General features: G+C 56.9%; 55 protein-coding genes and 1 pseudogene (2 of these 56 only partly in view). 39 read left to right on the plus strand and 17 right to left on the minus strand.

The window, feature by feature from the left end; all coding sequences use genetic code 11:
- Positions 1 to 520, plus strand: the 3' portion of a protein-coding gene (locus D3871_RS26260) for a hypothetical protein (RefSeq protein WP_119772031.1). 368 nt of this gene lie to the left of the window's left edge; only the last 520 of its 888 coding nucleotides appear in the window; its start codon lies beyond the left edge, outside the window; it ends in the stop codon at positions 518 to 520.
- A gap of 474 nt (positions 521 to 994) precedes the next feature.
- Positions 995 to 2,215: a YopT-type cysteine protease domain-containing protein gene (locus D3871_RS26265; RefSeq protein ID WP_119772032.1), complete on the plus strand. Its 1,221-nt coding sequence runs from the start codon at positions 995 to 997 to the stop codon at positions 2,213 to 2,215.
- 61 nt (positions 2,216 to 2,276) lie between these two features.
- Here D3871_RS26265 and D3871_RS26270 read toward each other — a convergent pair whose 3' ends face one another.
- Complete coding sequence (locus D3871_RS26270; protein ID WP_119772033.1) at positions 2,277 to 4,553, minus strand: sigma 54-interacting transcriptional regulator; 2,277 nt, start codon at positions 4,551 to 4,553, stop codon at positions 2,277 to 2,279.
- 393 nt (positions 4,554 to 4,946) lie between these two features.
- Between D3871_RS26270 and D3871_RS26280 the strand changes: the two genes are divergently transcribed.
- Entirely contained in the window at positions 4,947 to 6,041 is a 1,095-nt protein-coding gene (locus D3871_RS26280) for a type IV pilus twitching motility protein PilT (protein ID WP_119772035.1), read from the plus strand.
- Positions 6,042 to 6,135: 94 nt separating this feature from the next.
- Here D3871_RS26280 and D3871_RS26285 read toward each other — a convergent pair whose 3' ends face one another.
- A complete protein-coding gene (locus tag D3871_RS26285; protein WP_119772036.1) occupies positions 6,136 to 6,324 on the minus strand; it encodes a hypothetical protein in 189 nt (62 codons plus the stop codon).
- Between the two features lie 696 nt (positions 6,325 to 7,020).
- Between D3871_RS26285 and D3871_RS26290 the strand changes: the two genes are divergently transcribed.
- Positions 7,021 to 8,949, plus strand: a complete 1,929-nt coding sequence (locus tag D3871_RS26290; protein WP_119772037.1) for a hypothetical protein — start codon at positions 7,021 to 7,023, stop codon at positions 8,947 to 8,949.
- A gap of 299 nt (positions 8,950 to 9,248) precedes the next feature.
- Here the strand turns inward: D3871_RS26290 and sctS are convergent, their stop codons facing one another.
- The 3 genes from sctS to D3871_RS26305 are packed head-to-tail and all read right to left on the minus strand — an operon-like array spanning position 9,249 to position 10,895.
- Positions 9,249 to 9,509, minus strand: a complete 261-nt coding sequence (gene sctS, locus D3871_RS26295; protein WP_119772038.1) for a type III secretion system export apparatus subunit SctS — start codon at positions 9,507 to 9,509, stop codon at positions 9,249 to 9,251.
- 18 nt (positions 9,510 to 9,527) lie between these two features.
- Positions 9,528 to 10,661, minus strand: coding sequence for an HrpJ domain-containing protein (locus tag D3871_RS26300; protein ID WP_119772039.1), 1,134 nt, complete (start codon positions 10,659 to 10,661; stop codon positions 9,528 to 9,530).
- 30 nt (positions 10,662 to 10,691) lie between these two features.
- Positions 10,692 to 10,895 (minus strand): hypothetical protein, encoded by a 204-nt coding sequence (locus D3871_RS26305; protein ID WP_119772040.1) that lies wholly within the window; start codon positions 10,893 to 10,895, stop codon positions 10,692 to 10,694.
- 220 nt (positions 10,896 to 11,115) lie between these two features.
- On the opposite strand from D3871_RS26305, the gene D3871_RS26310 reads away from it, so the two are divergent.
- The 23 genes from D3871_RS26310 to D3871_RS26420 all read left to right on the plus strand — a co-directional run bounded on the left by D3871_RS26310 (position 11,116) and on the right by D3871_RS26420 (position 32,251).
- A complete protein-coding gene (locus D3871_RS26310) occupies positions 11,116 to 11,358 on the plus strand; it encodes a hypothetical protein (RefSeq protein ID WP_119772041.1) in 243 nt (80 codons plus the stop codon).
- A gap of 46 nt (positions 11,359 to 11,404) precedes the next feature.
- Positions 11,405 to 11,590, plus strand: coding sequence for a hypothetical protein (locus tag D3871_RS26315; RefSeq protein ID WP_119772042.1), 186 nt, complete (start codon positions 11,405 to 11,407; stop codon positions 11,588 to 11,590).
- A 16-nt stretch (positions 11,591 to 11,606) separates the two neighbouring features.
- The gene (locus tag D3871_RS26320; RefSeq protein WP_147376915.1) at positions 11,607 to 11,795 is read left to right on the plus strand and encodes a hypothetical protein; all 189 of its coding nucleotides are present in this window, start codon (positions 11,607 to 11,609) and stop codon (positions 11,793 to 11,795) included.
- A gap of 94 nt (positions 11,796 to 11,889) precedes the next feature.
- Positions 11,890 to 12,066, plus strand: coding sequence for a hypothetical protein (locus D3871_RS30405; protein WP_158598071.1), 177 nt, complete (start codon positions 11,890 to 11,892; stop codon positions 12,064 to 12,066).
- Positions 12,067 to 12,154: 88 nt separating this feature from the next.
- A complete protein-coding gene (locus D3871_RS26325; protein ID WP_158598072.1) occupies positions 12,155 to 12,559 on the plus strand; it encodes an EscI/YscI/HrpB family type III secretion system inner rod protein in 405 nt (134 codons plus the stop codon).
- On the plus strand, positions 12,556 to 13,326 hold the full coding sequence (sctJ, locus tag D3871_RS26330) for a type III secretion system inner membrane ring lipoprotein SctJ (protein WP_199724934.1): 771 nt from the start codon (positions 12,556 to 12,558) through the stop codon (positions 13,324 to 13,326). Before D3871_RS26325 ends, sctJ begins: the two co-directional genes overlap by 4 nt.
- 38 nt (positions 13,327 to 13,364) lie before the next feature.
- Entirely contained in the window at positions 13,365 to 14,033 is a 669-nt protein-coding gene (locus D3871_RS26335) for a hypothetical protein (protein ID WP_119772045.1), read from the plus strand.
- A gap of 81 nt (positions 14,034 to 14,114) precedes the next feature.
- A complete protein-coding gene (locus D3871_RS26340; RefSeq protein ID WP_158598073.1) occupies positions 14,115 to 14,771 on the plus strand; it encodes an HrpE/YscL family type III secretion apparatus protein in 657 nt (218 codons plus the stop codon).
- A gap of 531 nt (positions 14,772 to 15,302) precedes the next feature.
- Complete coding sequence (locus D3871_RS26350) at positions 15,303 to 15,800, plus strand: CesT family type III secretion system chaperone (RefSeq protein ID WP_119772048.1); 498 nt, start codon at positions 15,303 to 15,305, stop codon at positions 15,798 to 15,800.
- A 148-nt stretch (positions 15,801 to 15,948) separates the two neighbouring features.
- On the plus strand, positions 15,949 to 16,491 hold the full coding sequence (locus tag D3871_RS26355) for a hypothetical protein (protein WP_119772049.1): 543 nt from the start codon (positions 15,949 to 15,951) through the stop codon (positions 16,489 to 16,491).
- A 298-nt stretch (positions 16,492 to 16,789) separates the two neighbouring features.
- Positions 16,790 to 17,329, plus strand: a complete 540-nt coding sequence (locus D3871_RS26360; RefSeq protein ID WP_158598074.1) for an RNA polymerase sigma factor — start codon at positions 16,790 to 16,792, stop codon at positions 17,327 to 17,329.
- A gap of 146 nt (positions 17,330 to 17,475) precedes the next feature.
- The gene (sctV, locus tag D3871_RS26365) at positions 17,476 to 19,626 is read left to right on the plus strand and encodes a type III secretion system export apparatus subunit SctV (protein ID WP_147376916.1); all 2,151 of its coding nucleotides are present in this window, start codon (positions 17,476 to 17,478) and stop codon (positions 19,624 to 19,626) included.
- Between the two features lie 193 nt (positions 19,627 to 19,819).
- A complete protein-coding gene (gene sctC, locus D3871_RS26370) occupies positions 19,820 to 21,700 on the plus strand; it encodes a type III secretion system outer membrane ring subunit SctC (protein ID WP_119772052.1) in 1,881 nt (626 codons plus the stop codon).
- Between the two features lie 55 nt (positions 21,701 to 21,755).
- A complete protein-coding gene (locus D3871_RS26375; protein ID WP_119772053.1) occupies positions 21,756 to 22,811 on the plus strand; it encodes an FHA domain-containing protein in 1,056 nt (351 codons plus the stop codon).
- The gene (locus tag D3871_RS26380) at positions 22,805 to 24,175 is read left to right on the plus strand and encodes a FliI/YscN family ATPase (RefSeq protein WP_119772054.1); all 1,371 of its coding nucleotides are present in this window, start codon (positions 22,805 to 22,807) and stop codon (positions 24,173 to 24,175) included. The genes D3871_RS26375 and D3871_RS26380 overlap by 7 nt, the downstream gene beginning before the upstream one ends.
- Positions 24,176 to 24,185: 10 nt before the next feature.
- A complete protein-coding gene (locus tag D3871_RS26385) occupies positions 24,186 to 24,611 on the plus strand; it encodes a hypothetical protein (protein ID WP_119772055.1) in 426 nt (141 codons plus the stop codon).
- Positions 24,612 to 24,625: 14 nt separating this feature from the next.
- Positions 24,626 to 25,327 (plus strand): hypothetical protein, encoded by a 702-nt coding sequence (locus D3871_RS26390; protein WP_119772056.1) that lies wholly within the window; start codon positions 24,626 to 24,628, stop codon positions 25,325 to 25,327.
- Positions 25,328 to 25,345: 18 nt separating this feature from the next.
- Positions 25,346 to 26,455, plus strand: coding sequence for a FliM/FliN family flagellar motor switch protein (locus D3871_RS26395; protein ID WP_119772057.1), 1,110 nt, complete (start codon positions 25,346 to 25,348; stop codon positions 26,453 to 26,455).
- Positions 26,452 to 27,099, plus strand: a complete 648-nt coding sequence (gene sctR / locus D3871_RS26400) for a type III secretion system export apparatus subunit SctR (RefSeq protein ID WP_119772058.1) — start codon at positions 26,452 to 26,454, stop codon at positions 27,097 to 27,099. The genes D3871_RS26395 and sctR overlap by 4 nt, the downstream gene beginning before the upstream one ends.
- Positions 27,100 to 27,115: 16 nt before the next feature.
- Entirely contained in the window at positions 27,116 to 27,913 is a 798-nt protein-coding gene (gene sctT / locus D3871_RS26405; protein WP_158598075.1) for a type III secretion system export apparatus subunit SctT, read from the plus strand.
- Positions 27,914 to 27,915: 2 nt separating this feature from the next.
- A complete protein-coding gene (locus D3871_RS26410) occupies positions 27,916 to 29,052 on the plus strand; it encodes an EscU/YscU/HrcU family type III secretion system export apparatus switch protein (RefSeq protein ID WP_119772060.1) in 1,137 nt (378 codons plus the stop codon).
- A gap of 92 nt (positions 29,053 to 29,144) precedes the next feature.
- A complete protein-coding gene (locus tag D3871_RS26415) occupies positions 29,145 to 29,636 on the plus strand; it encodes a CesT family type III secretion system chaperone (RefSeq protein WP_119772061.1) in 492 nt (163 codons plus the stop codon).
- 35 nt (positions 29,637 to 29,671) lie between these two features.
- Positions 29,672 to 32,251: a hypothetical protein gene (locus D3871_RS26420; protein ID WP_119772062.1), complete on the plus strand. Its 2,580-nt coding sequence runs from the start codon at positions 29,672 to 29,674 to the stop codon at positions 32,249 to 32,251.
- Between the two features lie 118 nt (positions 32,252 to 32,369).
- Here D3871_RS26420 and D3871_RS26425 read toward each other — a convergent pair whose 3' ends face one another.
- Complete coding sequence (locus D3871_RS26425) at positions 32,370 to 33,131, minus strand: SDR family oxidoreductase (RefSeq protein ID WP_119772063.1); 762 nt, start codon at positions 33,129 to 33,131, stop codon at positions 32,370 to 32,372.
- A gap of 350 nt (positions 33,132 to 33,481) precedes the next feature.
- Here D3871_RS26425 and garD point away from each other — a divergent pair, with 350 nt between their 5' ends.
- Entirely contained in the window at positions 33,482 to 35,053 is a 1,572-nt protein-coding gene (garD, locus tag D3871_RS26435; RefSeq protein WP_119772064.1) for a galactarate dehydratase, read from the plus strand.
- Between the two features lie 368 nt (positions 35,054 to 35,421).
- Here garD and D3871_RS26440 read toward each other — a convergent pair whose 3' ends face one another.
- A complete protein-coding gene (locus tag D3871_RS26440) occupies positions 35,422 to 36,462 on the minus strand; it encodes a porin (RefSeq protein WP_119772065.1) in 1,041 nt (346 codons plus the stop codon).
- An 824-nt stretch (positions 36,463 to 37,286) separates the two neighbouring features.
- On the opposite strand from D3871_RS26440, the gene D3871_RS26445 reads away from it, so the two are divergent.
- Positions 37,287 to 38,315, plus strand: a complete 1,029-nt coding sequence (locus D3871_RS26445) for a Gfo/Idh/MocA family protein (RefSeq protein ID WP_119772066.1) — start codon at positions 37,287 to 37,289, stop codon at positions 38,313 to 38,315.
- 177 nt (positions 38,316 to 38,492) lie between these two features.
- Positions 38,493 to 40,061, plus strand: coding sequence for a methyl-accepting chemotaxis protein (locus D3871_RS26450; protein WP_233575829.1), 1,569 nt, complete (start codon positions 38,493 to 38,495; stop codon positions 40,059 to 40,061).
- 91 nt (positions 40,062 to 40,152) lie between these two features.
- Here the strand turns inward: D3871_RS26450 and bluB are convergent, their stop codons facing one another.
- A complete protein-coding gene (gene bluB / locus D3871_RS26455) occupies positions 40,153 to 40,845 on the minus strand; it encodes a 5,6-dimethylbenzimidazole synthase (RefSeq protein WP_119772067.1) in 693 nt (230 codons plus the stop codon).
- Positions 40,846 to 41,496: 651 nt separating this feature from the next.
- Here bluB and D3871_RS26460 point away from each other — a divergent pair.
- Positions 41,497 to 42,480: a TRAP transporter substrate-binding protein gene (locus D3871_RS26460; RefSeq protein WP_119772068.1), complete on the plus strand. Its 984-nt coding sequence runs from the start codon at positions 41,497 to 41,499 to the stop codon at positions 42,478 to 42,480.
- Positions 42,481 to 42,647: 167 nt separating this feature from the next.
- Here D3871_RS26460 and D3871_RS26465 read toward each other — a convergent pair whose 3' ends face one another.
- Both D3871_RS26465 and D3871_RS30030 read right to left on the minus strand, forming a co-directional pair.
- Positions 42,648 to 43,352, minus strand: a complete 705-nt coding sequence (locus D3871_RS26465) for a FadR/GntR family transcriptional regulator (RefSeq protein WP_119772815.1) — start codon at positions 43,350 to 43,352, stop codon at positions 42,648 to 42,650.
- 41 nt (positions 43,353 to 43,393) lie between these two features.
- Positions 43,394 to 43,657: a hypothetical protein gene (locus D3871_RS30030; RefSeq protein WP_147376917.1), complete on the minus strand. Its 264-nt coding sequence runs from the start codon at positions 43,655 to 43,657 to the stop codon at positions 43,394 to 43,396.
- 223 nt (positions 43,658 to 43,880) lie between these two features.
- Between D3871_RS30030 and D3871_RS26470 the strand changes: the two genes are divergently transcribed.
- The gene (locus D3871_RS26470) at positions 43,881 to 44,336 is read left to right on the plus strand and encodes a nuclear transport factor 2 family protein (RefSeq protein ID WP_119772069.1); all 456 of its coding nucleotides are present in this window, start codon (positions 43,881 to 43,883) and stop codon (positions 44,334 to 44,336) included.
- 83 nt (positions 44,337 to 44,419) lie between these two features.
- Here the strand turns inward: D3871_RS26470 and D3871_RS26475 are convergent, their stop codons facing one another.
- The 3 genes from D3871_RS26475 to kdgD are packed head-to-tail and all read right to left on the minus strand — an operon-like array spanning position 44,420 to position 47,723.
- A complete protein-coding gene (locus tag D3871_RS26475) occupies positions 44,420 to 45,325 on the minus strand; it encodes an aldose 1-epimerase (RefSeq protein WP_119772070.1) in 906 nt (301 codons plus the stop codon).
- Between the two features lie 14 nt (positions 45,326 to 45,339).
- Positions 45,340 to 46,773 carry an aldehyde dehydrogenase family protein gene (locus D3871_RS26480; RefSeq protein WP_119772071.1) on the minus strand — a complete coding sequence of 478 codons (1,434 nt, stop codon included), beginning with the start codon at positions 46,771 to 46,773 and terminating at the stop codon, positions 45,340 to 45,342.
- 38 nt (positions 46,774 to 46,811) lie between these two features.
- Entirely contained in the window at positions 46,812 to 47,723 is a 912-nt protein-coding gene (gene kdgD / locus D3871_RS26485; RefSeq protein ID WP_119772072.1) for a 5-dehydro-4-deoxyglucarate dehydratase, read from the minus strand.
- A 710-nt stretch (positions 47,724 to 48,433) separates the two neighbouring features.
- Here kdgD and D3871_RS26490 point away from each other — a divergent pair.
- The 5 genes from D3871_RS26490 to D3871_RS26510 all read left to right on the plus strand — a co-directional run bounded on the left by D3871_RS26490 (position 48,434) and on the right by D3871_RS26510 (position 53,070).
- A complete protein-coding gene (locus tag D3871_RS26490; RefSeq protein ID WP_233575830.1) occupies positions 48,434 to 49,225 on the plus strand; it encodes an NAD-dependent epimerase/dehydratase family protein in 792 nt (263 codons plus the stop codon).
- A gap of 24 nt (positions 49,226 to 49,249) precedes the next feature.
- Positions 49,250 to 50,149 carry an SMP-30/gluconolactonase/LRE family protein gene (locus D3871_RS26495; protein ID WP_119772074.1) on the plus strand — a complete coding sequence of 300 codons (900 nt, stop codon included), beginning with the start codon at positions 49,250 to 49,252 and terminating at the stop codon, positions 50,147 to 50,149.
- Between the two features lie 30 nt (positions 50,150 to 50,179).
- The gene (locus D3871_RS26500; protein WP_119772075.1) at positions 50,180 to 51,163 is read left to right on the plus strand and encodes a TRAP transporter substrate-binding protein; all 984 of its coding nucleotides are present in this window, start codon (positions 50,180 to 50,182) and stop codon (positions 51,161 to 51,163) included.
- Between the two features lie 183 nt (positions 51,164 to 51,346).
- On the plus strand, positions 51,347 to 51,796 hold the full coding sequence (locus D3871_RS26505; RefSeq protein WP_199724972.1) for a TRAP transporter small permease: 450 nt from the start codon (positions 51,347 to 51,349) through the stop codon (positions 51,794 to 51,796).
- Positions 51,787 to 53,070, plus strand: coding sequence for a TRAP transporter large permease (locus tag D3871_RS26510; RefSeq protein ID WP_119772076.1), 1,284 nt, complete (start codon positions 51,787 to 51,789; stop codon positions 53,068 to 53,070). The genes D3871_RS26505 and D3871_RS26510 overlap by 10 nt, the downstream gene beginning before the upstream one ends.
- A 159-nt stretch (positions 53,071 to 53,229) precedes the next feature.
- Here the strand turns inward: D3871_RS26510 and D3871_RS26515 are convergent, their stop codons facing one another.
- The 4 genes from D3871_RS26515 to D3871_RS30035 form a co-directional block, all read right to left on the minus strand.
- Positions 53,230 to 53,976, minus strand: coding sequence for a FadR/GntR family transcriptional regulator (locus D3871_RS26515; RefSeq protein ID WP_119772077.1), 747 nt, complete (start codon positions 53,974 to 53,976; stop codon positions 53,230 to 53,232).
- A 144-nt stretch (positions 53,977 to 54,120) separates the two neighbouring features.
- The gene (locus D3871_RS26520) at positions 54,121 to 54,858 is read right to left on the minus strand and encodes a FadR/GntR family transcriptional regulator (protein ID WP_119772078.1); all 738 of its coding nucleotides are present in this window, start codon (positions 54,856 to 54,858) and stop codon (positions 54,121 to 54,123) included.
- Positions 54,859 to 55,093: 235 nt separating this feature from the next.
- On the minus strand, positions 55,094 to 55,486 hold the full coding sequence (locus D3871_RS26525; protein WP_119772079.1) for a VOC family protein: 393 nt from the start codon (positions 55,484 to 55,486) through the stop codon (positions 55,094 to 55,096).
- A 131-nt stretch (positions 55,487 to 55,617) separates the two neighbouring features.
- Positions 55,618 to 55,809 (minus strand): hypothetical protein, encoded by a 192-nt coding sequence (locus D3871_RS30035; RefSeq protein WP_147376918.1) that lies wholly within the window; start codon positions 55,807 to 55,809, stop codon positions 55,618 to 55,620.
- Positions 55,810 to 57,176: 1,367 nt separating this feature from the next.
- On the opposite strand from D3871_RS30035, the gene D3871_RS31790 reads away from it, so the two are divergent.
- Together D3871_RS31790 and D3871_RS31580 are read left to right on the plus strand one after the other, a co-directional pair.
- Positions 57,177 to 57,479 carry a LuxR C-terminal-related transcriptional regulator gene (locus D3871_RS31790; RefSeq protein WP_420799683.1) on the plus strand — a complete coding sequence of 101 codons (303 nt, stop codon included), beginning with the start codon at positions 57,177 to 57,179 and terminating at the stop codon, positions 57,477 to 57,479.
- Positions 57,480 to 57,488: 9 nt separating this feature from the next.
- A pseudogene (locus D3871_RS31580) lies at positions 57,489 to 57,671 on the plus strand (TonB-dependent receptor plug domain-containing protein) (its annotated part continues 174 nt past the right edge of the window); the annotation flags it as partial.

The raw sequence follows: 57,671 nt of genomic DNA on the forward strand, positions 1-57,671 counted from the left end.
CTTGCGTCTGAGCGCCCACGAAGCGTGGCGTCTGCTGGATGGCCTCGACATGGTGGATGGCGTAAAAAAGGTGCATGTCGACAAAGCCCGGGAATTTGCAAAGCACGCGCAATGGGCTAACAAAAGTATCGGGTTGGATAAGCTGGCACAGCAACTCGATTCCAGGTTATGCAGTGTTAATGTGAAACAGGGATATAAGGGCGCACTTAACGAATATTCGGGGACACTTGTAGTTACCGGGACAGATCGTGATGGCGAACGGAAGGCAATTCTGTGTCGATATGAAATGAAGCGGTCGGCGCTTCGATGGCAAGTGCATCAGAACGGTCAGCGGACACTTGGATATGTGGAATTGGGCGAAGGGTGGGAGACTCATCATTACGATGGTAAAGAAATGAAAAGGTTCGAGGAGTTCATGTCTCGTCCTGGCGATATCGCAGCGAAGTTTGACGCGAGCCGGATCATTATTCCCCTGGACGATCTGGATCTGCTCGATGCGGCACTTCGGAGAGACGGATAGCGACTGCGACCGAGCGATGCATGAAAGGGCAATGCGGCCTGAGCGGGCTTCGTTCAGTATATACGGGTAATCGGCTATTCCCCTAATGCGGTCTTCGTAACTTTCAATGCTCTAAGCGGGTGGTCAAAGCCATTCTAATAGTTTGCAGGCCCGGTTTATCGAGCTTGGTTCGGCTTCTCCCGCGGGCGGAAAAAGGGCTGGGGGCGCCTGGCATGGGAATGAGGGACCATGATAAGACCGCATGAGATATAGCGAGCTCCCTCACCCCCACCCCTCTCCCGCCTGCGGGAGAGGGGAGCCTTCTCCGTGTCAGAAAACTTTTGATAACTTGCTTAGTACACGATCGCGGAGTATCGAGAAGAGCAAGATGCAGCCGTCGTCATGACGCATGTGCTGTGCGTTCTGTTTCAACTCACATATACCATTCTCAAATAACAATCCATGAAAAACCAACTATAGAAAGCTGATTAAAAAATGAAATTAACAGACAGGCGTGAAACAGGTGTGGCGCAAACCTCCAGTTCTTGCGAGGACCGGGGTGGTGGAATAGCCGGGCTAAGCATCGCATATGCGGAATTCAGCAATGCGTCTGTTCGCGATGTCACGCCCTCGTCTCCAGTAAGGGAGCGGCTGTTCAATCTGAGTGAAAATTTGCGTTCGACGTGCGGAGATAGTAGCCATATCTGCTACTTTGCCACAGAGAGCGCGACGCCAAGCCATACGCCAATATGCTCCACCGACCTTATGCCGGAGCAAATTGCCGCTCTCAAAATTCAAGGGAAAGGCGATGAGCAAAAAAGGGAGATGCAGAGGACAAGCCAACGGTATGAAACTCTGCGCAATACTATTGCGACTTCAACCATCGCGAAAAAGGCGCGTGCCGAAAATGCAGATGAGCTCGACCATGATAATCCAGCTGCACTATTTGAAGAAGATCTTGAAAATAAAACCTCTCATGAATTAAAGAATCTATACGTTAATAACTTCAGTAGTTATACCCATCTGCAAAAGAGCGTGCTGTCAGTCCTGATAAAAAACAAAGAGGATCAGGAACACTTGGTCGGTATATTTAAACTCACTCTAGAGAATACAGAAAAACTGCAAAAACACGGTGCAACGGATATACGACTGATTCCGCAAGATTTTTACTTGACGTTGACAAATGCCGCCCAAGGCGGAGGGCGCTGTTTGCCGCTGGTACGAATGGTGGCAACAGCCGAAATGAATGGAGGATGTACCAACTTCTTCGACAATTTGTATTTTGCCGCTGCCGATCCCGAGGGGGAGAAAGCAACAATACTAAGGGAAGGACTGGCATCGCTTCATAGCAATGTAGGCGCGATACAGGCGGAATGCGATGTGGACTCTCTAAATGTAAAGGAAATTGTCAACACACTAGAGAGGCTAGGGAGTGGTGCATGTCTTTCTTTGCTCACATCGAATCATGCCATGCTTGTTGTATCTACTATGGACGCTGGAAAAAAGGCTTATATGTTTTATGATCCGAACTTTGCCAAGGCAACGTTCACGTCCTCTCAAGATCTTGAGAACTATCTCGACCATCATTTTTCCGATTTCCACACCGTCTATGGCATGGAAACCAAAAACGGCAAAAACACCTTAACGGTGAAGCAAATCGATGCGCAAAAAATGCACGCTGTAATAGAGGGCTGCGGGTTGCGCACTTTGCTTTAAATGAAAAGACCAAGCTTGCAATCGTCATCACTCCGACGGAAGTCGAGTGAGATAGTTTGCATCAAACCTTTTTCCACCCACGGACTCGCTCCTGCCCCTCCCGCACCAAATCAACAATCTCCGCCAGCGAGAAACCATCAAGCTTGTTGGGATTGTCGATCATGGTGAGCGGTTCGCCCAGTTGCAGCAGCAGGCGGTTCAACAGCAAGATGCAGAACGTGCGGCAATTCCCGTCCGGGAACGGTCGCAGGCGCTGCATTTGTTGGCACAGCCCGGCAGCTGCCCGGACCTTGTCTTGCCGACTAGCCTCCTTTGCCGACAGCGTATTGGAATAGTCATCGATCCATCGGTTCATCAATGAGGCTTGATCCGCGGGAAGCGCTTCGTCGCGTTTGAAGATCTTGTACTCGGCGCCGCCGATGCCGCGTTTGGTGTAAAAAGAAAACCGGATTGCGCTGTCGTACCCACCCTGCACGCCACGGTCTTCGATGAACTGCTGCAGTTCGCGTTCGCCATCGGCAGTGACGGTTTCACCCGGCAGCATGCCGAATTGCGCCCATGCGCCACAGACGTCGGGCAGCAACGACGATACCGCTGCTTCGCCATCGATGCTGGCGAGGGCATGCAAGCGCACAATCATCGCGAGGTCCAGACGCTTCTTGAGGTCATTGACTGCGGATAGCCATCCGCGGCCCATCTTGAATAAATAACTGGATTCGCTGTCGAACAAATGCCCGATATACGGGTTGTCATCGATACCGAGTCCTTTGGCGTGCATCAGGTCCACCTTGATCGGATCAAGGCACAGGCGCCACACGTTGCTGCGAGCCACATCGGCCAGCGCCGGCATGGACGCCAGCTTGTCGAACACCTGCTGCGTATCGACCATGCGTGGACGGAAATTTTCGAGTGCGCCGCGCGCGGTGCGCGCATAGCGATCCGCCGCCTGGCTGTTGACCATGTCCTGTAAAAAATTGCCCGTTGGGCGGCGCAGCTCGGCGCAGATATCCTGGATCGCCTCGCGTACCGTATCTATGGCGCCCGGCACCCAGTGGTCTGGGGGGCCGTCTGCGCATGGTTCATCCCCCGGTGTGGTCTTGCGTGCGTGAGATAGAGCGTCCAACAGGGCGCCGACGAACTCGTGATGCGGAAAGATCAGTTGATCGGCGCGTGCCACTTTCGTCTCGACCAACTGTTTGAAGGTGACGGTGAAGCGTTCCTTGATGCATAGCCGTAGCGGGGCCGCCAGCGTCGGCGTACATTCGGCGGACGCAGATTCTGTCGCTTCGGCGCGTAGGTTTCTTTCGTTATCGTTGCCGGGCACGACCTGCACCGGATCCATCTCGGGCGGAGTAAGGTGCGGTGTCGCAGGAAGCGGCCCGCCATCCATCCGAATACCCAAGATCCGGATGCGGTAGTACAACGTGTTGACCGACATCTGCAACTCGCGAGCGGCTTTGGCCACAGCCTGATTGTGACGGCGTAGCGTGGAAAGAATCACTTCGCGTTCGAACAGTCGTACCCGCTCGCGCAAGGATAGCGAGACGTCGTCCGTTGATTGCAGAGGTGCCGCTTCAACGGCAGGCGTACCGATGTCGCCGTTTGATTCATCTTCGACCGGCGGCAAGCCGAGCGCATAGCGTTCGGCAGCATTCTTCAATTCACGAATGTTGCCCGGCCATGGATATTCCATCAGCAGTTTCTGGATACTGCCGGCTGTCGTTGGGCGCGTGCGTCCGTGGCGCCGGCAGGCATCGGTCAGAAACTCGGTGAACAGCGGCAGAATCTTTTCCCGTGCATCGCGCAGCGAGGGCAGGCGCAACTTCACCACATTGAGCCGATAGTACAAGTCCTTGCGGAAGCTTCCCTGTTCGGCCAGCGTCAGCAGCGCAATCTTGGTTGACGCGATCACCCGGAAATCGGAGCGATAGAACCGGCTGCCGCCCAGCCGCTCCGTGCCGCGTTCCTGCAACGCGCGCAACAGCTTGGCTTGAATATTCAGCGGCATGCTGTCGATTTCATCCAGGTACAGCGTGCCCTGGTCCGCCAGCTCCAGCTTGCCCTCCTTGGGGCGTGACGCGCCGGTGAAGGCGCCGACTTCATAGCCGAACAGTTCGCTTTCGGCGATGTTTTCCGGTACCGCCGCGCAGTTGATCGCGATGAACTTGCCCTGCCGCCGGGAGCGTCGATGGATTTCGCGCGCCAGCATGTCTTTGCCGGTACCGGTCTCGCCTTCGATCAGGACGTCGACGGACAGCGGTGCGATTTCCTCCGCAAGAAAGCTTGGCGCATCCGGCGTTTCGTCGGCCAGGAAAGGTGTTGTCAAAGGAGCATTCATGGTTTGTCGTTTGAATTCATGCGGTCACAACATGCTGCGACATGCGCATTGCACGTCGCGTGCCAGATCGGAGTTAAGTGGACATGGCTTGTTCTGCGCCGACCAACGGCGCCCGGCGGAATCGATGCTTCCAAATCTGAAAGAATGAGGCCGCAAGGATCTTGCGCGACTGCCGGGGCACGCCAGCCGTTTGCTATCGTAATCATGGTCCGACTCCGGTTGCGCCTGCCGGCGAACCAAACGGCGCGCCCATCCACTAAAAGTCCGGCGCGTCCGCACACACACCTGGAACGGGGTTTGCTTGCAGACCTTGTCGGAGACATTGCAGGCGAGCGCATGGGCGCCACGCTTGCCCAGGACCTTACAAAGATTTGACCACAACAGCTTATCCATATGAATAACGACTTTTCCTTATCCCGCGACCTGGTTCAAGAGATCATTGGCTTGATCGGCTCCGACCAGGTGTTTACCGACATTCATATCGAGCAGGACGCGCCGATGATGATCAAGACGCCGCGCGGCTGGCAGGAAGTCGGCGGCGAGCCGGTACTGATGGAAGAAATGACGCCGGTACTGGATTCGATCGACAGGGAGTGGGCGGCCAAGCTGCCCGGCGGCGCGATCGACCGGCCATTTGTGCTGACGCGCTGCCGGTTGCGCTGCAACGCCTTTCTCGCGTCCGGCGGCACCAAGGTCGTTATCTCGATCCGCCGCTTGCCACTGCATCCGATACCGCTGGAGCGCACCGGTTTGCCACAGTATGTGAAGACCATGCTTGAAGCGACCAAGGGGGTTATCTTCGTCACCGGTCCGACTGGCGCCGGCAAGACCACCACGCTGGCATCGATGCTGGACCACATCAACAGCACGCGTACCGGCCATATCGTCACCATCGAGCAGCCGATCGAGTATCAGCTCATGCGCAAAAAATCCATCGTCTCGCAAAAGGAAGTGGTGACCGACACACCGAGCTTTTCGTCCGGCTTGCGCGAAGCCATGCGACAGAACCCGGATGTCATCATGGTCGGCGAAATCCGCGACCAGGAGACCGCGGAAACGGTATTGCACGCGGGCGAATCGGGACACCTGGTACTGGCGACCATGCATACCAACAGCGCGGTCAACGCGATTACCAAGCTCTTGTCTTTCTTTCCGCACCATCAGCAGGAGCAGCGGGCGATCGCACTCGCCAATTCGATGATCGGTGTAATTTGCCAGGGGCTGGTGCCGACCGAAAACGGCGACGCCTTTGTGCTGGCGAGCGAACTGCTGTTCAATAACAACCAGCAGATCGCCAAATTCATCGCCGACCCCGCCAAGCTGCCGCTGCTCGCGGATTTCATGAAACGGCGCGAGGACAATATGTCGCGTTGCCTCAATGAAGACCTCGCGCAGCTTGTCGGCCGCAAGCTGATCAGCCCGAAAGATGCGATGCGGGTGGCGTACAACCGGATTGAACTGCATGAAATGATCAGCAGCAAGCGGTGAAAGAGTGGAAGGCGGCGCGGTCACCAAGTCTTAGTGGTGCTTGGGACCGCCCCGGTTCCAAGGGTACTGGGCGATTGCGCGGCCCATATCTCGGTCAGACCTCGGCAGGACGCAGCCAGCCAGTCACTTCTCGCATCGCCTGGTGCATCAAATCTTCATCGCGCATAATACTAATGTCTACCACCTGGTGGTTATCATTGTCTGGATAGCTTTTACTGTCGAGCTCTGGTAGCCACGTCCCGCTTTTCGTCAGTTCGACGGACTGCGGAAGAAATTCTTCCAATACGGCATCCAGATCAAGTGCATGGTCACTGAATGGCGCGGCAAGTCTCCTTTCGAAACTGTTCCCGGACCGGGTCGACGCGTAAATTGGTCAGGGCCTGATATCTGGCGGTTTTGAGGCAAAGCCATGTCACGGTTTGGGGCGGAGATCGGATTCATTATTCAGGTACGAGTGTCGGCGCGCCGGATTCGCGGTGGCGGGCGGCAATGTTGAATGGTCATCGGTGAGTGGCATTAATCCATGTCCGGTTCCCCGCATGGCCAAGGCCATGTCATTGCCGATACACTCATGCCTCATTTACGTACAACACCTCGATTCTCCCGATGCAGATGTTTTCGATGAGCGATCCCCAGAAGGCGAAGTTTCTGCAAGTCCTGATCGATCGACATCGTGACCGAAGGATGTTTCCTTACGGCTCATTCCATCTTTGCCTTCACCCTGATACCGCCGCCGCACGATTGTTTATTTTTTCGGGAACCGGATTATGCGTATGGCTACTTAACGCGTATAGACACTGGGCGTAGTACCGTGATCGCGTGATCGCCGCGTGTGAACCCGAGCGCAGTGAGTCTATTGCATGCGCCCGGACGCTGTAAGGAGATCTCACGTCGGCGCTGTGATGGCTGGTAGATTGCTGTGCTCAAAGACGTTCCGCGTGAGAGCTCGTTTTTGAAAATCGAATAGGGAGATGATCAAGTGATTGACGGATCGAATAGCTATAACCTGGAAAACCTCAACTTGACCTGGTTGGATACAACGACCTTTCCTAATCCCGGTAGCGAGGGGAGCACTCCGCCCAATCTCACGATCACGAAGAATATAGTGATCTTTCAAGATAATGCCCCCGCCCCACCTGCCCTGGGGACCCACATACCGCCTAAACCAGCTCCGAATTCGACGCACCCGGACCGGTCTTTTCTGTTTGGCGACGGCAAGTACGGCGTGTTTCGATGGGACGAGAAAAAAAATGCTTATGTCCTTATCGGCACCAAGGGCAGCCCGAATGGCCCGGTCACGGAATTGGACCTTGCAAAGTTCAACGAATACAACGCCAATGTGGGCGTGAAAGCGCCCACCGTCCCCGAGGCGCACCCGAGTTGGGAAGATGACCTCATCGTGATCGATGCCGATGGCGACGGGCCGATATGGCGTCTTGCCGAAGATGGCAACATGGTTCACGTCGGCAATCGCGTCAATGGCGAGAATGTGTACTTCGACCGTTCGACGTATTCGAGTGTCAAGGCGTATAACGATGCGAACGGAGTTGCATATGAACCAGAGGGCACGTCAACCGAGGTTCCGCAACAGCCGGATTCGGAACATCCCGATATTTGGGTTCCTCCGGATGGAGTGGACAGCACCCTCTTTCGATATGATCCGAAGGTCAAAGCGTATATGAAAGCCGGGACGGTCAAAGCTCAACAGATCGCCTTGTCCCCTCTCAGTACTTACGTCGCAGACAACAAGGGGCGTTCCCATAATCCGGCCCCCATTCCGGAGCGGCATCCGGATTATAAGGACGACTGGATCGACAGCGACGCGAGCGGAGACGGACCGATTTACCGCATGACCAAGGCAGGAAAGGTTATCCAGATCGGGGTGCGTAAAGCAGGGGAGGACACTTACTTCAGTAAAGAGACGGTTAATCTTTTGGCCGCCAATAATCCAAAAGGCGGACCGACACCGCCTCTGGAAGATATCGCCATGCTCAATGCGACGCAGATCAAGCAGCTGACCGGACTTCCCCCGACAGAGGGTAGCTCTGAGTATCCGGATAAGGAAATTAAACTCCCCGACGGCAAGATTGGTGTAATGCGTTGGGAGGCGAACGTGGAACGGTATGTACTCGTCGGTACGCGGGAAACGAGCAATGGGACCATTGACTATCTGCCACCAGAGCAATATCGTGAATTCAACAATGGCCCGGTGCCGGCCTATTCACACAAGGACACTCCGGAAGCGTCGGATTACGATGATCCCGCAACAGGCACGATCTGGCGGTGGGATCCGAAACTGGGGCGGGAGGTGCAGGTTGGCACCATGGATTACAGCAAGAACCCGCCTGTGGCTACCTACTTCTCCGAGGAAGAGAATACGGGGCCGACCGCGTTCGAGAACGATATTACCCAATCGGTGATCGATAAATATAACAAGAGTAAAGGTAAGATTCCGGATGGTGTAGGTAGAGAGCGGGCTACGATGTGGCAGTGGCCACGCTACAACAATGTCGACTTCCCCGATGTTTGGGCAGCGGATACGAACGGCCAATTTTATCTCTGGAGATACCATCCTGACCTCAAACGATACGTCGCGATTAATGACGCCGATAATACGGAGTATAAGGACTACAAGTGGTATATCGAGACGAACAAGGTACCCGGTGGCGTTAGTAAAGATCCGTCATCCAGCGGAGACTATTCGCACATTCCAGCTCCAAAGCAAGACGGTTATGACGATCGTGAGTACAAAGACGCTGACGGCATAATTTGGCTCCAGCGCTATGTTCCTGACTGGGTTGGTACTGTTGACAATGGTAGATGGATGTACATCGCTAAAAAAGATAGTCCGGACAAACCGTGGACTTATCTTACTAAATCGGAATATGAAGAGCAAAACAGTCCTTAATAGGTCCGATCCACAGGCTGCGGCATGGGTAATCAATTTACCTGCCGCAGTCGATAATCATATCGATTCGGCTGCGGCTACGTGGCCCGTACGAGCACCAGGAGAGGGACTGGCGGTATGGCGCAGACTCGCCACGGTGATGTCGTTACAGTTCGCAGTCGATATTCAGTGGTTGCCGTCATCCGGTTAGAGGGCGGGCAATTCTCGTCCCAACGACGGCGAAGCCCAGACCACCATAGCCATTCATGTGTCCCACCCACATGTCCGTTCGCAATTGCCGCAATGTGGTAAAGGTCTGTTTACCGTCCGACATTCCCTATCGCCAGAAACGCCTGATTTGTCAGGGTCACCAGTTCAGCCTGCATCCAGCGCGCGGTCAGCAGCAGCGTGACCGACACCGCCACCAGTTTGATAAAAAACGGCACCGTCTGATCCTGGATCTGGAACAGCGTCTGCACCAGGGATATGCCGACACCGACCACCGTCGCCACCACAAGCGGCGGTGCGGAAAGAAGGATGATCAGGATCAGCGCGTGCTGAAACAGGTTGATGGCTTCCATGCAGTGTTCCTTGCGTTATCATGCCGCCGGAGCGGGCGCCGCAGCCGGGCGGAAATAAGGGTTGGTGTGCGTTTCGCGTGTGGTGCGATCAGGCCACAGGGTCAGGGGAATCATGTCACGAAGGAATAGCCGGACATGGCGTTGTACCTCGGGACTGTCTGCCCGTTCCGGGCTCGTGATACTTTCGCACAAGCTTGTAAACCGTTTTGTGCCGCCGGTACTCTCCACATACCGCATCACCTCGCGCAGGAAATGGTAAGTTCCCTCCACTTCCTTGAGCGTGGGCGCGTCGAGCTTCAATCCAAGATCCTGGGCGAACGATTTCATGGAATTGATTTTACTGACTTCATTTAATGTGCGCGACCCTTGTTCCAGTCTGAAAAAATCCGCAATCGAAGTGCGCGCGGAAATATCGTCATTGATCGCTTTGCGCAAGACTTTGAGCGCCCAGTCGATTTTTGAAGCCGTAAAGGTTTGCAGCAGACGCTCAAAGGTCTCACGCAAGGATCCGCCGGACACGATGGAATCGTAGTAAAAGCGCCGCAACTGCTCCCGCTCGTTGAGTTGTTCCGTGAACGAAGCTATCGCTTGCGCAGTATTGAGTTCGCTGAGAACACGTTGCCGGCGTATCCGCCAGAGCCGCTTCAGGTGTGCTTCGATCTTTTCTCTCATCTCGTCGCCGGCGGCATCCGCCCGCAACCGCTCGCCAGCCTCCTGCAGGGCGATAAAGTTGGCGGTCGCATCCTCGTCGGAAAAAAACTGATCAAGCTCCTGGCCGCTCCGCAGTGCATCAATGATGGTCTCCGCCTGAACCTGCAGTTCGCGTTCGGCGACCGGTCCCTTCATTAACTGGTATGCACGCCGCAAGGTCCGCAACTGCATATTGAAGCGGGATGCATGCCGTGTGCCGTTCTTGGCGGAGCTTGCGACCGTCGCTGTTCTGATTTTCTCGCGATGGGAAGCAAACGCATGGAACTGCGCTGCGTCTGCGGAAAAGCCCCAGGACGGTACTTGTTGCGTCGCGGGCCGTGGCGCAACGGCCGGTGTCGCAGACTGTTGCGCTGTTTTTATTTCGGCGTTGCGCGACTGCGAGTCGGATCGTTTCCAGTCCGGCGACACCGGGGCTTGAGGAGCAAGGGCTGAAATACTCATATGAAATCCGGCCAGGCGAGTGTGCCGCGACTATTTGATGCTTTGCAGCGCGCATAAGGCAAGATCGTAGTCGACCTGATGCCTGGTTTTAAGGGCCCAAACCGCCATCAAACTACGCATGGAAAGATCAACCAGTTCCGGCATGCTTTCCGGAGTAACGGGTTCCGCGCCGGCTTCATTGAGGTCGTCGTGCGCGCTAACCATCTTGGATTCCAATAGGTGCAGTGTATTCATCGTGTTCTCCATCAAAGATAGACAGCCATTGAGTGGCCTGAAATCGCGGGGGGTTCGTTGAATGCAGGGATTTTCTTTCGTTGTGGCAAAAAAGCACAGGAAAACGGGCGCCTGATCCAAAATTATTTCTCAATGATGGAACTGCATTCATCCGCGATCCACGTAACGCATGCAAGGCAACAAATTTTGCGAGGCTTTAACTAAACAATAGGAGGTTGCAATGTTCAGGTATTCGGTAAAACGCCGCTTTGCATTCATGGAGACGACGCCGGCCGGTAATCACGGAGGTAGCCCCTCCGGCAACGGTAGCATTGACGATGCGTATAAAAAAGCGCAGGCAGCGGCTGACAATAATCTTATTCGTATGCTGCAAATTCAAACCGATAAGGTAGAGCGAGACACTACGATCGAAGGTGTGAACGCTTTGGCTAGCGCTCCCGGAAAAGTTCGCATCCCGAACTGAAAGTCCCTGGCCACGTTGGTTCTATCAATTATTTTAGGAGAAGAACATGTCTCTCGACCCGCGCTCCGTTGAGCCGCACGATTTGAATCTCTTGCCGGATCCGAACGATTCGGAAGAGGTGGCGAACAAGAAAAAAAATGCATTGGCAACAATCGAAAATTTGAAACTTCAGCGTCTGAATTTTGTGTTGGGCACTGCTATGCAGGCGCCGAAAAGTGTCCGTATTGTTTAATTTCTGGGAGATGATCATGGCATTTTTTTTACCTCTCTTAGCCGTCGTCACTGTGGCCGCAACAGGCACTCAAATAGGACTATCGATCAAGTCCGTCAAGGACAATGAAGCGATCGCTAAAAAAGATGCGAACAATCAGATCAAAGCCAATGTGCTGAATACCTACATGGAGCGACCCGGCGCGTTGATTGCCGCGCTGCGATGACGGTCCATTTCTGTTTTGGACGCACAAGGCCGCTTATCGCTGCCGGTCGGGCAGGTTCAACATGCAGCAAATGATAATTTAAAGGAGCAATACCATGTCAACAGGATCGGTCACCACCACAGCGATGAATACCGCAGCGGGAGTGCAAATGCTGGGGGTAATTGCCAACGCAGCCATTGGGATCACAAGCACGATAACCCAAACAATGATTTACAAAAACAATGTCGAGATCAAGGAGGCAACATACTACAAGATCCCGACATTGCGTTAGCGCCAATGGCCGCGAGACCATTTGCGACATGCGAACCGGTCGCCACGCGGCGCCAGGGTCTCTGCCACTGATTAAAAAGAGGAATAGCATGAGTGAACGCACATTATCCAAAATCCAGGACACCGGTACATTGATGGAACAGGTTGGCGAGGCTAACCCGAGCGGCAATAGCGCCGGATGGAGTGATGTCGCGGACTTCCACGCCGCACTGAACCACGGCGGGCAAGGCAACGCCATGACACCCGTGCATGCAGTATCTGCTCATGGCGATATCCAGTCGATGCTGTCCAGCCTGCAGTCGGTCTCCTCCCGACTGCAGACACGGAACAAGGCCATCGACAAGGCGTTGTTCAAGTCGTCCGAGTCCTACGATCCGCAGGCGATGTGGAAAGTCACTCACGAAATGTCGGAAATGTATCTCGAAGCGAGCCTTGCCACGAAAGTGATCGGCAAGGTCGAGCAAGCCGTTGAACAGCTGACGAGGCTCCAATGATGATGCTCAGCGCGCACAACATGCATCGCCTGATGCGATACCTGGCAATCGGCTTGTTCATTCTTGCGCTGGCTTCGCTGGCCGGATGCAAGGAGGACACCACCTTGTTGACTGGCTTGAACGATGCCGACGCCAACGAGGTTCTCGCCACATTGCAGGACGACGGTATCCCGGCCCACAAGAAAGTGTCGAAGGACGGAGTGTCCATTGGCATTGGCGAAGCGGATCTGTCGCGCGCCACCGCCGTGCTGAACGCAAAAGGATTGCCGCGCCGCCGCCAGACGAAACTGGGCGAAGTGTTCAAGAAAGAGGGCCTGGTGTCCAGTCCGCTGGAAGAGCGTGCGCGTTACATCTATGCTTTGTCGCAGGAACTCGAATTCACGCTCATGCAAATCGACGGCGTGATTCTGTCCCGGGTGCATGTCGTGCTGCCGGAGAAGGTGGCGCCCGGAGAGCCGGTGACGCCTTCGTCTGCCGCGGTATTCATCAAGCACGACCGCAGCCTCGATGCAGACCTGATTCTGCCGCGGATACGCCAGCTCGTCGCGCGCAGTATTCCAGGACTTGGCGTTGCGGTACAGGACAAGATTTCCGTCGTGTTCGTACAGGGAACGATGCCGGCCAAGCGCGCGGCCGATACGGCGGGCAATACCGGGCTGGTGATGCAGGTGCTGGGCATAGGCCTCATCCTGTTGATCGTCGCAGGCCTGGGCGGTCTGTATTACCGGCGCGCGGATTTACCCTTCTTGCGCAAGTCCGCTGCCTGATGGCGGTCCGCGACATTGGCTCAACATAGGTAGGCATCATGCAAATCAATGATCTGCCCGATATCGTGACCGGCGCCGCAGTCCATCCGGGTGTGGGCACGCTGCGCAACTGGTATAGCCCATGGCGGTATATCCATTCCTCGTGGCTGGGCGGTGATGGCGCGTTAGGCGCCGCGTTGCAGCGTTCCGACGTTTTGCAGCGCCGCCTTGCCTATCCAGCATGGTGCGAACGTTTTGCGCTTGCGCGTCATCCGGAAAGCATCGATGGTTCCGTCTGGTGGATGCTGGCCTTCGCCGACGATGCTGTTTTCCAGCGTGCCGACCGCCTGGTCGGTTTGGCGATGCTGTTCGCCCAGCATCGCAGCAAAAGTTTAGGATTGGGCCGCGATGCGCGGGCATGCGGGGCGAGCGGAGATGATGTGCGCTGGGCTTTGTCGCGCGCCTGTCTTATCCCGGGCGCGGTGTTCGAGCCGGACGATCTGTGCGGCGAGGAAAAAACCGGTTTTTATGGACTGGCTTCGGTGAAGCTGGCTTTGGCGGACAGCAATCCGGCACTGTTCCGGCGCATCGCCTTGCGCTATGCGACTGAACAGGTTAACAGTCCTTCCCGGACCGCGCTGGTTGCCACCGGAAGCAATGCGCATCGGGCCGCGAGAATACTTGCGCGCCTCTGGGGCGCAGCCCTGCAGCACGCCGGCGATGGCTAATACCAATCCTGACCCATAACATGACATCAGGCGATCGGTCAGCAACAATGAATGCAAACATCAACGATATGGAGGACCGGCATGAATAGTCTGGCCAGACCACTTCCGGCCGCGGCGCGGCTGCGGGGCATCGGCGTACGGCGCGGTATCGTCAAGGCCGATGAACTGGGATTGGGCGACCTTGCACAGTCGATTGTCGACGATGCTCGCGTGGAGGCGGCACGTACGATGGAAGAGGCAAGGATGCAGGCCGCCACGATGATCGAGGAAGCGCGTGCAGCGATGGCGCGTGAAAAAGAGGCGGTCGCCGAACAGGCCGAACAGGCGGTATGGCGCGAGGCGGCGGCGTATCAGTCTCAGTACGAGCGGCGCCTGGCGCTGTTTACCGAGGCGCTGGAGGAGCATGCGCTAGATGTGGTGCGCAAGGCATTTACCATGCTGTCCGCGAAACTGCCGGCGCGGGAAAAGATCCAGTCGACGGTGTGCACCCTGATGTCCGAGGCCGGCCAATTGCCGGACTGCACGCTGCACGTCAATGCGCAGGATCTCGAAGGCCTGCAAGCATCGCAAGAGGATATTCCATGGCCGTTGCAGGCGGACGCGGCACTGCGGCCGGGAGAATGCCTGCTGGTGGCTGAGCGCGGCACATGGCGCGCATCGTTCGAAGGTAGCGTGCAGGCATTGCTGGCTGCGATGCATGGCGAACAGGGCAAGGAATTGCCGGTTGCAGGAGAATAGTATGACCTTTATATCAAATACAAATTCAAGCAATGTCGATTTATCGACTAGCCCGCATACAGGAGGCAGTCGCAATTCTGTACCAAACCAATCTCCCTCGACGTCGAGCGAAGGGCTCGAAGGTACGGATATTCTCCCCGCGCCGGGCGGACCTCGTCCCAAGGTGTCGACGACTGCACAGCTGAACGGGTCGCACCGGTCGAGAACAGGATCTATGAGTTCCCTGCGGACGATCTCACGCCGATCGTCAATCGCCAATTTGGCTGTTGAGTCAGTTACGGAAGATCACTTGCAGCCGATCTCGCCTCTCAAGGAGGGCTCTGACGATCTGCAAGAAAAGCCCGACTCGACAGCAAAGGTGTTGCATTTGTCTGACGATATGAGCCCCAACCATCCGAGGTCCAGATTGATAGACGCTTTGTTGAGCGCCTTGCACAGCATTAAAAGCGCGGCGGATAGCTTGATGAATGGCGTTAATTCTGGAATCAGATATTGATATATCAGTAAGCAACTTTATTCAAAGGAACAAACGTGAACCAAGGACAATTTACACGACTGGTGGAAGAATTCTGCAAACACTGCGGTTTGCCGGAACCGGAACGCATCCTGCATGGCGGGCCGATCGCGGTCAACGATATTGTCTTCTCGCTGATCTACAGCGAAGAAGTGAATCCCGATGCGATCTTCGCTTATGCCGATTTCGGCGAGGCGCCGCGCGGCAGCGAAACGGATGTCTTCCGCACACTGCTCGAAACCAATCTGTCGCTCTATGATGGCAAGGGACCGACGTTCGCCATCTCGCCCGAGACGGGGCGCGTCGTGCTCTCCGCCTGCTATGTGATCGCCGATACGCCGCCCGATGAATTGCGCAAGCATCTGGTCAAGATGGCGGAGCAGGCAAAGGCATGGCGTGCTGATCCGCTGTTTGGTTCGAGCAAGCAGGATGCACAGCGGCCGCGCCCGAGCGCGACGGCTTTTCAACGCCCGGGCAAGCGGTTGTCGGGGAAGGAACATGTGCGCCTACGTTAGCCGCGGTGCGGGAGTTGAATCCCATTATTCCGCATCGTCTGACGTTGAACATAGCGACGTCAGATTTCCATTGACTAATGCGAACCAGCCGTATTCGAGCGAGTTGGCTTCGAACATAGCGGCGTGGCGTGCAAGAGCGCTTGCAGCAATGAATGAAAGTCCGGCAACCGCGAAAATCACCCACGCCGACAGAAATACACCCCACCCCTTCGCGGCGTTCGCTTCGGATTTGGCGCAGCAAATAACGGACTTCGGCGTTCAGTATCCCAAACACCGATCAACGGCGGCGAGGCTACTTGGTACTCCTCGCTTTAATTTCTCGCTTTCAAAGTATCTCAAGCAAACAGCACAGGGAAATATCCACGCCGGACGGAAAAGTTTGGACAGCGTGGCCGGCTCGATCGATAGCTCTACGGACGTCGTTATCGTTGTGTCGCCTGCAGGTGACGTCCTCGGGGTATTTACCAAGGAAGACGGCAAATGGATCATGCGCAATGCTGGCGACGCCCCGAATGAGCCAGGTGTACTGTGCAAGCCGAGTGACTTTCTGAGGCGGTCTAGTCCTCCCAATTCTTATGGATTACGTATCAACGTAATAGAAGGCATTCGTGTCGCTGCGGTTCAGGTGAGGGAGCCCGACGAGGGAAGCGAGAGCAACCAGAAAACACTGCCCTTCCTTGCACGTCTGTAGACGCGTCAGAACACGAAGAAATGCGTGATCTGGACGGCGCACAAAAAAACAAACGAAAAATTCCTTTGACGTGCCGTGTCAACCGCACACACTTCCCCGGCCCGCGCGCCTCTCTTTAATAACTTGAATGGAATTTTAAAAACTTAAAGAGGCGCAAAAGCCCTCCAACAATCAACGAAGAAGAAAAACTCTTTTAAATTCAATCGCTTGGAATAAAAAACGCAGGTGGCACACGGCTTGCCATAAGGACGACACGAACCTCGATGTTTTCCCTGATCCGCTGTGTATGGAGCCACCTATGCAAATCTCTACCGATGAAATTTCGCAAATCAACGTAACGTTTGATTTGAAGGCGCTGGAAGAACTGGTGTCCGTTCATGGCCGCCGACTGCATAACTTTGTTCGCCGCCGGATCGGGAACATGCAGGATGTCGAAGACATCGTGCAGGACACCTTGCTGGAGGCAGTGCGCTGCCGCGAGAATTTTCGCCATCAATCCCGTCCCGAGACCTGGTTGTTCGGTATCGCGGCCAATCTCATTCGCAATCATTACAAGCGCGCCCGGGCGCACGATATCTTCGACGAGCTGGAGGAAGAAGCGCATATCGAGGAAGTCGGACGCAGTCCGGCGGAAACCTTCGAGACCATCCAGTTGATGGAACGTGTTTCCGAGGTGATCGACGGTTTGTCCAATGAAGTACGCAGCGTGTTCGGCCTGGTGTTCGACGAACAGATGACGTATGAAGAGGCCGCCGCGCGTCTCGGCATCCCGGTCGGCACCGTGCGCTCCCGCATCTCGCGGGCCCGTCTGCGCCTCAAGGAACTGCAGCTTCTATAACGCGCCGGCGCGGGTCTGCATCGCCTTCGCGCCGCTCTCTCGATGATGGTTTTGATCGGTAAGCCAGCGCATCCGGTTCCTCATGGCGCGGCCGTGCACGCCGCGTCGTATCTCCATCCATTTCAATCCACTTGCCGGATCATGCAATGACTACAGATACTCTTGAGCGGTTCACGCCGCAGAAGCTGAAAACGTCGGCGATCTCGATTGGCGCCGCGGTGGCCAAGGTCGAGATTTTCGTCGCGCTGGCCGTCATCGGCATCGTGTTCCTGCTTATCCTGCCGATCCCCACCGCCATGCTGGACATGCTGATCGCCGTCAACCTGTTCATTTCCGGTTTTTTGGTGGTGCTGTCGCTGTATGTGGCGGGCATTACTGCATTTGCGACCTTTCCGACGATTCTGCTGCTTACCACGCTGTTCCGGCTGGGCATCTCGGTTGCGACCACGCGCTCTATTCTGTTGCACGGCGAAAGCGGGGCCATCGTGGAAACCTTCGGCGAGTTCGTGGTCGGTGGCAATCTGGTGGTCGGCATGGTGGTGTTCCTGATCGTGACCGCGGTGCAGTTCATCGTGCTGACCAAGGGCGCGGAACGCGTGGCCGAAGTATCGGCCCGCTTTTCGCTGGACGCGTTGCCGGCCAAGCAGCTGGCAATCGAAGGCGAGCTGCGCGCGAACCTGATCGATCAGGCCGAAGCCAAGCGCCAGCGTGGTCTGCTCGATACCGAAAGCCAGCTGCTCGGTGCGATGGACGGTGCGATGAAATTCGTCAAGGGCGATGCGATCGCCGGCCTGATGATCGTCGCCATCAATCTGCTGGGCGGCTTGACCATCGGCGTGATGGGACGCGGCCTGAGCATGTCCGAGGCAATGCGTCACTACTCGGTGCTGACCATCGGCGACGGCCTGGTCGCGCAGATTCCCGCGCTGCTCATTTCGATGACGGCAGCGATCCTGATCACGCGCGGTACCCAGAAAGGCGGCGGCAAAAAAGGCAACTTCGGCGGCGAACTGTCGGCCCAACTCTTCGCCTATCCCAAGGCCCTGGGCACGGTATCGGCGGTGATGGTGCTGTTCGCGCTGATTCCCGGCATGCCCAGTGTGATGTTTGGCGCACTGGCATTGATTTCCGGCGGAGGCGCCTATTACGCGTCACGCCGCGAAAAGACCGAGGAGACGACCGGCGAAAAAGGCGACAAGCGCAAACAGGAAGCGCAGGTCGTGCACGAGTTCAATCAAATGGATTCGTTGCAGGTCGCATTGCCCGCGAAGTTCGAGAATGATCCATCGATGCAAACCTTGATCAACACCGTCAACAACGTGCGCAACAAGTTGGTCACGGGGCTGGGCATGACGCTGCCGGTTGTGGTCTTCAAGTACGAAGGCGGGCTGGCCGACGATGCAATGGAATTTCGCGTCTATGAAGTGCCGATGCTGCGCGCGCAGATCGCCCTGGACAAGGTTGGTGTGATTGGCCGTTTTGCCGAGAAGGCTGCAGCCATCCCCGGCAGCATTATCGAGCCGGGGGGCGGCATGGGCGGCGTGGATATCGTCTGGGTGCCTCGTGACGCGGCGGCGTCCGATCCCGATGTTCAATCGGTCGCCGTCGAATGGGAATCCCAGATCTACGGCCGCGTCGAACAAAAGCTCTTGCGCTACGGGCCGCGTTTTACCGGCGTGCAGGCAGCGCAGAAGTTCCTGAGCTGGATGGAAGAATGGATGCCCGAACTGGCGAAGGAATTGCAGAAGGCGGTGCCGGCGTCGAAGTACGCGGACGTGCTTCAGCGGCTGTTGCGCGAGAACATCTCGGTGCGCAATATGCGCCTGATCATGGAAACGCTGGCCGATTACGGTCAGCGTGAGCGCGATACCGCTGCCTTGACGGAGTTTGTCCGCTTCGCGCTGCGCGAACAGATTTGCCACCAGCTCGCGTCCGACGGCGAGTTGCAGGCCTACGTGCTGGAACCGGAGCTGGAAGAACACCTCAGTTCGAATATCCGCCAGGCGGCGGGCGGCGGCTTCCTGGCGCTCAGCCCGCAAGCCACCAACCAGATCATTGCGGCGATACGCGATGCGGTCACCGAATTCCAGCCCAAGGGCCGCACGCCGGTACTGGTTTGTGCGCAGGATGTCCGTCGCTATCTGCGCACCATGCTGGAGCCGGAATTCCCGGAAGTGACGATTCTTGCCGTCACCGAGCTGACACCCGAAGTCAGGGTCAACGTCATCACCACCATCGCGCTGCCGGATGAAGAGAACCGGGAAGACGACTTCAACGACTGGGGTGACGACAGTTGAGCCATGGCGCTGCCACCGGTGCACGACACAAGGCGGCACGACCTTTCGGAAACGCAATGAAGAAATGCCATTTCAATTTGAATATGAAAATTCTTGTTTAAAAACAGTGGCATAGGAATTCTGCGTGGGGTGGCACGACGCCTGCTAACTGGTGCAGTTACTGCGTACGTGGAATGAAAACAGGAGAGTGTTCATGTGGAGGGATGCCAGACACAGGTTGAGCCGGCTATGCGCGTTGGTTGCGCTGGCGCTCGCCCCGCTCGCCGCGTTGTGCGCGTCTCCAGCCCACTGGAAGGATGTCGGCTACAGCTATAACGCCAACAGGACGCCGCTGAGCCGGCTGCTGGCCGAGTTTGCGCAAAGCCATGGCGCTGAACTGAAACTGTCGGCCCGGGTGAGCGGTACGGTCAATGGCCGACTCCAGGGTGCGACGGTGCTCGAGTTTTTGGAGCGGCTGACATCGATGCAGCGCCTGCAGTGGTTTTTTTATAACAACACCCTGTATGTCAGCCCGGTGTCCGATGCCGTGTTTGAACGCATCGCGCTGACGGAAAACACTGTGTCCGATGCCAAGGCGGCCCTGGTCGGCCTGGGGCTGTTCGAGCCGAAATTCGGTTGGGGCGAACTGCCGGAAGAGCGGGTGGTCGCCATCTCAGGCCCGAGCGAATATTTACGTCTCGTCAAGCAGGTGATCCAGTCCGGCTCCGGGGCGAAGGAAGATCCGGAAGCCATGGTGTTTCGCCTGAGGTATGCGGCGGTCGAGGACCGGCAGGTCACGATACGCGACAAGGTGACCGTCACGCCCGGCGTGGCCACGCTGCTCAAGAACATGCTGTCCTCCCGTCAGGGCAACACGGGTCACACCGGGCTGTCGTCGCAGGCCGCGCCGTCGATGTCGGCCAATCCGTCGCGCGCCGAATCGACAATGCCGATGCCGAACAATCTGCCGCTGCCTGGCCTGACCGGCATGAATGCCTTGCCGGGTTTCATGCCGCCGCCGGCAGAGCAGGCCAGAAGTTTCGGTTCGCATGCATCGGGCAAGCCCTTGCGCGCCACGCAGGTGGAGGGCGATGTGCGCACCAATTCGATCGTGATCTGGGATAGCCCGAGCAAGCGCAATTACTATCAGCGCCTGATCGATGCGCTCGACGTGGAGCAGAACCTGGTGGAAATCGAAGCGCTGATCGTGGATATCAGCCAGGACCGGCTGAAGGAAATCGGTGCGGAATTCACCGTCGGCGGGACCAAGAACAGCCTGAGCATCGGCGCCGCCGGCGCCTTTGCGCGGCGCGGCCTCGCAGGCGGCACGCTGGTGCTGCAAAGCCTCGATCATTTCTTTGCACAGTTGCAGCTGCTCGAAGGGCAAGGAGAAGCCCGCATACTCGCCAAGCCCAGCGTGCTGACGCTGGAGAACCTGGTGGCGGTACTGGACTTGAGCCAGACCGTGTACCTGAAATCCACGGGAGAGCGCGTGGCCAGCGTGACCCCGGTGACCGCTGGAACGATGCTGCGCGTGATACCGCGCGTGATCGAAGAAAAGAACGGGCCGCGCGTCCATCTGACGGTCGATATCGAGGATGGAAAGATCACCGAGCGGGTCGCGGTCGATTCGCCGGAAGTGCAGCGCAGCACGATCAGTACGCAAGCCATCCTGGAGAACCAGGCCTCGCTGGTCATCGGCGGCTACAACTCCGACTCGTCGGCGCAGCGCGTACAGGAAGTGCCCGGGCTGTCCAAGGTGCCGCTGTTGGGTGCGCTGTTCTCGAGCAACCACACGAGCAGCCAGACCAAGCAGCGGCTGTTCATCATCACGCCGCGCCTGGTACGGCCGGGGGCGGCGCCTGTCGCCGGCCTGCCTGCGGCTGTGCCCGCTAACCCGCCTGCTGCGGCGTCTAGTGTGCCGCCGAGCGTGCCGCCTGGCGCGGCCGACACGATCCCGCAAGACATGATGACGCTGCGCCGGCCTGTGGTAGCACGCCTACCCGATCTGCCAGCACCGACGCAAATGCAAACGCCGGCGCAGACACGTAACGTGGAAACGATACCGGCAGACCTGATGAGATTGCGGCGATAAACGATGATTCTGCCGGGGATGCGTCCTGCATGTCCGGCACACGGATGAGGATTTAATGGAACTACGGATGCTGTCGGGCTTGCATCGCGGCGCGGTGCTCGAACTCGATGACGAAGAACTGGCGCTGGGCGCCTCGGACAATGCCGACGTCATCGTCGTTGATCCGGGCGTGGCGCCATTGCATCTGCAGATACGGAAGGAAAACGACGGCCATGTCCTGGTGCCGGGGGGCGGCGTGGTGCTCTCTGAAGATGGCTGGCCGGTCGCGCAGCCGGTGCGGCTCGCGCCCGGTATGCGGTTCAGCCTGGGGGGAATCTGGATCGGCTTTTACGAAGCAGATGCCGCCTGGGAAGCGCCGCCTGCGGAGCCGCTGCGCGTACCCGATACTCCGTTCGGTGATGTTCCGCCGGCGCCTGACATGGCAGGAGCCGATTCGACACGTGCGGTGCCGGCGGCGGATCAGAATGCTCCTCAAGGCATACCGCTGCAGCGGCGCGTGAAGCGACCGACCGTCATGATCGCCGTTGTCTTGTTTCTGGCGCCGCTGCTGATCTGGATCGCCACGGCGGCGCATGCACGCTTTGGCGGCGAGGAGTTGAATGTGAAAAAGGCAGGCAAACCTAGCGGCTCGACTTCCAGGATCGACAATGGGACTGTCCTGGGAAAGCCATCGCGGACCGCAAGCGTTGCGCCGTCGGCCAAGCCCGAGCCGCGCATTCCGATCGAGCAGCTGCTGGCGCAATTCAAACAGCAGCTGGCGCAGCGCGAACTGCTCGACCGCGTCGATCTGATTATGGGCGACACCCTGACCTCCGGCTGGGAAGCGCGCGGCGCGCTCGACGCCGAGGAAGAAGGACGTCTGACGCGACTGATCAACAGCTTCTCGGAAATGCACCGCCTGCCGTTCATGATCCGGGTCAAGGTGGTGCCGCTCAAGGACATGCTGCCATTTCAGATTGTCGAAGTCACCAGCGGCAGCTATGCCAACATCGTGACCGATAGCGGAGAAAGACTGTTCGTCGGCGATACCTTGCAGGACTACCGGCTGGTAGCGATCGCTCCCACGAAAATCGTATTTGCCGGCAAACGCCGCATCGAATTGCCATGGTAAGCCGCTCGAAAAAAATCAATCTTCCGGCGTATCCGCGCCGTGCCGCCGATCGGCTGGTGCAGGTCGCGGCGCGGCTGGAATCGGTATCGCTTGTCGAGTCCTACGGGCAGGTGGCACGCGTGGTCGGACCGCTGGTGGAAGCCGTCATCCCGCACGTCAAGATCGGCGAAATGTGCGAGATCGGCCTTGCTTCCGGCGCTACTGTTCTGTGCGAGACCATAGGCTTCAACGATCATCGCGCGATTCTCTCCCCGTTTTCGGGGCTCGACGGTGTCGGCCCCGGTCTGCGGGTGCGGCCGCTGGCGCGCAAGCACGGGCTGGTGGTCGGCGCGCATCTGCTGGGGCAGGTGCTCGACGGTTTCGGCAATCCGATCGGCGAGATGCCGTTGCCCGGCGACGACGCAGTCGAGGTGCCGGTGCGTGGCGGCGGGCCGGCGATGGGGGACCGGATTCCGATCGACACGCCGTTCCAGACCGGCGTGCGGCCGATCGACGGTTTGCTTACGCTGGGCAAGGGACAGCGGGTGGGCGTGTTTGCCGGTCCCGGTTGCGGCAAATCGACCCTGATGACAGCCATTGCCGCCAATGCCGATGTCGACGTGGTGGTGTTCGCACTGATCGGCGAACGCGGCCGGGAACTGGCCGAGATCGTTCACGAACTGCGCGAATCGGGACTGGCGCGCCGTACCGTGGTGGTTGGCGCGACGTCCGACCGTGCCGCCGCCGAACGCACGCGGGCTGCCTATACCGCCACCGCCGTGGCCGAAGGCTTTCGCGACCAGGGCAAGCATGTGCTGCTGCTGGTCGATTCGCTGACCCGTTTTGCGCGGGCGGTGCGGGAAACGAGTATCGCGTCGGGCGAGCCGATCGGGCGCAACGGCGTACCGGCGTCGGTCTACGCCGAACTGCCGCGCCTGGTCGAGCGTGCGGGCAATACCCGTCATGGCGCGATTTCCGGCATGTACATGGTGCTGGTGGAAGGCACGGTGCAGGAAGACCCGATCGCCGACGAGGTGCGTTCGCTGATCGACGGGCACATACTGCTGACGCGCTCGCTGGCCGAGCGCGGCGTGTTCCCCGCCATCAGCATTCTGGAAAGCCTGAGCCGGATCATGCCGAGCATCGTGGAGAGCGATCACCAGCGCGCGGTGCATAGGCTGCGCAGGTTGCTGTCGAAATACCAGGACATCGAGCTGCTGCTCAAGCTGGGCGAAATCAAGTCCGGCGTGGACAAGGAAACCGACCAGGCGGTCGCCGCCTATGACGAAATCATGGCTTACCTGCAGCAGGACATCCGCAAGCCGGTCAGCTTCCGCGATAGCGTGCAGGCGGCCATTGCGCTGGCGCGCAAGTATCCGGCCTGAGGGAGAACGCATGGCAAGCACCAAACAAACCAAGGTATTAAAGAAAATCGAGATGCTGCGCGACCGCCGGCTGCAGCTGGCCGACCTGGAAGTCAGCCGGGCCAACGCCGCGGTGGAACAAGCAAACCGCAAGGTGTCGGCGGCGGACCAGATGCTGAACCGTACCGACGAGTTCTGCCGCAACGAGCATCGCCGACTCAACGATGAACTGGCAAGCGGAGCGGCGACCGGCAAGGATGGCCTGTTCGCATGGAGAAATGCACATGAAAAGCTGCAGGAGCGCCTGAAAACCGCGAAGGATCGCCTGGCCAATGCCAAGGTGGAATTGCAGTCCGAGCAGAGCAGGCTCGAACAGATAAAGGCAAAGCGCCGTACCGACGCGCTTGCCGTGGAGCGCCTGAAAGTATTGCAGGCGCCGGTACAACGCGGTAACTGACAAAGGAAGAGTCGATGAGCGATGCTGGAACTGTCGCCGCGCCCGATATCGGCAACAACCCGAATGTGCGCGAAGCGGATGCCGACGGCAAGCCGGGTATGGGGCCGAGGCCAGGGTCGAATCCAAGCCAGAGCCCCGGGCTTGACCCTGGTTCAAACCCGATGCCGGGCCCGGACAAGGATGCCGGGCCCGGGGAGCAACAAGCCGTCACACCGCCAAAGCTGAACGTTGTGGCGCCAGACGCGCCCCATTCATTCATATTGGCGCACGCGGGCGGCGACAGCGGCATCCTCGATGCAAACAGGTATTCGCTGTCGCTGGATCCCTTGCCGCTGGCAAATACCGGCGAGCATGGGTTGCCCTTCGAGCTTGCCACCGTCGCGGAATGGCGAATGCTGGTCGGAAATGGCGTGTCGTCGGGCGGGCTCGATACCTTTGCCGGCCAGTATGCGGTCGTCGGATCGGGTACCGATAGCACGCTGTCCGGATTGGCCGGCGCGATTGTCGAAAATGCCGGCGTGAGCGGCCCGTTCACCATCGACATGCCGCGCCTGGGCATCATCGATGGCTATGTGCAGCTTGAGCCGCACTACGCCAATGTCTGGCTGTCGCCGCGCAATACCGCTACCCGCATGGCCTTGCAGCGCGCCCGTGGCGACGTGGAACGGGAAGCGAGCCGGCATGCCGGCTTCGATATTCAACTGACGATCGTGTAAGCGATCGGCGACGCCATCATGCACATGCCCGAGGAAAATCATCAAACCAGTCGCAGCAAGCTATCGGTGCGCCGCCTCATGCTGCGCTCGGTCGCTGGCGGCAGCGCGCGTTTGTCCAATATCGTCGGCGCGGGGAAGTCGGCCTGGATCACGATCGATGACATGCCGGTGCAGGTGCGCATCCTGCCGGGCGCGCATGCCCTGAGTGAAGCGGGGAGCAGGATGCGCATGGAGAGCGTGCATGGTCCGCTCACTGTCGCGCCTGGCGATGCCCTGGTCCGCCTTTTGACCGGAATCGATATTCCTTCAGCGCCAGAGTCGGCGCAGTTGGATCGATGGATCGCCTCAGTCGCGGTGTCCGGCCTGCCGGCCGAATGGCAGGACCTGTTCGGCATGCGTGCAGTGCTGCCGGCGGAGTGCGCGCAGGACGAGGAGACGCTGACACTGCAGCTATTGCCGGAACAGGGAAACTGGTCATTCACCGCACATCTGTGCGGGACCTTCCAGACACTGTGTGCGCTGGCTCAGGCGGAGGGCTGGACCGATATCCTGGCCGATCACCTGCTTGCCACGGACGATCTGACAGTGTCCAGACCGATCGTGATCGGCTCGACCGCAGTGCGGCTGGATCGTCTCTCGGCGCTGACACGGGGCGACCTGGTATTGCTCGACAAGGCTCGCTTCCGGCCCGATGGCGAAGGCTGGATCACTTTCGGCGATGACCTTGCCATGCACGCGAGTTTGCTCGACAGCGGAACGGATCTGCAACTTCAATTCAATGGATGGAGCACCACGATGGAAGATAGGGAAGACATCGACGACATGGACGACCTCGACGAAATGAACGAGATGGACGACAGCGATCCGGACGAAGAGCGCGAGCCCGAAGATAACGCCACCACCGCCCTGGACGATTTGACGGTCATGCTGACCTTCGAAATCGGTACGGTGGAGCGCACGGTCGCGGAACTGAAAGCACTGACCGCCGGCAAAGTCATCCAACTACCTGCGGCATTGCCGCCCACGGTCGTGGTTCGCTGTCGCAACAAGGAAATTGCGCGCGGTGAACTGGTCGAAGTCGAGGGCCGCCTGGCGGTCCAGATCACGGAAACGGGGCGCGTGCCATGATGGGCGCCGATCCCATCGGGATCGCCTTATTTCTGGCAGCGTTGTCGCTGTTGCCGCTATTGCTGATCGTCTCGACCAGCTTTCTGAAGACCGTCATCGTGCTGTTGATCGTGCGCAATGCCTTGGGCGTGCAGCAGGTACCGCCGAGCATGGCTTTGTATGCGATTGCGATGGCGATGACAGCCTTTGTCATGGCGCCGACGTTTCATACGATCGCGCAAGGCGTCGATAAATCGCGCGCGCACGGAGGCGCGCAAGCATCCATCGTCGAGACGGTCGGCAAAGTGGCCGAACCGCTGCGCGGTTTCATGCTCAAGCATGCCAGCGAAGAGCAGCGCGAACTGTTTCTCGACAAGGCCCGCAGCCTGTGGCCGGAACAGCAAGCCCGGCAGGCCACCTCACGCGACTTCGTGATCCTGATCCCGTCGTTCGTGATCTCCGAGATGCAGGCCGGCTTCTATATGGGCTTCCTGATCTTTATCCCGTTTCTGGTGATCGATCTGATCGTGTCCAACCTGTTGCTGGCGCTAGGCATGCAGATGGTATCGCCGACGACAGTGTCGCTGCCGCTCAAGCTATTTTTGTTCGTCATCGTCGATGGGTGGAGCAAGCTATTGCACGCCATCCTCAATACTTACCTGTGACGGAAAGGGAGCCTGCATGATCGGCGTCGCGCATATCGGTGAAATACGCGATGGCTTGCTGGCCGTCGCGCTGGCGCTGCCGCGCATGCTGGTCTGCATGCTGCTGATCCCGGTCTTTTCCTCCAGTACCTTGAACCGGACGCTGCGCATCGCGGTCGCCATCGGCTTCACCTTGCCGGTCTCATTCGGCATCGCCCATTCCTCGCTCAGCGTTGCCGGCCCGGTCATGATCGTCGCGCTGATCCTGAAGGAAGCCTTCGTTGGCCTGGTGCTCGGGACCGCGTTGGCCGCGCCGTTCTGGGCAATGGACTCGGTCGGCGCATTCATCGATATCCAGCGCGGCGCCAACACCGGTCAGCAGCTGACCCCGTTTTCGCAGCAGGATGCGTCCTTGATCGGCAGTGCCCTGCAGCAGGCGCTGATCGCGTTTCTCGCCGTGACCGGGGGATTGTCCGCGCTGTATCAGCTGCTGCTGGGCAGTTATGCGGCGTGGCCGGTGCTGGTATTGATCCCGGACTTCAGCGGTCTGTCCATCGAACGCATGATCGATGGCTTTGCGGAACTGTGCCGTCTGTCCTTCCTGTATGCGGTGCCGATTCTGGCGGTGCTGATCCTGGTCGATTTCTGCTTTGCGCTGGTCGGCCTGTTCGCCACTCAGTTGCAGGTTTACTTCGCCGCGATGCCGGTCAAAAGCATCGTCGGCATTTTCGTCTTACTGCTTTATGTCGGCATTTTGCTGGAACATGGGCATCAGTACTTCAGCAGGATGATCGAGTCCCAGTCGACCTTGTTCGAAAACATAGTAAGACGCTAGCCATGGCAGAAAAAACCAAAAAACCGACCGCGAAGAAACTGCGCGATGCCGCCGAAAAAGGGCAGGTGGTGCACAGCCCCGTGGTGGTCCGCTTTGTCGCCAGCATCGCCTTGCTCGAACTGATCTTTGCCACCCGCAATCAATGGCGACCAGCGCTGGAAACGCTGACCCAGCGTCCGTTTGACGTGCTTGGCACCGCGTCGACTGCCACGCCCGGCATGCTGGGCGAAATCCTGATGCCGGTGCTTGCCATCGCCGCCCTCATTAGCGTGGTTGCGGCCGCCTTCGCTGCAACGCTTGGCGTTGCCGCCAACATCATGCAGACCGGATTCGTGTTTTCGCCAAAGGCACTTCCCAGATATGAAGGCTTGAACGCGGTACAGAACCTGATGCAGATGTTTCAGATGGACCGGCTCCTCGAGTTGTTGCTCAATATGCTGAAAGTGACTTTCATCGGCGGCGCGGCCGGGTTCGCCGTTTATGCCTCGCTAGATACGCTGCTGCATCTGGCCGACCATACGCTGGACGTCGCCTTCGACCGCCTGCTGGATGTGGTTGTCTATATCGAGCGCTCCTCCATGGCGGCGATCGTGGTGCTTGTCGCACTGGACTGGATGTTGAAGCGTAAGACTTTCATGAAGCAAATGATGATGTCGACGGAAGACATCAAGCGCGAGCACAAGGATCAGGACGGCGACCCGCACACCAAGCAGCACCGCAAAAAGATCAGCAAGGAAATCACGCTCGGCGACAATGCCTCGAATACGCGCAAGGCGGATGTCATTGTCACCAACCCCACTCACTTTGCCGTGGCGATCGGTTTTCAGCACATCGGCTTGCCCTTGCCCTATGTGCTGGCGCGCGGCAAAGACGAGCAGGCGCTGGCGATGATAAAAATTGCCGAGAAAGACGGCATCCCGCGCGTGCGCTATGTCTGGCTGGCGCGCACCCTCTACAGCGTAGGACGCGAAGGCAAGCCGGTGCCGCGCGTTACGTTGCGCGCGGTGGCGGCCGTTTATCGCGCGCTGTACCAGTTGATGGAGCAGAAAGCGTCACAGGATGAAGCGATTGAACTCGGCACCGATCCGGAAGATCCGGAACCGCATCCGCCGAGCGCGCCCGCGTCCACGAATGAATAAATATTTTTCCGCAGGCTACGAACCGGCAGTTCGTAAAAGCAACTTAATGCGCGAACGGCAAGCGCGTTGACGCGATTCATACGAAGGAAACCATGACCCAGCATTACATCTCCCTTTTGCAGGAAATCTCCCGGATTCATGGCGGTTCCGATTTGGAAGAAATGACGCACGGCGCACAGCTCGTCATCCACGGCGTCACGGTGACGCTGATTCCGGGAGAAGGCGCGGACAGTCTTTTGCTGTTCTGCGACTTCGGCCGACCGCCGCGACAGTCCCGTGCCGAGGTGCTGCAACGGATACTGGAGACCAATCTCTTCATGTTTTCTCCGGAAAGTCCGTTTTTTTCCATGGATAACGAGACCGGGCATCTGCTATTGATGGAGCGCATGCGTGCTTCCACGGTGACGGCGGAAGTCCTGCTGGAAAAGCTGGAGCGCTATGCGCAGCACGCGCTCCGGTGGGGCGCCGGCTTCATTCTGTTCGATATCGATGCGAATCCCGAATCGTCCAGGGGATTTTCCGAATTGAATTCGCTGGTCGACAGCATGGCGGCGATGGCGGGGGGGAAGAAGCACTTGATGTGACGGCGCTTCCGCGTCGGGTGGCGATGGAAAAGATAATGACCATGGCGCTTTGCAGCGCGGATTTTTCATGGTTCAACTTAAACTCAAAAATTACAATCATGCAGATTTCAGAAAACCAAAATCCGGCAATATTGCAAACCGAAGAAAGAAACAATACCAGTACTAATGCCGTGATTCGTTATGCGGGCGATGGATTTGTGTTACCACGCCGTACTTCGTCGCTCGTTTGCTTGGCGCAGGTCTCACAGGAGATGACGCAGAGTGTTCGGATAACTCATGTGCCGGAACGGGGCACGATGATTCACCGCCCTGATGGACCGAATCGGGCTTACTCGCAGCCGGTCGTCATGCATGCCAGTTCCCAAGGTATCAGCCGCAAACGCTCTGCGTCGTATCTTTCAAGTTTCGCGTCGTCGGCAATGCCAAACTGGAGAAAGACGGTTGTCAATGGCCCGCACGACATCATGGTGAAAGAATCAGCCGCCGAGCTTAAGAAAAGTGTGTCCGTTCAATCGGAACATATTTCCATTTTTATCCATGCGATGCGCGAAGCAAAGAATTATTCGGATGCAAGCACTGCGCATATCAGCGCATGTAGGGAAATTTGTCCGGATGACGCGGAGGCTCGCAAGCGCATAGTAAAAGCCATATCCAACAGGGTGACATCCGATTTCAACAGGCAGTTCGCTCCTCTTCCCACACCTATTGCGACCGCATTTAATGCGGTCCTCAGTGCGTTGATGGGAAGCGCACCACAATTCGAGGAGTATAGAAAATGGTGCGGCCCGGCCATTCGATGGGTTGAAATCAAAAGAAAGGCGATTCCAAATCACGCGTATGCGCGCGCGACTGATGAACTCGATGCGCATGACTTCGACGCATTGTTTCAATGTCTTCAGAAAAAATTAATTGCGGCACGCAATGTGGAAGTTATATGTACGGAGTTGATTCCAAACATATTGAAGTCGGACAAGAATCGACTCGACGCAATTGTTGAAAGAAGGCTCGCTGTATATCTGGCAAAGCGACTTCACACCGAAGTTAATTTGAGGCCAAAGAGGCTGGCTCTGGCGCTAGGTAAGGAACGAACGCTGGAGCGAGCGCAGGAGTTGGCTAAGGAGTTGGCTGAGCAATTAACCACCGGGCTAGATCAGGAGATCACTGATGCGCTTAATGAAGAGCTCAATGGGGAGATGGCTGCGGCACTGGCCGAGGAGTTACCTAATGAACTGACTGATGGGCTAGCTGAGGAACTGGTTAAGGAATTAAATGATGAGCTAGCCTTATTTGACAGCAAGATGAGCGAAGATATTACTCCGTCTACTCCGTCGCTTTTCGACCAGTTGATGTATCGGATAAAAAATATTAAAAAAAATCCAACGCACACACTGATCACAACGGCAATCAAGAACGATCTGAAGACAATGCAGCACCATCTGCGTAAAGAGAATTCGCCCTATGAAGCATCTGAAGACAAGCAGTGTCAGGCGTTTGACCGGGCCTGTGATTGGGTAACCGAAACTGCATCGAAAATGCCGCATACCTACCTCGCAGACTTCGGCTATGCAAATGCAATAGAACAATTAAGTGTGCTCGGTATAACCCCGGAACTTCGGCGGATAGAACTTGATGACTCGTCGGATCCCTTGTATATAGCGTTTGCATTGCTAAATGCTACGCCCGTAACCGTCTGGGACTCTGAGTATGCGGGCATTGCCATGCAACTTTTGCAAATAGAAGATCAAATGCCCGTTGAAATTTCAGGTGCCGAGCAGGATAAATTACTGTTCACGCGTAAAAATGATCATGTCATTCCCATTCTGAGTTTTATCGAACACATTAGTCAATTAAAAGAAATCGATAAAGATACGGTCAGCGATCTCATTCGGAAAATACTCGACAAATCATCAGCCAAGACCTATGCGCCCGGGTGCCTGAACGAGCAGGGTAGGATTGTCTACCAGGAGTGGGAAGATCAGTATTCGGCATCGCTTTGGCATAAACTACAGCATGCAGGTGTGCTGATTCGCCGAGACGATTTCGACAGAAGAAAAGAGATCGGTTTGTTTGAAATAAATAGTGATTTCCTTCAGTTTGCAGAGTCCGTTTATGACAAGCCCGTGGAAAAGCGCAAGCAATTCCTGGATCAATATGCGATTCATAGTGCTGTACTAGCGGTAGCCATCAAAGCGGAAGATGCGGTCACCTCAAAGGACGCTTTTCGCCTCACCACTGTCAAAGAAGCCGCGCCAGCCTCGGCAATTGAAGGCCAGATGGCGGTAGCGTCGAATATTCCCGCTGTTGGAAAAACCTTCCATGGAATGGAAGCAGCTACCAAGCCTAAGTTCGTTGCGAGTGTCGGAATATCTGACATCGTCAAGGCTGAGAAGTGGCTGAACAAATATCTTGAGGGACTTGGGAAAGAGTTGCAATTTTCCGAACAACGAGACAAGCAGCAAAAAGGCGAAGCCAATTTGCTCAAAGAGAATGCGGATTTGCCGATGATGCCATTACCGGACTTTGATCTCAACGCATTGACAGAAGAAAGCCCTGCGGCAAAAGAATTATTGGAAACTGCCTTGGGCATTGTGCACGGTGCGGATACACGGCTGTAAACGAATGCGCTAAGCGATTTATTCCGTAATCGCTCATGCATTGAAGACAGGAGAAAATATCATCGCTTGTGGGCCGCCCGCTACCGACAGTCCCGCGCACGGCCGTGCGAAGCAATTCCTACCCGCGACCCACGAACGGCATCTTGGTCGCCATCACAGTCATGAACTGCACATTCGCTTCCAGCGGCAGGTTGGCCATATACAGCACGGCATCGGCGACATGTTGCAGATCCATGGTCGGCTCCGGTTCGATGGTGCCGTTTGCCTGCGGTACACCGTTCTTCATGCGTTCGGTGCGTTCGGTCAGCACATTGCCGATATCGATCTGTCCGCAGGCGATATCGTATTTGCGTCCATCCAGTGAAGTGGACTTGGTCAGTCCGGTGACCGCGTGCTTGGTCGAGGTGTACGCGACCGAGTTCGGCCGCGGCGCATGCGCGGAAATGGAGCCATTGTTGATGATGCGTCCGCCGCGCGGCTGCTGTTCCTTCATGATGCGAAACGCCGCCTGGGTGCAAAGAAAGGCGCCGGTGAGATTGACGTCCACCGCGTTCTTCCAGGCTTCGTACGGCAGATCTTCCAGCAGCGCATGCGTTGAAAATGCGCCCGCGTTATTGAACAGTACGTCGAGGCGTCCATGGACTTCCCTGACCCTGGCAAACAAGGCGTTGACCGACGCGGGGTCGCTGACATCGGCGGGCACCACGAGCGGGGCGGTGGGGGCATCCCGGATCTGGCCGGCGACGGCTTGCAAGACATCCTGCCTTCGGCCGGTCAGTACCACGGCATAAGGCACCGCGCAGGAATAACTTGCACAATTCTGCTGGCCGTAGCGGGCTCGGCGCCCCCGGCGCGCTACGGCGTTGCTCGTCGTCGCCATAGCTCGCTATGACTCCTCCTCCCGCCTTGCAGCGCATCCCGCCACGCCCGCCAAATTGCACAAGTTATTCCTGCGCGGCGCCTAACCGTTTCGCGCAAGCGTGGTGGCAACGCTTTTCCCGATGCCGGAACCTGCTCCGGTGACTACCGCGACCTTGTATGTGAGCACTATCTTTTCTCCGGTTGTTGAAATGGATTGTTATTTGGCTAACGGTAATGCCGGGTCGGCAGGCCGTTTCTTGCGACAGAATAAATTGTAAGGCAACCGCTCTGCATGTAAGATGTCATTATTGCGCAGATATCGAAGACCCGTATTTTTTCGCTTGCAGCGGCGGCTTAAAGGAAACGTGAATGGAACTGAAACAAACCGGCATTACCGCGGCATCCCAAGCGCCACGGTATATTTTGATGCATCAAAATGACAACGTGGCGATTGTCGCCAATGATGGCGGACTGCCCGCCGGAACGGTTTTTCCGTGTGGATTAAGTCTGCGCGAGCGCGTTCCGCAAGGGCACAAGATCGCCTTGAAGGATTTGAAGGAAGGCGCCCCGATCCTGCGCTATGACGTCGTGATCGGCTATGCGGTACGCGATATCGCGCAGGGCAGCTGGATCGAAGAATCGCTCGTGCGCATGCCGCCGGCACGTGAACTGGAAGATTTGCCGATTGCGACCCGCGTACCCGCCAAGGCCGAACCGCTGGAAGCTTATACCTTCATGGGCTATCGCAATGCCGATGGCAGCGTGGGCACCCGCAATATTCTTGCGATCAGCACTACCGTGCAGTGCGTATCCGGCGTTGTCGACTATGCGGTAAAGCGGGTCAAGGAGCAACTGCTGCACAAGTATCCGAATGTCGACGATGTGATCGGGATCGAGCATAGCTATGGCTGCGGCGTCGCGATCGAGGCGCCCGGCGCTGAAATACCGATTCGCACGCTGCGCAATATTGCGACCAATCCCAATTTCGGCGGCGAGCCGGTGGTGGTCAGTCTCGGCTGTGAAAAATTGCAGCCGGCCCGGCTCTTTCCTGCCGGCGCGATCCCGATTCAGGATACCGAATCGAATCTTGTCGTCTTGCAGGATGCCCAGCACGTCGGCTTTGAATCGATGATTCAATCGATCGTGAAGACTGCGGAAAGGCAGCTCGAAAAACTGAATCGCCGCCAGCGCGTCGAGTGTCCGGCCTCCGAGCTGGTGGTCGGCGTGCAATGCGGCGGCAGCGACGCGTTTTCCGGGGTGACGGCCAATCCTGCGGTTGGCTTTGCGACCGACTTGCTGGTGCGCGCCGGTGCGACGGTGATGTTTTCCGAGGTGACCGAAGTGCGCGACGGCATTGACCAGTTGACCTCGCGCGCGGTGAATGCCGAAGTCGCCCAGGCGATGATCCGCGAGATGGAGTGGTACGACAATTACCTGAAGAAGGGCGGGGTAGACCGCAGCGCCAACACGACGCCCGGCAACAAGAAAGGCGGCCTGTCCAATATCGTGGAAAAGGCGATGGGGTCGATCGTCAAATCCGGTTCCAGCCCGATTTCCGGCGTGCTGGCCCCTGGCGAGAAGGCAAGGCAGAAAGGTTTGCTGTACGCGGCGACTCCTGCCAGCGACTTTATCTGCGGCACGCTGCAGGTGGCGTCCGGCATCAATATGCATGTTTTCACGACCGGGCGCGGCACGCCTTACGGCCTGGCTTCCGTACCGGTGATCAAGGTCGCGACGCGCGACGATCTTGCACGACGCTGGCATGACTTGATGGATGTGAACGCAGGCCGCATCGCCAGCGGCGGCGCCACGATTGAAGACATCGGCTGGGAACTCTTCCATCTGATGCTCGATGTCGCCAGCGGTCGCAAGAAGACTTGGGCAGAACACTGGAAGCTGCATAACTCTCTGGCACTGTTCAACCCGGCGCCGGTGACCTGATGCATTGACGAAGTAGGACGGCAAAACTGTCGTCAGTTCAGGCAGGCTCCATTTCGCCATCTTTGCTTGTCGCAACGACCCAGCCATCGTCGCTTTCGTTTCTGATGGCACACGCTGACCATCCGTCGTTTCGGGCGTTGCACCGCGTCCGGGGCCAGACACGGTGCTACATTTCTACATTGATATGTGTGGCATTGCCTACGTGTCACGCAAGGCCTTGCCGCGATGCCAGAAGCCATAGTTGCGTCACTAAAAAAGAAAACCGTTCCAGCGCGAATGCTGGAACGGTTTCAGTGCGTCACTCAACAGGTCGAGTGACGGGCTACGTCGGGCAGGTTCTCTACCCGGCTAGTCGTGTGTGGTCCAAATCAGAATGTGTGGCGAACGCCGATTGCCAAACCTTTGTTGCCGGTGCCGCCTTCGATCGAGCTGCCAACGGTGTAAGTACGCGATACCGGGCCCTTGCCGCTCATCTTGCCGAACGAGGTGTACAGGGTGGTGCGCTTGGACAGTGCGTGCATGTAGCCGATGCCGTAGAAGTTTGCATCGTTGGTGGCGAGATCGTCGTTGCGGCGCACGTAGTTCGCCAGGAAGCGGCCCGCACCAACCGGCACGGTAACGCCGATCATTGCATCGTCGAACTCGGCGGTTGTTGTCACGCCGCGGTCAGCTTCGGTACGGCCGTAGGCAGCGTGCAGGGTTGCAACGCCGAAGTTGTAAGTGGCGCCGAGGACCAGATTTTGGTCGGAGCCCGCCAGCACTGCCGGTGTCACGCCAGCTGCGGTCGGACGGGTGTTGGTGTCTTGATATGCCAGGCGAACATTGATGGGGCCGGCAGCGTAGCTGACGGAACCGCCGAGGTAGCGGCCGGCGGAGTTGTTGCCTGCGACTTCGCCGAAGCCGTAGCCGAGGTCAGCCTGGAAACCACCGAATTTTGGCGTGGTGTACAGAATACCGTTGTCGAAACGGCTGACATAGCCGCGTGCAAACAGGTTCACGGTCTTGGCGGTCAGGCCGTTGCCGAACGGGTCGATGGCGCCGAGCGTGACGTCGATCGGTGTGTATTGACGGCCGAGCTTGACGCTGCCGAAGCCGCCTTGCAGGCCGACGAAAGCCTGACGGCCGAACAACAGACCGCCTTGGCCCATGACGCCGGTGTCTGCCTGAAAACCGCTTTCGATGGTGAAGAGAGCGGACAGACCGCCGCCGAGGTCTTCCGTGCCTCGGAAGCCGACGCGGGAGCCGTTGGCAATGCCGCTAGTGAGCTTGTTGACGGAACCAACTGCGGGAGAGCCGGATTCACGGACATAGCCGAGGTCCATCAAACCGTAGACGGTCACATTGGTTTGAGCGGCTGCAGAGCCGGAAATTGCGCCCAGTACGGCAAGCGCGAGCAAGGTCTTTTTCATTATGGTTTCTCCTAAAGGTGCTTCATTCAAGTTTTTATCAGCGGCGAGCCGCTGGTCCTGCCAAACTTCCAGGCCCCTCGACGGGAAGCGAGATGTTTTGCCGCTTCACGCATCCAGGTTTCCCTCTCTTCATAGGCCATTCAATGCCGATGATCTTCCTGCGGCCTTGATGCAAGCCGCCGCGCATTCTTTTCGTCTGCCTGATTTTTAGGCAAAGGAAGTTCCTGACAAGCCTGAGACAGGCTTGTACGCTGGTGTGTCTGTTGTGTTTTGGCGCCTGCTTTCGCGTCGATCCATCGGTCATCGCGGGTCTGACCGGCTGCAGCTTTTGCGGCGACGCCTCTTCTACGCTCCACGAAAAATCTTCAGGCTTTTAACTTGCTCTCGATGTCACACATCATACAAATCATTTTTTTAAAATACAACGAAAAGTTTTATTGATGTGTTGTTTAAAGGAAGTTGGCTACTGTTTTTATAGGCTGAAACTTATCGGTGCTTGCCAGGAAAATCACCTTTTAGGGCTTCATTTTTATTGAAAAATGGCGATTTTCCTAACACTTACCCTACGATTTTTCATCGATTTGCACTATAACGCGCTCGCATCGATGTCGATAACCCGTTCTAGTTAGCGGGGAGCATTGATAGCGACAGACATCCTCTGAGGTTCGCGCTTGGGTGCGCCGATGAATGCGCAACAAGTCATTGACAAGTAAGGCGAAAATTCCTTACCCTCCCATCGGACATCATACAATTAATCAAGTGTGGCGCAGAAAACGTTTAACTGCTATAGAACAACCGACATACTGGAAAGCGGGGTTATCAGAATGAGCAAACTTCGTATAGGCGTGATTGGTGCCGGTATGGCATTCGCGCCGCATGCAAAAAGTTTGCAGGAGTCAGGTGCGGAACTGGAAGTCGTAACGGTGGTTGCCCGTTCCGAGGCGAGCAGGAACAAGGTGCGCGAGCAGTATGGTTTTGCCGTATCGGATTCTCCGGACGCGGTATGGAACGACAGATCGATCGACGCCGTCATGATCCTGACGCCGCCGAACACGCATCATGACCTGGTCTGCGCGGCAGCGCAGGCCGGCAAGCACATACTGCTGGAAAAACCGCTCGATGTATCGCTGAGCAAGGCGCGCGCGCTGGTCGAAGTCTGCGAGCGCAATAATGTCTTGCTGGGTGCCGTCTTTCAGCACCGCTTCAGGGAATCGAGCGTGCGGCTGCGGGATGTTTTTGCGCAAGGCGAACTGGGCGATATTGTTTCGATCTCGATTCAGGTTCCGTGGTGGCGCCCGCAAAGTTATTACGATGTGCCGGGACGCGGCACGCTGGAGCGTGATGGCGGCGGCGTGCTGCTCACGCAAGCGATTCATACGATCGACCTGGCGCTCAGTTTTGCGGGCACAGTGGAAAGCGTGTTTGCCTATGCGGCCACAAGCGCTGTACATCGCATGGAAACGGAAGATCTGGTCGCGGCCTCGCTCAGGTTCAAGAATGGCGCTATTGGCACGCTGCATGCCAGCACCGCTTGTTATCCCGGTTACGCGGAACAGATACGCATTGCCGGAACAAAAGGATCGGCGACGCTGGAGGGCGATGCGCTCGCGATCAATCTGTTCGACGGCAGACAAATCCTTTGCGGTTCGCCATCGGTCCAAGGCGGCGGGGCCGATCCGATGGCGTTTTCGCATCAGAGCCATTGCGCGCTGCTTCGCGCCTTCGTCCAAGCGGTACGGTCGCAATCCGCGCCGGTCCCGAGCGGACGCGACGCCTTGCGTGTCCACGTGCTGATTGAAGCGATGCTTCGCTCCGCGCGTGAAGCCAGGCCGGTGATGCTGGCCGATTGCTAAACCAATATTTGAAAATGCGCGCAGAACGCATTCTGACAAAACCACGGACTGCCTTGGATAGCGGTGCCGCGGGTAGACGACAGGTCTGAAAACGGGAGAGAGACAATGCATGCAGTTCAAAAATCGAGGGTATTTGCCCGGCTTCGTCAATCCATTCGGCTGGAATGGTTCAGAAACATGAGGATATTTCCCAAGTTGCTGTCTTCTTTTCTGGTGGTGCTTGCATTGACGGTGTTGCTCAGCCTGTTTGCGATAACGCAGCTAAAAAAGGTCAATCACACTACGCTGGATCTGGAATCGCGCTGGCTTCCAGCCATCCAGAATCTGCTTGAAATCAAGGCAGGGATGGCCCAGCTGCGTGCCGAAGAGCTTGAGCACATACTCGCGGCCGACGACGTCAAGATGCGCACCCATGAAAAGCGCATGAGCGAATTGACGCAACGGCTGGCGACCGTGCGGGGCCAGTATGAGCAACTGGCCATTACCGCAAAAGAGCGGGAGACCTATGCCGAAGTCGTCAAGCTGTGGGAAGAGTACAAGACGGAGCATGACAATGTCGTTTCACTGTCGGCGGAAAACAAAAAGAATGAAGCAATCATCTTCAATCGCGGTTCGCTGACGCGCCTGTATGGCGAAATGCGCGACGAAATCGACAAACTGGTCCAGACCACCCGAGAGGGTAGCGTGGCGGCGAGCCAGGCCGGTAACGAGGTATATCAGGAGTCGCAGGTGTGGGTGTCTTCCATGCTGAGCGGAACGGTCCTGCTCGGCCTGGTCTTTGCGTTTGCCATCGCACGCCAGGTATCGAGACCGCTGCAGCAAGCTGTCACGATTGCGCGCCGTGTTGCCGACGGCGATTTGCGTGCCGAGATTTCACCCGCGTCAATGGATGAAACCGGCCAACTGATGATCGCGCTACGCGACATGAACGGCAGTCTGAAAAAGATTGTCGATGCAGTGCGCACCAGCAGTGACGCCATTGCCGAAACCTCGGCAGAGATCGCCATGGGGAACGGCGATCTGTCATCCCGTACCGAGCAGCAGGCCAGTTCGCTGGAAGAGACTGCGGCATCAATGGAAGAACTCACGGCGACCGTCAGGCAAAACGCGGAGAATGCGAGCCAGGCAAACCAGTTGGCCGCCACTGCATCCGATATCGCTGGCCAAGGCGGCGAAGTGGTATCTCGCGTAGTAGAGACGATGGGCGCAATCAACGGTTCCGCGAAAAAGATAGTCGACATCATCGGCGTCATCGACGGGATTGCGTTTCAAACCAATATCCTTGCATTGAACGCCGCCGTCGAAGCGGCAAGGGCGGGAGAACAGGGGCGCGGTTTTGCCGTCGTGGCGGCCGAAGTGCGCAGCCTGGCGCAGCGTTCCGCTGGCGCCGCTCGCGAAATCAAGACCTTGATTGACGATTCCGTGGAAAAAGTCGCAACCGGATCCCGCCTTGTTGACCAGGCCGGTGCCACGATAGCCGAGGTCGTCGCCAGCGTGCAGCGCGTCGGCACCATCGTGGCGGAAATCAGCGTGGCGAGCCAGGAACAGAATGAAGGAATCCAGCAGATCGGGCGTGCAATTGCTGAAATGGATCAAACGACGCAGCAGAATGCCGGCCTGGTCGAAGAAGCGAGCGCCGCTGCAAACGCGCTGCAGGATGAAACCAGGCGCATGGCGAATCTGGTCAGTGTGTTCAAGCTAAGCGATCAGGACGCTGCCGATATACGGCCATTGCACACAACTTAACGGCTCCGGCCGCATCGTTAACGCTTGCCGTTTGAACGCTCCGGGACTTCGTCACCGTTGATGTCGGAAATGCTCTAATGAACAGTATCGTTCATGGTTCGCCGGGAGGAACGGCGCCGAAAACGGAGGATTCCGTACAGGGGTTGTCCCAGGAGTTGTCGAACAGAACAGTTTCGACGCGTCGGCGTTGATCCCATTTTTCGATTTCCAGCATGGGCATAGGATAAAACTCCTCCACATGACCAACGCAAAGAATGGCAATAGGTTTGCTGCCATCTGGCATTTTGCATATTTGCTGTAAGACACCAGGATCGAACATCGATACCCAGCCTACACCGATACCCTCGGCTCTCGCGGCCAACCAGAAATTTTGAATAGCACAGGATGCTGATGCCAAATCCATTTCTGGCATCGTCCGTCTTCCGAAAACATAAGCCTCGCGCTTTTCCATGAGGCCGACGACCAAAAGTTCCCCGCATGAAAGGATGCCTTCTACCTTCAGCCGCATAAAGTCGTCGGAACGTTTGCCTAACGCCTCTGCAGTAAGCAGCCGCTCTTCATTCACATGGCGATGAATAGCCTGCCGTAAGTCAGGATTGGTAATGCGGATGAATTTCCATGGCTGCATATAGCCGACACTTGGTGCGAGGTGGGCGGCATTGACGAAACGCCCAAGCTGCTCCGGTTCGATGGGCAAAGGCAGAAAGTGACGCATATCACGTCGTTCCTGAATCGCCCGATAGACAGCCTGAATTTCTTGTTGCGAGAATCTGTGTTTTTGCATGTTTTGCTGCCAACGTTTATCTACTCGTTATGAACGCATTAATGCAGAAAAATGACAATACCTATGATGATTTCTACTGAGAAATGTAGGAAAACGGTTGTTATTCTGGTCAATCTTCACATGATGGCAAAAATGAGGACGGCTGCTTATACCAGTCCCGACCCATAACGTGACATGACAGCGCGTCTTTTTCCGGGGGCGCCGAGCCGGGGGCGCCGAGCCGCCTGCCAGCGCTGTACCCGTTCACATTAGCCCGCTAGCTATTGATTCTTCTTGCGTCTTGCCAGTCGAAACAATCCATTGATTTCATTTGTAACTTTATGAGACAGGATTGGTATTACGCCCGGCACGCGGCGTCTCCATCGTCGCGTATCAATATCACACATCATACAAATAAGTGGTAAATGCAAGGCATACTCAAGAGGAGGTTAATTGATAATTTGCCTATTTTCTCTATAAATCGCCAAATAAATTAAAAGTTTAACGTTTACCGAAGGGAAAAGCGCGATGACACAACGGGAAAAACTTTTCTTTACATCAGACATCTTACATATATAATGACGTCACACCATGCAGTTGGATGGCGAGCACTGACACACAGTACGACCGGCTGGGACATTAACAATTAACACCATTAACGGAGACGAGTACATGAAATCGAAACAAGGATTGTTCGCAAAGCCGCTTTTGGCTGCACTTATCGCTGGTATTTCCCTGATCGGCCATGCGAAGGATTTCCGTTCGTCGGATGTGCATCCGACCGATTATCCGACGGTGCAGGCCGTCACGCAGATGGGCAAGGTGCTCAATGAGCAGACCAAGGGCCGGCTCGGTGTGAAAGTGTTCGCCAACAGCGCGATGGGTTCGGAAAAGGATACGGTCGAGCAAGTCAAGATCGGCGCACTGGACATGGTGCGCATCAATAGCGCGGTGCTGCATGCGATTTCGCCGGCGATGATGGTGCCGTCGCTGCCGTTCCTGTTCCGTTCCACGCAGCATATGCGCGACACCCTCGACGGCCCGATCGGCGACCAGATCCTGGCCTCGCTGGAAAAGGAAGGCTTCGTCGGTCTGGCCTTCTATGACAGCGGCTCGCGCTCGTTCTACACGACCAAGAAGCCGATCAATACCGTGGCCGACATGAAAGGCATGAAGATCCGGGTGCAGCAATCGGAGATGTGGGTAGCGATCATGCAGGCGCTGGGTGCGAATGCGACGCCGATGCCGTATGCGGAAGTCTATACGGCCTTGAAGACTGGCCTGGTCGACGGCGCGGAAAACAACTGGCCGTCGTTCGAATCGTCGCGTCACTATGAAGCGGCCAAGTATTACAGCCGCACCGAGCATTCGATGGCGCCGGAAGTGCTGGTCTTTTCGAAGAAGGTATGGGATGGCTTGTCGAAGGAAGACCAGCAGATGATCCGCAAGGCGGCCAAGGAATCGGTACCGCACATGCGCAAGCTGTGGGACGAGCGTGAAGCCAAGGCGCGCCAGGTAGTGACGGGCGGCGGTGCACAGATCAATGACGTGGACAAGGCGGGCTTTGCGGCGGCGATGAAGCCGGTGTACGACCGTTTCGTGACCGACCCTGCACTGAAGGACCTCGTCGTCCGCATTCAGAACGGCGCCAAGTAATCGGCTTTGCAGGCGATGCGCACTCGTATGTCAATGAGCTTCATGCACGTATTTGGCAAAATCGTCCAATAAAGAATTTTTAGGTCAGATGTCTCCCCCCCAAGGGTTAAGGCCATGCCGGTGAGGGCATGGCCTTTTTTTATGAGGACAGGGAAATCCGGAGCCGGTCAGGCTGAGTACTCTTTAAGCTTCCCGATTGGCTGTTGACCTGAGGTTTCCCCAAAGAAGATGCGATTCAAGGCTTGCGTGATATGTGCATGCATCGCATTGCGTGCACCGACTGCATCCTGGCGGATAATCGCATCGATAACTGCCCGATGCTCTTGTTGCGCAATCATCTGGCGAGCAACACTCCGGTCGCGGGATAAATTGCGCGAAAGGCTCATGCTGAAACGCGTCTGGTCCTTGATGGAAAGAAGCACCGAGTAAAACAGATGGTTCTTGGAGGCCGCGGCAATCGCAAGGTGAAACGCAAAATCCTCATCCGTGCCGAGCGTTCCGCGCTTGATCGCATCGTCCAGGGCCCCGTAGGCAGCTTCTATCTGTTCGATGTCATTGTCGTCCCGCATCATCGCCGCCAGTTCTGCTGCGCCGCTTTCGATACCTAACCGAAACTCGTAGCATCTCTGGATATCGGAAAGGCTATCCAAGTCGGTGAATTTCAAGATAGGCTGGTTGGGAGGACGTCCGACATAGCTGCCGGATCCTTGACGGGAAAGGATCAATCCACCGGCTCTCAAACGCGCCAGCGCTTCGCGTACGGTCGGCCTTGATACCTTGAATTTTTCGCTCAAGGATTCTTCGCTGGGCAGACGTTCACCTTCCTTCAACTCCCCATCGACGATGGACTTGAAGATGGATCCGAACATCATGTCGGCCAGATTTTCGCGCTTCTTAATCAGATACTCCGCTTTCAGGTTCGGCCCACGCCGTGCCAAAGTGCACGACAGAAAGAACGCCGCCGATCCCAAGTATCTTTCAGTGAATGATGTCCAGGACGGGCGGGTTGCTGTTTTCGCAGTATACCCGGTTCGAGATTCTTGGCGTAAACCTGCCCCCGCCCTCTCGCCGGATTGCCGATCGCGGCGTTGCTGGAAAGTGGTGCCTTCGCGAGCAGCACCAGGCGCATTACGGCAATGGCGGAAAATGTCACGAGGGCAGGGAATTCGTTCAGCATATCGACTGCTTCAAGCCAAAATGGCGGATCGGATCGCGCACGAATAGAATGGTGGACGAAGGCATGCGCCTCACATGTTCATGCGAGGCAATTTGTGGAAAGGAATGTTTTATAGTTCCGGTTTGCGTCGGCAAGGATTGACCTTCCACAACCGCCTTCGTCAACCTTGATCTATGTTGATGCTAGGCGAGGCAAAGGGGACCAACGATCTCACAAGGAGGTCATGATGAACAGCCAGGAAAGCAAGCAGCTAGCAATGCTCGGATATCAGAAATTCCAGAGCGGCGATATACAAGGCTTACTCGATCTGTATACCGAAGACATTGAATGGGTCGGCCTTGAGACAGAGAACATTCCATTCTCGGGAACGTATCGCGGCAAGGCGGGCGTCGCCGAATTCTTCCGGGTACTGGACGAGGCTCAGCAGGTAATCCGTTTCGAGCCGCAAGACTTTATTGCGGACGGCGATAAAGTAGCAGTGACCGGCCAGGCAACATGGCTGGTGCGCTCGACCGGTCAAACCTACGAAAGCCCCTGGGTGCATATTTTTACGATGCAGGACGGCAAAGTGAAGCGCTTCCATCACTTCAATGACACCGCTGCTGCAACGGCCGCATATGTTCCGAGCGGTGTCGCCGCCACTCAGCAACCGGATACAGGTACCTCGGCACTGCACTAAGCGTTTTCATGAACGCCGGTTGGGATGTGTATAGTCAACGGCGATAAGATAATTATCGCCGTTGCGGCGGTCGAGGCGTTCTGTCAGCTACGTCCGACAGTAATTTCCATGACCGCGCTCATGCTCTCGGAAGGCTTGAGAACCCGAATGCCGGTATTGGCACAACCCTGCGCCATCAGATTCGCGCCATTATTGACGTGGGATACCGGTTCCACCGCGATGAACTGCCGCCCATCCGAAGGGCGAAACACCACCAGCGATGAGAGCGTGTCGCAGCCAGTGATTGATACGGCCCGTCCGGCTGCAGGATGCTCCAGAAGTGCCGTGCCGCTCCAGCCGGAAAAACAGTTGTCGACGCCCAATCCGCTGACCGCGCGTCCGCTGCCAAAACTCCAGCCACCTATGGCCGGCATCGACGCATGCGGCAACATATCCTGATCGTTCAGAAAGATTTTGTCTGCCTCAAAACTGATGCGCGAATCCGGCTCGATGCGGAAGAAAGGATGCCAGCCTGCACCGGCGGGGAAGGGATGCGGGCCGGTATTCTCTATCGATATGGAAAGGCGAAATGTCGATCCGTCCAGCGTCAGCGATTGTCTTGCCAGATAAGGAAAAGGCCAGTGGCCATCGCCGATGCAATGTGCATAGGACAGCGTCAGCGTGTCGGGTCCGAGGTGCTCGACTTCCCATTTGACCATCCACGCGTTGCCATGAAAACTATGGGGAGCGCCTTCACGGTTGCTGTCGAGCTGGTAAATCGTGTCTTCGAAGCGCAGCTGCCTGTATCCCATGCGATTCGAGTATGGCACCATGGGAAAGCAGCCGAACTTCATGGTTTCGCCATTGGCGATTTCCTGATGCGAGGTTTCGCGCAGGATCTGGAAGCCAGTTTTCGGCTCGAACAGGCGAGCGATCGCTGCGCCGTGATCCGGACTAATCCATGCCTCCAGATCGCTGTTGCGCAGCTTGACGAGCTTGCCTGTCTCCATGGCCTGGCGTTGGTTCAACCGACGTAGGAAGTCTTGACGGTGGTATAGAACTCGCGCGCTGCCTTGCCCTGCTCGCGCGGGCCGTAGCTCGAACCCTTGCGTCCGCCGAATGGCACATGGTAATCCACTCCCGCGGTAGGCAGGTTAACCATCACCATGCCGGCTTGTGAATTCCTCTTGAAGTGGTCGGCATGCTTGAGCGAGGTCGTCGCGATGCCCGCGCTCAGGCCGAACGGCGTGTCGTTGGCCACCGCAATCGCTTCGTCATAGTCCTTCACGCGCATCACGCTAGCAACCGGGCCGAAGATTTCTTCGCGGTTGATGCGCATTTCGGCGGTGGTTTCGGTAAACAACGCCGGCTGCAGATAAAAGCCTTCCGTATCGCGCTGCAGGCGATCGCCGCCAAATACCAGATTCGCGCCTTCCTCCTTGCCGATCTCGATGTATCGGAGATCCTGGTCAAGCTGCTGCTGGTCGACGACCGGGCCGATATCCGTGCCTGCCTTGAGCGCATGATCGATGCGCAGGGTTTCCATGCGCTCGCGCAGGGCAGAGACGAAGCGGTCATGGATACCATCGGTGACGATCAGGCGGCTCGACGCAGTGCAACGTTGGCCGGTCTGGAAAAACGCGCTTTGCAATGCAACATTGACCGCGACATTCAGGTCCGCATCGTCCAGGATGACTTGCGGATTCTTGCCGCCCATTTCCATCTGCAGCTTTGCCAGGCGTCCGACGGCCTGGCTGGCAATCCGCTTCCCGGTAGCGACCGAACCGGTGAAGGTGATCGCATCGACGTGCGGCGATTCGATCAGCGCCGGGCCGATCTCTGACCCCTTGCCGATGACCAGATTGAAGGTGCCGGCGGGCAGCCCGGCGCGCGAAATGATTTCGGCGAGCGCCCATGCACTGCCTGGAACGAGTTCGGCCGGCTTGAGTACAACCGCGTTGCCGAAAGCAAGAGCAGGGGCGATTTTCCATGCGGGGATTGCAATCGGAAAATTCCATGGCGTGATGATCGACACTACGCCCACCGGTTCGCGCGTGACTTCGACCCTGACGTTCGGCCGCACCGAATCGATCAGCTCACCTCCCGCGTGCAAGACTTCGCCCGCAAAGAAACGGAAGATATACGCGGCACGCGCCACCTCGCCCATGCCGTCGGCGAGCGTCTTGCCTTCTTCGCGGGCAAGCAGGGTGCCCAGTTCTTCGCGCCGGTCCAAAAGTTCGCGGCTGATGAAGTCCAGCGCATCGGACTTCTCTTGTACGCTGGTTCTTGCCCAGGCGCCGCTTGCCTGTTTGGCTGCCGCAACCGCGTCGAATGCCTGCGCGGTGCTGGCTTGCGCATACTCTCCGATAACGTCGGAAGTGTCCGACGGATTGATATTCTGCTGGGTGCGCGCACCCGGCACCCATTCTCCGGCGATGAAGTTATTGAACGGTTTCATGTTTCCTTCCGAGGTATTAGAGAGTACAGGCGTCGCGCTTACTGCGGTCCGAGGGGAGCGATCAGTTGGCGCAGGGTCTCGTATTCCTGTTCGTTGCAGGATGACAGCGGTGCGCGAACTTCTCCACCGCCATGGCCGACGATTTCCACGCCTGCCTTGATCAGGCTGACTGCATAGCCCGGCGTCTTGTTGCGCAACTCGATGAACGGCAGGAAGAAGGTGTCCAGCAAGTGGTCCACCACAGCATGATTGTCTTCGCGGATGGCGCGATAAAAATCCATGGCGGTCTTGGGAATGAAGTTGAATACCGCGGATGAGTAGGTCGTCACACCCATGGCCAGATAGGGGCGTGCAAACAATTCAGCCGTCGGCAGGCCGCCCAGGTAGACGAAACGGTCGCCAAGCTTTTGGCGAACGCCGACCATCAGATCGATGTCGCCGAAGCCATCCTTGAAGCCGACGAGGTTAGGGCAGGCGTCCGCCAGACGCACCAGGGTAGCCGGCTGCAGGCGGCAAGGTGCGCGGTTATAGACGATGACGCCGATCTTCACTGAGTCGCAGATTGCTTTGACGTGCTGATAGAGGCCTTCCTGGCTTGCTTCGGTCAGATAGTGCGGCAATACGAGAAGACCGTCCGCGCCCAAGCGTTCCGCTTCCTGCGCATACTGGATCGCGGTGCGTGTTCCAAAACCGGTGCCGGCGATCAGGGGTACGCGACCCTTGATGCGATCGACCGCAGTCTTGATCACTTGAGGATATTCCTGTTGAGTCAAGGAAAAGAATTCGCCGGTGCCGCCTGCGACGAACAAGGCAGACGCGTTGTATGGCGCAAGCCATTCCAGTCTGTCGGCATAGCTTGGCGCGTTGAAATTGCCGGCCTTGTCGAAATCGGTAACCGGAAAGGAAAGAAGTCCGCCGCCGACAGCGGCTTTTAATTCAGCTGGATGCATATTCGTGTTGTCTTTCAAAAGTTAATGGACGCGTGGGTCTTAAAGCGACCGCATAGGCAAGGAAATGCCGGGTTGCGGAGCTCCTCGGACGAGCAAACTGCAGAAACGTCACACATCATACAACTGAACTAAAAACAAAACAACTAGGTAAATCGCTTTAATGCCGCGTATTCAACGGGGCTTGAATTTGTTCCAGTCCATCTGGTTGAAGGGGTGTGCTCCGGGTGCTGATTGAATGACGCAGGCACGCGGCGGTGCGTCAATCAGGGTAATTGACGGCTTGTGTCAGTAAGCCATGGTGCCTGGAAAATCTGAGGCTGATGAGGCGTTCTTTTGTGTGGCATTTTTAGCCCGCCCCTCTCGTGGCGCTAGTTTTGGTGAAGTGCAAAAAAACGGGTGGCTGACGCATGAGCGGCTTGATCCGCTTGCTGCAACCAGGCGCCGCAGCGCAAGGCAGTGCGTGATTGGCACCAAGCAATACTCCTGTGGCGGCGAAATCCCGCCTTTGCCTGTCGCGCAATCGCAGCGAGAAATGGCCCCTCCCGGAAAATGATTAAAAAACTTTTATAGCGCGCTTGACACCCTGCGTAGCAGTCCGGTAACCTGCGTGGTCATACATCTTACATTTAAATTTTGCTTACCGGGTATGAGCATCAGTCGCATAAATGCCTTCCTGGCAAAGCCAATGCCTAGACAAGGGTGCAACAATAATGAATAGACTCCTCATCACCGGAGCCGCCGGCGGGCTTGGAAAAGTATTGCGTGAACGGCTGGCGCCGTTTGCCACCACCTTGCGCCTGTCGGACCTCACAGGCCTCGGTTCCGCCGCGCCAAATGAAGAATTGTTCCCATGCGACCTGGGAGATGCGGCAGCGGTGCATGAAATGCTCGGCGGCGTCGATGCAGTCGTTCACCTTGGGGGGATTTCGGTAGAAGCGGCGTTTGCCCCCATCCTGAATGCCAACATCACCGGCGTGTTCAATCTGTACGAAGCCGCCCGCAAACGCGGCGTCAAGCGCATCGTGTTTGCCAGTTCCAATCATGTAATCGGCTTTTACAAGCAAACGGAAAAGCTCGATGCCGAGGCTCCCATGCGTCCCGACAGCCTGTACGGCATCAGCAAAGGTTTCGGTGAAATCCTGTCGCGCTTCTATTTTGACCGCTACGGCATTGAAACCGTCTGCGTGCGCATCGGTTCCTCTTTTTCCGAGCCTGCGGACCGCAGGATGATGTCGACTTTTCTCAGCTACGACGACCTTACCGAATTGATGCGCTGCGCGCTCCAGACGCCGAATGTCGGACACACCATTGTCTATGGCGCATCGGACAACCGCGATGCCTGGTGGGATAACAGCAAGGCGGCGCACCTCGGCTTCCATCCGAAAGACAGTTCCGAACCTTTCCGCGCAAAGGTCGAGGCCCAGCCGCCGGCATCGCCGGACGATCCGATGATGGTGTATCAGGGTGGCCGCTTTGTTACCCACGGCCCGTTCGACCAGTAATCCGCCAACCCATCGCAGCCGATAATGCCTACACCATCTATCAATCTCGTAGCCGACCTGAAAAACAGCGTGGGCGAAAGCCCGATCTGGGACCCTCGCGACCAGGCCTTGTACTGGACCGACATTCCGGCCAAAAAGATTTATCGCTGGTCGCCGTCAACCGGGGCTTTGCGTGCATGGCAGGCGCCGGAAATGGTCGCCTGCATCGCGCTTAACGCTGCGGGGGGGCTGATCGCCGGCCTGGAGAGCGGTGTATTCACGCTTCAGCTAGGCGAGGGTGAAAATCTCGATGCACGCCTGCTCGCCGGCGTCGCCCATGCCGACCAGCCGATGCGCTTCAACGACGGCCGTTGTGATCGCCAGGGGCGTTTCTGGGCCGGCACGATGCATCTGGATATGTCGCTCAACCGCGAAGTCGGCACCGTCTACCGGTTCGATGCACAAGGATTGCAAGCGCAGATCGGTCCCATGATCGTTCCCAATGGCATGGCATGGTCGCCGGACGGACGCACCATGTATCTGTCGGATTCCCATCCCACGGTTCAGACTATCTGGGCCTTCGACTATGACATTGCCGACGGCGTGCCGAGCAATCGGCGCGTCTTCATCGACATGAAGGAATATCCAGGCCGCCCGGACGGCGCCGCCGTGGATGAAGACGGCTGCTACTGGATTTGCGGCAATGACGCTGGCATGGTGCATCGCTTTACGCCTGAAGGGCGTCTTGATCGCAGCATCGAATTGCCGGTCAAGAAGCCGGCGATGTGCTCCTTCGGCGGCAACGGTCTGGAGACCATGTATGTCACATCGATCCGCCCCGACCATCCTTCGGTCGCGACCGAACAGCCGCTGGCCGGCGGTATTTTTTCATTCAATCCGGGTGTGAAGGGCTTACCTGAACAACCGTTCCCATTCCTGGCATAACGCCATTGACAAGAAAGAGGAGACCACCAAATGAAAGTCAAGATCAATACCCTCAAGCGAACCGGCGTCGCCGTCGCGCTCGCCGCCGTTGCCCTGATCGGCCATGCGAAGGATTTCCGTTCGTCGGATGTGCATCCGACCGATTACCCGACGGTGCAGGCGGTCACGCAGATGGGCAAGGTGCTCAATGAGCAGACCAAGGGCCGGCTCGGTGTGAAAGTGTTCGCCAACAGCGCGATGGGTTCGGAAAAGGATACGGTCGAGCAAGTCAAGATCGGCGCGCTGGACATGGTGCGCATCAACAGCGCGGTGCTGCATGCGATTTCGCCGGCGATGATGGTGCCGTCGCTGCCGTTCCTGTTCCGTTCCACGCAGCATATGCGCGACACCCTCGATGGCCCGATCGGCGACCAGATCCTGGCCTCGCTGGAAAAGGAAGGCTTCGTCGGCCTGGCCTTCTATGACAGCGGCTCGCGCTCGTTCTACACGACCAAGAAGCCGATCAAGGCCGTGGCCGACATGAAAGGCATGAAGATCCGGGTGCAGCAATCGGAGATGTGGGTAGCGATCATGCAGGCATTGGGTGCGAATGCGACGCCGATGCCGTATGCGGAAGTCTATACGGCCTTGAAGACTGGCCTGGTCGATGGCGCGGAAAACAACTGGCCGTCGTTCGAATCGTCGCGTCACTATGAAGCGGCCAAGTATTACAGCCGCACCGAGCATTCGATGGCGCCGGAAGTGCTGGTCTTTTCGAAGAAGGTATGGGATGGCTTGTCGAAGGAAGACCAGCAGATGATCCGCAAGGCGGCCAAGGAATCGGTGCCGCACATGCGCAAGCTGTGGGACGAGCGTGAAGCCAAGGCGCGCCAGGTAGTGACGGGCGGCGGTGCACAGATCAATGAAGTGGACAAGGCGGGCTTTAGCGCAGCGATGAAGCCGGTGTACGACCGTTTCGTGACCGACCCTGCACTGAAGGACCTCGTCGTCCGCATTCAGAACAGCGCCAAGTAATCAGCTTTTTATCGTAACGGCGACACTCGAGCGGGGAAGGCTGCACGCCAGCCTTCCCGCGCTATCTGTAAGCCTGGAGGAAGTATGTTAGAAGCAACCCTACGTGCGGACGACGCAATGCCTGTTCAAGTTGAAAAAGTATCGTTCCTGACCCGATTCAACGCGATGCTGTGCCGCGCCGCCATGGTGACGGCCGTGGCCGCCCTGTTCGGGATCGTGTTCGTCGTCGTCTGGCAGGTGTTCGGGCGTTATGTCCTGAACGACACCCCGACTTGGGCCGAGGGCACCTCGCTGGTGCTCGTGATTTACGTGACCATGCTCGGTGCTGCGGCGGGCGTGCGCGATGCCGGCCACATCGGGATGGAATCGATCCTGATTCTGTTGCCGGAAAAGCTGCGCACCAAATTCGAAATCGTCATTCATGCGCTTGTCGCAAGTTTCGGCGTGGCAATGGTGTGGTATGGCACGGTGCTCGGCCGCTCGGTCATGAATTACAAGATCCCATCGCTCGGCGTCTCCGAGGGGATCAACTATGTCGCCGTGGTGATTGCCGGCGTACTCATTATTCTTTTTTGCATTGAACACATCATTGCAATCGTTACTGGTAAGGAAGTAATCCCATCATGGCACTGACAATTCTCGTCCTCAGCTTCGCCAGCTTTCTCCTGATCGGCGTACCGGTCGCCTTTGCGATCGGACTGTCTTCCGCCGTTGCGCTGCTGGTCGAAGGCATGCCCATGGCGGTGCTGTTCCAGCGCATGGTGTCGGGCATGAACATTTTTTCGTTCCTGGCGATTCCGTTCTTCATTTTTGCCGGCGAGATCATGCTATACGGTGGCGTCGCTGAACGTATCGTCCGTTTCGCGAAAAGCCTGACCGGTCATGTGCGCGGCGGCCTTGGCATGTCGAATGTGGTGTCCTGCACCCTGTTCGGCGGCGTCTCCGGATCACCGGTCGCCGACGTGTCGGCGATGGGCGCGGTGATGATCCCAATGATGAAGAAAGAGGGCTATCACGCCGACTACGCAGTCAACGTGACGACCCATGCCTCGCTGGTTGGAGCGTTGATGCCGACCAGCCATAACATGGTGATCTATGCCTTCGCTGCCGGCGGTGCGGTATCGATTTCCTCGCTGATCATGGCGGGTATGATCCCGGCACTGGTGCTGACAATCTGTATGCTGTTCGCCGCGTATCTGGTGGCCGTGAAGCGTAAGTATCCGGCGGGCACATTCCCCGGATGGGGCGAGGTCATCGCCTCGTTCGCTGCTGCGTTGCCGGGGCTGTTGATCGCTGTAATCATCCTGACAGGCATTTTGTCCGGTGTGTTTACCGCGACGGAAGCGGCATCGGTCGCCGTGCTCTACGCCTTGATTCTGACTGTCGTGGTGTACAAGTCAATGACTTGGGAGCACTTGATGAAGTCGGCTGCGAAGGCAGTCAAAACCACAGGTGTCGTGCTGCTTCTGATTGGTATCTCGGCGGTTTTCCAGCATCTGATGAGCCTGTATGAAGTGGCTGAGCTGACCGGTGAAATGATGGCGTCGATCTCCACCAGTCCATGGGCGATCTTTTTGATGATCAACCTGATCCTGTTCATCCTGGGCACCTTCATGGACATGGCAAGCACGATCCTGATCTGTACGCCGATCTTCCTTCCGATCGCTATGAAGTTCGGGATGGACCCGGTGCAGTTCGGCATGCTCATGCTGATCAACTGCGCGCTTGGCCTGAACACGCCGCCGGTGGGCACCACCCAGTTCGTCGGTTGTGCGATTGGTGAAATCAGCGTCGGGCAGGTAATGAAAACCATCTGGCCGTTCTATGGCGCGCTGATAGCCGCAATGCTACTGATCACGTTCGTGCCGTCGTTCTCGTTGTGGCTGCCCAACCTGATGCTGAAGTAATTACAAAGCTTGCTTTATCCCTCGCCCCGGCCTGAGTTGCCGGGGCGATTTCATTCAGCGCCGACATAAAGCAAAGACCTCATGCTCTTCCGAGCATGAGGTCTTTGCTTTATGAACTGGAGGATTTACGGGAAGAAGATTGACAACGCAATAATGCACCTAAGCATTGTCAGCAGCAATCGCATTGCGCAGCCGCTCCATGCTGGTCGTCAGATGCGTCAGCATTGCGTCGCGTGCCTGTTCCGCCTGGCCTGCGGCGATTGCGTCGAATACCGCTTCGTGCTGCTGGTTAACCACGTCAAGATACTGTTGACGCGGCAAGGTTTGGAACTGGTGAGTGCGAACCTGCGCGCGAGGAATCGCACGCGAACCGAGAAAGCTCAAGGTTTCGGCGTAAAAGCGATTGCCGCTTGCATTGGCGATGCTCTTGTGAAAAGCGAAGTCTGCCGCTGTCGAGTCGTCGGCGCGCGCCCGGCAGGCAATCAATTCATCGAGTGCAGCCCTGATCCCGGCAAGTTCTTCCTCGCTGCGTCGTTGTGCCGCAAGAAAAGCGGTTTCCGGTTCGAGGCTAATTCGGAACTGGAGCAATTGCAGCACTTCCTTGATGGTCTGTACTTCTTTCGGATCGGTTGCCACGCGCGCACGGCGGCTGGGTTCAAGCACAAAGGTGCCGATTCCATGCCTGGTTTCGACAAGTCCATCGGCTTTAAGACTCGATACCGCTTCCCGGACGACGGTGCGGCTGACTCCGTACTGCTCGATCAACTCGATTTCGGTCGGAAACCGGTCGCCTGCCTTGAGTTCGCGCTGGTGGATCCGTTCGGTCAGCAAATCAATCAATTGCCGGCTGAGGCTGCCTACATTGCCCCTGTTAGGGTTGCCCGACACTGGTGCGTATGTATTCATCGATGTGGAAAATGCATTAAGGACAAAAGAAGACGATCCTATTTTACACGGTCTGCCTGAGGGCCCGGATCAATCATCATACAAATGAAAGCGGCGCACGCCGTTTATTGCGGACCGGGCTGACGACCTACCGTTGCATGCGGGTCATGTCAGGCATGCATTTTCACCAATCAGGATTCGCGCAACCGAGTTATCGATATGGCTTCGCATTGCATCGGCGGCGGCAACCGGGTCTTGCCGCACAATGGCATCCACGACCGCCCGGTGTTCCTGGTCGGCCGCGGCCTTGCGATCGGCGCTGCGTTCGCGCGCGAAGTTTCTCGACAGTGACATGCTGAATAAAACCTGACTGTGAATCGATTCCAGGATCGACTGGAAAAAATGATTCCTGGATGCAGCCGCGACCGCCAAGTGAAATGCAAAATCTTCTTCCGCACCCATTTCCCCGCGCTCTAACGCCATACGCAAACGCTGATAAGCCGCCTGGATGTGTTCAAGATCATCGGCACTGCGCAGCTGCGCCGCCAATGCGCAGGCGCCGGCTTCGATCCCACGCCGAAACTCGAAGCAGCGTTCGAAGTCCGCAATGCTGGACAAGTCGCTGAACGCCAATACGTCCAGATGCTGCAAGCGGCCCACATAGCTTCCCGAGCCTTGGCGTGAAACGATAATGCCACCTGCACGCAGCCGGGCGAGCGCCTCGCGTATTGTCGGGCGCGACACATTGTATTGCTCGCTCAAGGCTTCTTCGCCGGGGAGCCGGTCGCCTTCGACGAGGTCTCCATCCTGGATCGATTTCAAAATCGCGCTAAACAGCATGTCGGCCAGCTTTTCGCGCTTTTTCGCAGGATATTGCAGGTTCAGAACAGGTTTTTGCGCCACGGGAATTCACAGTGTTTGTTTGGCTTGCATACTGCAGGCGCACCTGAGACAGCTCGGCACTCCTGGCTTGAACAGATGAAAATCATCGTCTTGCGGCAAGCAGTGGATGGGGACATCTTACAACATTGTCTTCTTCAAGTCACTGTGAATGCAGTCGGTAAAGTGCGCGGTGCCTAAGAGCCGGAAGTCAAAATCATTCGCGCTATGCACCCCGGCCATCGCTACATCTGGTTCGTTAGCCAGACACAGGCGTACACAGCTCGACCAATATTCCATCGGGACAGCGGACATATGACACGACCTGACCCCAAGGCTTTTGCATTGGGGCAGCCAATTCAATGGCTCCCGCAGCCAGAGCAGCCGCATGTGCCGCTGCAACATCGTCGGTGACAAACGCGATCTCGAATCCAAGAGGTTTCACCGAATCGTGGGCGGCCACATGCCCGCCTGGAAAATTCATGTCGCCCAGCTCATGGGCGGCGAACGACAGTGTCGTATCGCCCGTCTCCATTTCGCCATAGCTGCCTGACTCATGGAGAAAGCGTCGCGACAGGCCGAACGCTGCTTCGAAAAAACGCAAAGACGCGGCAACGTCCGGTACATAAATAATGGTGTAGCCTAGTTTCATATGCTCTCTCTTCATGCGTTTGTTTTCGATTAGGAAATGCGTTCTTCCGGCCCTTATGCGGCGTTCTGTTCCTGCCGGGTTATCTTTTCCCACCACGCTTGCGCCGCAGCCTCATCGCGATTATCGCGCAGTTAAACGTATCCTGCGCTCTCAATCAGGCTGCTATCGCTCTCAGCCGCGCTCATCAGATAATCCAGACCGCGATCGTTATTTTCGTCAAGCCTTCGGGCGGTGCGAGGCGCATGAAGAACATGCGCAAGACTGCGAAAAATACCGGGATCATCATGATGCCGAAGATCGCCATCGTAAACATAGCGATCCAATCGCGTCTCCTCGTTATTATTGTGCGAATGCTTGAATTGCCGTTCCTGGCAAGATATCGCGCATGGCAACCGTTCTTTTCGCGATACTGCCCGAAATGGGTGGTTCACACGTTGTACCGATCCGGTAGCATCCGTCCATCATCGATGCGGGGGCGGTCGTTATATCGACAAATCATTCGCCTTTCTGCTTGCCTATCACGGGGGACATGCGGAAGCGCCCCCCAGTGTCGATTGCGACCAGCGTGACCGTCGCGAACCGAATGTCTCTGTCTCCTTGGTTGGGTGACTTTATGCTCCGCCCGCTATGTGGGCGGAGCTTTTTTGTCTGCTTCGATCTTGCCGTTCATTGCGCGCATTCATATCGATAGCAGTGGTCGTCGAATGATGATCAAGCGGAACAGGCCATGCACACACGCGGAATATCTGGAACAGAAGACATTCATGCATATCTAATACTAATCTCCCGTCATAACGCGACATGAAATCGCGTCTTGTCAGCCGAAAAAAACCATCGATTTCGTTTGTCACGTTATGGCGTGAGATTGGTATAAATCAGTACCGTGACAACTGCTGATGTTCAGCAAGGTAGGCAGAGATGAAAAAGTCTTTCACCGTAGTGTTTGCGTTGACGTTGATGTCAATCGCAGGATTTGCCCAAGGACGAGACAGTTACTTTGGCAAAACCACAGTAAATGCTGGCGGTCTTGACATTGCCGTACAGTCATTTCGTAACACGGTACCCATGGTCGCCCTTGAGAATCGTTCCGGCCGACCAGCACGATGCAGCGCTACATTCAGCAATGGCTTGCAGTTTTCCGATACGCGTAGCGTCACCGTAGCTGCCGGGAAGAGGGCGACCGTTGGTACTGCGATAAATTACATTACGGCCAAAGTCGATATCGACGTGAAGTGTGCCTGACCGGTCATCGGCGCGTTGTCGAAAGTCGTGCTGCCAGACCGCTTATATACGCTCGGCGAGCGTAGGATGCATCGCGAAGCCGGACGGTTCATTTATCGGTACCCGCCCAGCCAAGCCGCTTGCGGATTTCGTCCAAAGCCGGCGGCGGCGTGCGTTCGGCTTTGCGTTCATTCAGGTATTGCCGAATCTGTTCCTTAGTCGGCTGTTTCTGGTTCGTACATATTCATTGTTTCCACATCGGGATAGCCGATTCCGAGGGTTTGCTGGCGGGCATACGGGTCCGCGTCGCCGTAGCGCGAGTTGTTCGCCGCACGTTTCAAACGCTATCGGTCGGATCCGATGACGCAGTGCTCACATATCAAGTCCGGGTTAATTTTCGTTCGTTTGGCGAACCTGTTCAACCACCCGAATACGGTGGTAAGTAATTGCACCTACATCATTACAATTCTTGAAGCCCTGCCTTTGCGTTGAGCAGCGAGAACGCCAGGTGTTGCACCTACTTATCTATGGTTATTCAAATTCGGTCATGGTGAAAAAATTGCTTGTCTCCGAAACGACGGTCCGGACTCGTCGCGCAGCATCAACCGCAAGCTCGACGCCGAGAACCGTGCCCAGACCGTTGCTCTGGTGCGTAAGATGGGACTCATTCATTAAGCCATTCGTTCGTGCCGAAACGAGTGTCGTGGCTGCGGTGGCCGTGAGCGTCACTGTGTTGTCGCCAGCATGTGCAGAAGATGCCGCCGTCAGGTAGCTGGACCCTGTGGTCGTTAGCGCCAGTCGCATCGAGCAGCGTCTCTTTGACGCGCCGGCCGCGATTGATTCGGTACAAGTCGATCCTTTCCGCAACACGTCTGCACTGGTCAATATTTCCGAACTGCTTCCCGCGGTCCCCGGCCTTCAAATCCGGGATCGGCAAAATTACGCACAGGATTTGCAGATGTCG

It is taken from the genome of Noviherbaspirillum saxi, from assembly GCF_003591035.1.
GTDB classification, from domain to species: Bacteria; Pseudomonadota; Gammaproteobacteria; order Burkholderiales; family Burkholderiaceae_D; genus Noviherbaspirillum; species Noviherbaspirillum saxi.

Coding starts and splice junctions, on each gene's coding strand:
- D3871_RS26265 (WP_119772032.1), top strand. CDS start 995: ATGAAATTAACAGACAGGCGTGAAACAGGTGTGGCGCAAACCTCCAGT.
- D3871_RS26270 (WP_119772033.1), bottom strand. CDS start 4,553: ATGAATGCTCCTTTGACAACACCTTTCCTGGCCGACGAAACGCCGGAT.
- D3871_RS26280 (WP_119772035.1), top strand. CDS start 4,947: ATGAATAACGACTTTTCCTTATCCCGCGACCTGGTTCAAGAGATCATT.
- sctS (WP_119772038.1), bottom strand. CDS start 9,509: ATGGAAGCCATCAACCTGTTTCAGCACGCGCTGATCCTGATCATCCTT.
- D3871_RS26300 (WP_119772039.1), bottom strand. CDS start 10,661: ATGAGTATTTCAGCCCTTGCTCCTCAAGCCCCGGTGTCGCCGGACTGG.
- D3871_RS26305 (WP_119772040.1), bottom strand. CDS start 10,895: ATGAATACACTGCACCTATTGGAATCCAAGATGGTTAGCGCGCACGAC.
- D3871_RS26310 (WP_119772041.1), top strand. CDS start 11,116: ATGTTCAGGTATTCGGTAAAACGCCGCTTTGCATTCATGGAGACGACG.
- D3871_RS26315 (WP_119772042.1), top strand. CDS start 11,405: ATGTCTCTCGACCCGCGCTCCGTTGAGCCGCACGATTTGAATCTCTTG.
- D3871_RS26320 (WP_147376915.1), top strand. CDS start 11,607: ATGGCATTTTTTTTACCTCTCTTAGCCGTCGTCACTGTGGCCGCAACA.
- D3871_RS30405 (WP_158598071.1), top strand. CDS start 11,890: ATGTCAACAGGATCGGTCACCACCACAGCGATGAATACCGCAGCGGGA.
- D3871_RS26325 (WP_158598072.1), top strand. CDS start 12,155: ATGAGTGAACGCACATTATCCAAAATCCAGGACACCGGTACATTGATG.
- sctJ (WP_199724934.1), top strand. CDS start 12,556: ATGATGATGCTCAGCGCGCACAACATGCATCGCCTGATGCGATACCTG.
- D3871_RS26335 (WP_119772045.1), top strand. CDS start 13,365: ATGCAAATCAATGATCTGCCCGATATCGTGACCGGCGCCGCAGTCCAT.
- D3871_RS26340 (WP_158598073.1), top strand. CDS start 14,115: ATGAATAGTCTGGCCAGACCACTTCCGGCCGCGGCGCGGCTGCGGGGC.
- D3871_RS26355 (WP_119772049.1), top strand. CDS start 15,949: ATGAATGAAAGTCCGGCAACCGCGAAAATCACCCACGCCGACAGAAAT.
- D3871_RS26360 (WP_158598074.1), top strand. CDS start 16,790: ATGCAAATCTCTACCGATGAAATTTCGCAAATCAACGTAACGTTTGAT.
- sctV (WP_147376916.1), top strand. CDS start 17,476: ATGACTACAGATACTCTTGAGCGGTTCACGCCGCAGAAGCTGAAAACG.
- sctC (WP_119772052.1), top strand. CDS start 19,820: ATGTGGAGGGATGCCAGACACAGGTTGAGCCGGCTATGCGCGTTGGTT.
- D3871_RS26375 (WP_119772053.1), top strand. CDS start 21,756: ATGGAACTACGGATGCTGTCGGGCTTGCATCGCGGCGCGGTGCTCGAA.
- D3871_RS26380 (WP_119772054.1), top strand. CDS start 22,805: ATGGTAAGCCGCTCGAAAAAAATCAATCTTCCGGCGTATCCGCGCCGT.
- D3871_RS26385 (WP_119772055.1), top strand. CDS start 24,186: ATGGCAAGCACCAAACAAACCAAGGTATTAAAGAAAATCGAGATGCTG.
- D3871_RS26390 (WP_119772056.1), top strand. CDS start 24,626: ATGAGCGATGCTGGAACTGTCGCCGCGCCCGATATCGGCAACAACCCG.
- D3871_RS26395 (WP_119772057.1), top strand. CDS start 25,346: ATGCACATGCCCGAGGAAAATCATCAAACCAGTCGCAGCAAGCTATCG.
- sctR (WP_119772058.1), top strand. CDS start 26,452: ATGATGGGCGCCGATCCCATCGGGATCGCCTTATTTCTGGCAGCGTTG.
- sctT (WP_158598075.1), top strand. CDS start 27,116: ATGATCGGCGTCGCGCATATCGGTGAAATACGCGATGGCTTGCTGGCC.
- D3871_RS26410 (WP_119772060.1), top strand. CDS start 27,916: ATGGCAGAAAAAACCAAAAAACCGACCGCGAAGAAACTGCGCGATGCC.
- D3871_RS26415 (WP_119772061.1), top strand. CDS start 29,145: ATGACCCAGCATTACATCTCCCTTTTGCAGGAAATCTCCCGGATTCAT.
- D3871_RS26420 (WP_119772062.1), top strand. CDS start 29,672: ATGACCATGGCGCTTTGCAGCGCGGATTTTTCATGGTTCAACTTAAAC.
- D3871_RS26425 (WP_119772063.1), bottom strand. CDS start 33,131: ATGGCGACGACGAGCAACGCCGTAGCGCGCCGGGGGCGCCGAGCCCGC.
- garD (WP_119772064.1), top strand. CDS start 33,482: ATGGAACTGAAACAAACCGGCATTACCGCGGCATCCCAAGCGCCACGG.
- D3871_RS26440 (WP_119772065.1), bottom strand. CDS start 36,462: ATGAAAAAGACCTTGCTCGCGCTTGCCGTACTGGGCGCAATTTCCGGC.
- D3871_RS26445 (WP_119772066.1), top strand. CDS start 37,287: ATGAGCAAACTTCGTATAGGCGTGATTGGTGCCGGTATGGCATTCGCG.
- D3871_RS26450 (WP_233575829.1), top strand. CDS start 38,493: ATGAGGATATTTCCCAAGTTGCTGTCTTCTTTTCTGGTGGTGCTTGCA.
- bluB (WP_119772067.1), bottom strand. CDS start 40,845: ATGCAAAAACACAGATTCTCGCAACAAGAAATTCAGGCTGTCTATCGG.
- D3871_RS26460 (WP_119772068.1), top strand. CDS start 41,497: ATGAAATCGAAACAAGGATTGTTCGCAAAGCCGCTTTTGGCTGCACTT.
- D3871_RS26465 (WP_119772815.1), bottom strand. CDS start 43,352: ATGATGTTCGGATCCATCTTCAAGTCCATCGTCGATGGGGAGTTGAAG.
- D3871_RS30030 (WP_147376917.1), bottom strand. CDS start 43,657: ATGCTGAACGAATTCCCTGCCCTCGTGACATTTTCCGCCATTGCCGTA.
- D3871_RS26470 (WP_119772069.1), top strand. CDS start 43,881: ATGATGAACAGCCAGGAAAGCAAGCAGCTAGCAATGCTCGGATATCAG.
- D3871_RS26475 (WP_119772070.1), bottom strand. CDS start 45,325: ATGGAGACAGGCAAGCTCGTCAAGCTGCGCAACAGCGATCTGGAGGCA.
- D3871_RS26480 (WP_119772071.1), bottom strand. CDS start 46,773: ATGAAACCGTTCAATAACTTCATCGCCGGAGAATGGGTGCCGGGTGCG.
- kdgD (WP_119772072.1), bottom strand. CDS start 47,723: ATGCATCCAGCTGAATTAAAAGCCGCTGTCGGCGGCGGACTTCTTTCC.
- D3871_RS26490 (WP_233575830.1), top strand. CDS start 48,434: ATGAATAGACTCCTCATCACCGGAGCCGCCGGCGGGCTTGGAAAAGTA.
- D3871_RS26495 (WP_119772074.1), top strand. CDS start 49,250: ATGCCTACACCATCTATCAATCTCGTAGCCGACCTGAAAAACAGCGTG.
- D3871_RS26500 (WP_119772075.1), top strand. CDS start 50,180: ATGAAAGTCAAGATCAATACCCTCAAGCGAACCGGCGTCGCCGTCGCG.
- D3871_RS26505 (WP_199724972.1), top strand. CDS start 51,347: ATGGTGACGGCCGTGGCCGCCCTGTTCGGGATCGTGTTCGTCGTCGTC.
- D3871_RS26510 (WP_119772076.1), top strand. CDS start 51,787: ATGGCACTGACAATTCTCGTCCTCAGCTTCGCCAGCTTTCTCCTGATC.
- D3871_RS26515 (WP_119772077.1), bottom strand. CDS start 53,976: ATGAATACATACGCACCAGTGTCGGGCAACCCTAACAGGGGCAATGTA.
- D3871_RS26525 (WP_119772079.1), bottom strand. CDS start 55,486: ATGAAACTAGGCTACACCATTATTTATGTACCGGACGTTGCCGCGTCT.